Source organism: Deltaproteobacteria bacterium IMCC39524 (assembly GCA_029667085.1).
Taxonomy (GTDB): domain Bacteria; phylum Desulfobacterota; class Desulfuromonadia; order Desulfuromonadales; family BM103; genus M0040.
Map to the genome: position 1 here is coordinate 288,357 of JARUHJ010000005.1, position 57,519 is coordinate 345,875.

The window sequence follows — 57,519 nt, forward strand, 5'->3', positions numbered from 1 at the left end:
GTCACACGAAGCAACGATCGAAATCGAAGGTTTTGGTGCGAAACAGGCACTGCACGTCGAACTCAAACCGGCCTGGGCCATGGTCACTCTTCGCACAGAACCGGAGGACGCAACCCTGTGTGTCGACGGCGAGGAGCTTGGCACAACGCCGCTGGAGTTGGAGTTGATCGCCGGCAGTCGCGAGCTGGTCTTCAGCAAGGAGAACTTCTCTCCTCTCGAAGTCGAGCTAGACGTTGTCGCGGGGGAGGACATGACGCCCGCTGTTTACCAGCTTGAACCGGCGCCGGCCAAGCTTGCCGTCGCGTCGGTTCCGACCGGGGCCACGGCCACTATCGACGGTGACTACAAAGGGCTGGCGCCTCTTTCCATTGAGCTATCGCCAGGAGACAAACACGTCCTCCGCCTGACCTTGCCCGGCTATCAGCCGGCAAACCGCAAGGTGCTATTGGAACCAGAAGAGGAGCGTGAGCTCAATATCAAGCTCGAGCCGGAGTACGGCACGATCTTCATCACCGGAGATCCGGCAGATGCCATCCTCTATATCGACGGCAAGAAGCAAACTTTGTCCAGCGGTCGCTTCCGACTGACCACCAAACCTCACACTGTCGAAATGAAGGCGAAAGGTTACAACAGCGCAAGCAAGACCGTGACGCCACAGGCCGCTTACAGTCAACGCATCGAGATAAAGCTGCAAAGCAAACAGGCAGCGATCACGCCTGGAAACGTGACCGCCCTCAAAACGGTCAAAACAACGGGCCTCGGCCAGAAGCTGATCCTCATCAAACCAAAGCCTTTCATCATGGGAGCCTCCAGGAAAGAAGCGGGGCGTCGTGCCAACGAAAGTGAGCATAAAGTCGCCATGCAGCGGCACTTCTATCTCTCGTCTCACGAGGTGACAAACGCCGAATACAAACTCTTCCGGGCGCAGCATTCTTCCGGCATGTCCGGTAACCGCTCTCTCGACATAGATTCACATCCTGTCGCAAACGTTGCCTGGGAGGACGCCGCAAGATTCATGAACTGGCTCAGCAAAAAAGACGGACTGCCAGCCTTCTACCGTGAAGAGAATGGCACCATGGTTGTCGTCGATCCGGCAGGCTTGGGCTACCGCCTGCCCAGTGAAGCAGAATGGGCCTTCGCTGCCAGGATAGCTGGCCAGAAAGAACGGGCGCGCTACCCCTGGGTCGGCAAATATCCGCCGAAGACCAAAGCAGGCAACTTTGCCGATGAATCAGCGCGCCACCTGCTGCCCATGGTCATCGAGGGCTATAACGATGGCTTCGCAGCGAGTGCGCCGACCGCGTCTTTCTCTGCAAACCCGGTAGGCATTCATGACCTCGGCGGCAATGTGGCGGAGTGGTGTCACGATTACTACTCCGTTTTCAATGGCAATGCGGAAAAGAACGCTGTCGATCCGATGGGCCCGACAAGCGGCGCACATCGCGTGGTCCGGGGTTCAAGTTGGCGTGACGCCAGCATCACCGAACTGCGCTTCAGTTATCGCCGCTACAGCAGGGAAGCCGCCAATGACATTGGTTTCCGGATAGCGAGGTATACAAAATGAGATTCTTGACCATCACGCTGGCCCTGTTCCTGATCACGGCCAGCGCGGTTGCTCTCGACAGGGACACCAGTCAACAGGCCCAGAAGAGTGTAGAGGCCGGTGAAGTGAAACAGGACGCAGAAAAGAAGGTCCCGAAGGAAAAGAAGTCGCCGGAATGGCCACGCCCCTATAAATCGACTGAAGAGATAAGTGTGGACAGCATCGTCCCTTTCCCGACTGATATCTGAATGAGGTGATACGTCTTATGCGCGGAAAAAATTTCCCAACCGAGATGATCTACCAGGTTTTTAGCCTGCTCTTGGTCTTTATCATCGTTCATGGAGCCTATGTCTCCCTGATCCGGCCCAAAGCAGAATCATTCCTGAGCATGCAACAGGCCCGAATGGTAGAACAGCCCGACGCCGTTCAGGAACAAAGCTTCTACGTGGTCATCCGTGACTTTGAGCAGGAAGCCTGCCTGGTCCTCTTCTTCTGGGCCATGGCAATCCTCATCTACAAGGGCGTCGCAATCTGGCGTCAGCAGGGCCAGCTGGATGAAGACCTGCTGCAACTGCCCGGCAACATGCCGATCGGCCCGGAAGATACACGGGAGTTGATGGGGCGATTACAGGAACTGCCGAGCACGAGCCGTGATTTATTGCTACCGACAGCTTTAATAAATTCGGTGCAGCGGTTCGCCGCAACCCGCAACATCCAGGATGCAGCCACCTCGGTCCGTGAAACCTGCGAGACCCACGGCGACCGTCTCGATTCCGAGCTCTCCACCATTCGCTATATCGCCTGGGCCATTCCCTCGGTGGGCTTTATCGGCACCGTGCGCGGTATCGGCGCAGCGCTCTCCCAGGCCCATCGTGCCGTCGAGGGAGATATCACCGGCGTCACCCAGAACCTCGGTGTCGCCTTCAACTCCACCTTTATCGCCCTGGTCTTGAGCATTGTGATGATGTTCTTTATTCATCAACTCCAGCACCGCCAGGAGCGCTTGATCCACGATGCCGGCGCCTACTGCCAGCGCAACCTGATCAACAAACTGCGGATCAAACCCGCACCCTGAAGCTAAGGTCTTTTCGTGCCCCCTCGTCGACGCAGCAGTTCACAATTCAACCTGGCATTCCTCGATGTCATGTGTTGTGGTTTTGGCGCAGTCGTGCTGTTGGTCATGCTGTTGAACGGTGACATGCTGGCCACCCGTAAGGAGATCGTCAGCGATCTGCGCAGCGAGGTCACGCGTATCGAACGTGAAGTCAAGGTTGGCAAAGAGCACCTGGTCAGCCTGCAAAACAGTATGGTCCAGACCGAAGAGGAAATCGTTCGGACAGAGGGTCTTTCCCGCCAGGTGATCAGCAATCTGGAACAGACCAAACTCGAACTGGCCACGATGAGCGGCAACAGCCAGGCGGCAAAAAAACATATCAACGCCCTGCAATCAGACCTCCTCAACCTGGACGCAGAGAGTCGACGAATCGGAGCGGAGCAACAAACAGAGCTTGCCCGTGGTGCCCAGGTTCGCGAGTTTATCGGCCAGGGAGACCGCCAGTATCTCACCGGTCTGCGGCTCGGCGGCAAAAGAGTTTTGCTGCTGGTTGACGCCTCGGCCAGCATGCTCGATGAAACCATCGTCAACATCATCGTCCGTCGCAACCTTGATGACCGCAGCAAGAAATCTGCGCCCAAATGGAAGCGCACCATCAGAACCGCCGAATGGTTGACCGCCAACCTCCCTGCAGACAGTTCGCTACAACTCTACACCTTCAACACCGAGTCCTCTCCCACCGTAGCTGATCTGAAGAACAAGTGGGTTAAGACCTCTGACAACAAGAATATCAAACGCATGCTGGCAGCGCTCAAACAGACCACTCCACAGGGGGGGACCAGCCTCTACAACGCCTTTGCTGCGGCCGCGCGCATGAAACCGCGTCCGGACAATATCCTCCTGCTCACCGACGGTCTCCCCACCCAGGGGGAGAAAAAGAGTTCGAAGAACACCATATCGGGCGATGAGCGCCTGAAGCTATTCCATCAGGCGACCGGAGTTCTTCCCAGAGCCGTGCCGATCAATACCATCCTCTTCCCGATGGAAGGCGACCCCATGGCAGCGGTCTCTTTCTGGAAACTCGCCATAGAGACAGGTGGATCTTTCCTCACCCCAACGAGGGATTGGCCATGAGAAGACGCCGCCGCCAGATTGAGGTTTTCAACCTCTCCTTCCTCGACGTGATCTCCTGCGGTTTCGGGGCCATCATCCTGCTGCTGGTCATCTCGAAGATCTCCGAGCCACGGGTGATTGAGCAGACCAATGTCGACCTCTCAGGCCTTGTGGTACAGTTGGAAGAAGAGCTTCACGACATCCGTGGGGAAACCCAGATTTTCAACCGGCAGCTGATCGCCAGGCAGGAGCAGCTCTCCGCAGACAAAGAAAAGCTGGCCCGTCTACAGGGAGCCCTGACCGACATTGAAGGACAATATCAGCTTGCCAGCACGGCGGCCGAAGCGCAAAGTCTGATTGCGGATGAGCTAAAGAGCGCCAAACAGGAACTGAGCGACGAGATGCGAAAGTTGCTCACAGACTACCAGCGACCCAAAGAAGATGCGGTCATCGGCGGCATACCGGTTGACAGCGAATATATCATCTTCGTTATCGACACTTCGGGCAGCATGCAGCGCTTCGCCTGGCCGCTGGTCCGTCAGAAGATGAAAGAAATCCTCGCCATCTATCCGCGTGTCAAGGGTGTTCAGGTGCTTAACGATATGGGAGACTACATGTTCTCCCAGTATGCCGGGCGCTGGATTCCGGATTCGAATGCCCGTCGCCGCGCGATCCTCGATCGGCTTTCCTCCTGGGCACCTTTTTCCAACTCCAGCCCGGTTGAAGGGGTCACTAAAGCAATCCAGCGTTTCTACGCTGCCGATAAACGCATCAGCCTCTACGTCTTCGGTGACGACTTTTCCGGTGGCCTGATGCAGAACGTAGTCAACACTGTCCGGCAGAAAAACGCCTCTGGCAGCAAGGGCAGCCGGGTGCGCATACACACCGTCGGCTTCCCCGTCCTTATGGCCCAACCGGGAGCAGGCCAGAACGCGGCACGTTTTGCCGCCCTGATGCGCAAATTGGCCGAAGATAACAACGGCAGCTTCGTCGGTTTAAACAGCTTGAGATAAGAAAGGATTACACAATGAAACATGTTGTCATTACAGGAGCCAATCGTGGCATCGGTCTCGAACTGGCACGTCACTATCAGTCTGAAGGTTGGCGGGTCACGGGGGTCTGTCGGGAATCCTCGAGCGAGCTGGAGGAAGTCGCAAAGCAAATCATTGAAGACATTGACGTCACCAGCAAGGAATTTGTTGATCTGCTGGTGGCCGCCCTGCAAGGGCAAACGATCGACCTGCTGATCAACAACGCTGGCGTCCTGCTCGATGAGACCCTCGGTGAACTTGATTTTGACTCTCTTCGCCTGCAAATGGAGATCAACGCCTTCGCGCCTTTAAAGATCAGCGAAGCCTTGCTACCCAACATGCCGGAGGGAAGCAAGATTGCCAATATCACCAGCCGCATGGGGTCGATTGCTGACAACTCCTCCGGTGGGCGTTATGGTTATCGTGCCTCCAAAGCGGCCTTCAACGCCCTTGGACGCAGCCTGGCGATTGACCTGAAAGGGCGTGGCATCGCCGTGGCACAATTGCACCCCGGTTTTGTAAAAACCCGCATGGTTGACTTTGGCGGTTTAATAACGCCAGAAGAATCTGCTGCCGGGCTCGCCGAAAGGATTGAGGCTCTCAATCTTGACAACTCAGGATCTTTCTGGCACTGCAATGGTGAGGAGCTCCCCTGGTAGAATGAAGGCCCGTTTGCCCTTTTTTAACATGCTCGCTACGACGATATCTCTGGCGCAAACGCTTGAAGAATGAGGCTTGCTTCCGCAATCATAAACGATCAGGAATTTGGCTTCTTAGGCTGCGCCATTTGTAGGAAGACCTGAGCAAGGTATACTTAGTCACCGGGTAAAGGTTGCTAGTGTCTTGAGCCTGGGTGCGCAGCCAGTCACTTTTGTCTTTTCGCAGGTTGTCTATGAGTCTCTTAGCCGACGGTACACAAGAGTTGCATTCGTACCTTTTTAAGGTGCGTGATTCGATCTCTGACAACACGACCAACCTTGATGCGATAAAAGCTGCTCTGGTTGAGTTGCTGGTCTACTTATGCTCACAAGAAGGCCGCACTGCCGATAACTGCACTACAGCAGATACCTTCTTCCGACTTCATGCTGATTATGGTTTTAATTGGATCCATCTGCCGGAAGAGCTTCAGTTGATTCTGGAAGATATTGGAGGGCAGTTACACGACACTTTGGAACATCCCGACACAGCAACGAACTTTCAAAGCACGCCAGAGCAGTTGCTCACAAGAATCCATTGTTTGAGCTTCTAAAGCCCCATTCACTTTCTTAAAAGTCACGAGTTCTGAGCCGAAAATTAGCTTCTTATTGATAGAGCCATTCAGGACGCTCTTTAATGCACAAAACTATGGCTGCCAGGGATCGAGCTCTGGCGGCCTTGTTTATTTCATTTTTCCTGTTGGCATATCCAACCAAAGAAGCAATCTATCAACCAGAACAGACTTCTTCATGCTCTACCTCCTAAAAAAACCTTTGAGGGCTCTGTCAGGGCAGGTTATGAGATCAAAGAGTGCTATTAAAATGCGCTTTGAGAACAATTTATCACCCTCGAAACTATCCAGGACGATAAATAAGCCACCCGATATTGAACAAAGCGCTCTTCTTGGTATAGTTCTCTTAGCATATATATAAGATTTTCTATTCCCACTGAACAAAAGGCTGAACGACTGTCTTCTGGTTTAGTCATTTCAAATGAAGTTTTGCTCCTTCAACGTTGGAATATTTAAGCTATTATGGAGTTCGAGAACGGCATCCTTCATATCAGTCCTTTCCTTTCTGTCACTTTGGGCATTGTCGTCCTGTTCGTCGGCAAACGTGTGAACAATATCGTACGGTTCCTCAAGGAGTTCAGTATTCCGGAGCCTGTAACCGGTGGACTGATCTGTTCCTTACTGATTGCATTGCTCTACCTAGTGACAGGCATCGAGATCGAATTCGAGCTCTCTGCACGTGACTTCCTGCTTGTCTATTTCTTCACCACTATCGGCATCAACGCTAGTCTTAAGGACCTGATAAAGGGCGGTAAACCACTTGTCATCTTGTTGGTCATCACAATCGCCTACATGATCGTTCAGAACCTGACGGGTATCTCGGTCGCAGCTGCCTTTGGGCTCGCAGCGCCGGTCGGCCTATTGGGTGGAAGCGTCTCCCTGATCGGTGGACACGGCACAGCTATCGCCTGGGCTCCGCGTATCGCCGCAGACTACGGCATAGGCAACGCCATGGAAGTCGGCATCGCTTGTGCCACCTTCGGCCTGATCCTCGCTAGCATAATGGGCGGCCCGATTGCCAAGCTACTCATCAATCGGTACAAGTTGCAGTCACCCGGCGAAGAGCCTCTGACGGTCGGGTTTTCAGATACAGAGCAAGGTGGCCGAATCAGCCACCTCGACTTTCTGGATGCAATCCTCGCCATACATGTCTGCGCCATCCTCGGTTTTGTACTCAACGAACAGTTGGAAAATTTGGGCCTGCAACTACCGCTATTTGTCACCTGTCTATTCGCCGGCATCCTGATAACCAACCTGATCCCGGAGAACTTTCCCCGTATCAGTGGCACCAAGTGGCCGAGTCGCATGCCCGCTATCTCTTTGCTCGCAGATATCTCATTGGGCACTTTCCTGGCGATGTCGTTGATGAGTATGCAACTCTGGACCTTGGTGGATCTAGCCGGGCCAATCTTCACAATTCTCGGTGCCCAATTTTTTGTTGCTCTGGCCACGATCCTGTTTGTCGTCTTTCCCGTTATGGGCAAGAACTATGATGCTGCTGTGGTCTGCGCTGGTTTCGGTGGAATCTCCCTCGGCTCCACACCAACCGCCATGGCTAACATGTCAGCCGTTTCACAGCGTTACGGTGCCTCACACATGGCATTCATTATCGTCCCGTTAGTGTGTGCTTTTTTCATAGACCTTGCCAATGCAATCCTCATCCCGTTTTTCCTGGCAAATTTCTGAGTTGAGTTCCCTCACTTAGTGGCGGAGGCCTTTACCCAAAAGGTCACCATTGACAGGACATTTTCTGGGGTGATTTGAGCGTCTGGTTTGATAGACCTTGAAACGTCGCCATGAAACGGTTATTGATAAACAGCCTGTATTTTACGACAGGCCCTGCTGATGCGGCCTCTGGGGATTGTCCTCAGGGGTCGTTTCTTATTTGTCACCAAATATGAAAGATTGGCTGAAGCGGAATGAAGCGTGTATTATAAGTCCTGTCATAATTGATTATCGGACGTTATCTTGATATCTGAGACACTCAACCACTCGCTTAAACGAGACTCAACCTTTCGAGGGGATTACAGAATGAAATCGACTTGCGCCTTTCTGATTCTCTTGGCAAGCCTGACCTTCACAGGATGTTCCAGCGCCAAGAAACCGGTTCTCTACCCCAACCAGCACCTAAGCATGGTCGGTCAACAGCAGGCGAACGCTGATATTGATGACTGCATGCGGGCCGCCGAAGCCAGCGGAGCCAACTCGGGGAAAAGTGAGGACCTCGCCCAGAGAACAGCCAAAGCCGGCGCGGTCGGCGGTGCCACCGGGGCTGTCGCAGGTGCAATTTCTTCGGGGACCAGCACAGGACGGGGAGCAGCGATTGGCGGCGCCGGGGCGGCCACGGCAGCCTTGGTCAGTGGCGCCTTCGACTCCTCGGAACCAACCCAGGTCTACATCCGCTTTGTTGAGATCTGCTTAAGAGAGAAAGGCTACCAGCCGATCGGCTGGCGGTAACAGCGGCACATCCTGCCGATGCTTTTCTCGAGCTCTTTCGGCTTCAGTAATCAATCCCCGGTTGAGGTTCGATATCCTTCTGATAGGCGTGTTTGACTTCGCAGACTTCGCTGACCGTATCCGCCAGATCGATGACTTCCGGATGGGCATTCCTTCCAGTTAACACCATGTGTACCATCGCCGGCTTCGCCTTGATCAAACCCAGCACCTGCTCCAGATCGACCAGTTTGAGTTTCAAGGCGTTATTGATCTCGTCCAGAATAATGATCTGATAATCGCCGCTGGTCAGCTTTGTCGTGGCCAGTTCAATGGCGGCCTGGGCGCTGGCACGATGTTCTGCGTGGGTGTAGGTGTTGCCTTGAATACCGCAAAAGCCCATACCTGTGGCATGCAGCTCTACGAGACCGTCGAGTCGCTTTACCCCATCCCACTCACCGGTGTAAAGATCACCCTTCATAAACTGAATGATGCAGCTTTTAAAGCCATGGCCGCTGGCGCGCAGCACCATCCCCATGGCGCTGGTTGTTTTACCTTTGCCATTTCCGGTGATCACCACGACCAGGCCCTGGGGTTTTTTCGGTTCGAGCTTGTCAATTTTGATTGGTTTCGGTTGTATCGGCATGAAATGTCCTCCTGTTGACCTAGTTTACCGTGTTCCTGACGAGAACAAAAGGGTCGATCGAAAAGAACCTGTCCAGCTTAATCTTTCGCGGCAAAAACATTTTAATTGGGTATAATGTCCCGAGTAGTTTGCTACCGTCACCCACACGATCCATATCATCAGGGAACAATAATGAGCGAATTCTTTCTACAATTCAATCCTGTCACACAAGCATTTATTGCGACTCTATTCACCTGGGGCGTCACCGCCGCAGGGGCCTCGCTGGTTTTTTTCACCAAAGATCTAAACCCTAAATTAATGGACTCTCTGCTCGGCTTTGCTGCTGGCGTGATGATCGCAGCCAGCTTCTGGTCTCTTCTCAACCCGGGGATAGAGATGGCGGAGCAGTTGGGACACACCCCCTGGCTGACTGCCGCAATCGGTTTTATGGGCGGCGGGATTTTCATGCGCCTGACCGATAAATTCCTGCCCCACCTGCACCCCGGGCTCAGTACGGACAAAAGCGAAGGGGTGAAAACCTCGTGGCAGAGAAGCACTCTGCTGGTGCTGGCAATTACCATGCACAACATTCCTGAAGGATTGGCCGTCGGAGTCGCCTTCGGTGCTGTTGCCGCCGGGTTGCCTTCGGCCACCATTGGTGGCGCCATTGCCCTGGCGATCGGCATCGGCATTCAGAATTTTCCTGAAGGCACGGCGGTATCAATGCCGTTACGCAGGGAAGGCATGTCTAAGGGGAAAAGCTTTTTCATGGGTCAGGCGTCCGGCATGGTCGAACCGATTGCCGGAGTTGTCGGCGCGCTGTTTGTCATCTACATGCAACCGATTCTTCCCTACGCACTCTGCTTTGCCGCCGGCGCCATGATTTTTGTGGTGGTGGAAGAACTCATTCCTGAATCACAGAGAAACTACAAGAACATAGACCTGGTCACCATGGCCACCATGGTCGGCTTCTCGGTCATGATGATCCTCGATGTGGCTTTGGGATAACGGTTCAGCTTGTTGATTGCCTGACCCAAAACAAGCAAAGAACTCCCGGAGAAATGAACTTTAAGCTTTTGCATTTCTCCGCGTTTCTTGTGTCCTCTGTGGTAAAACTTCTTTCATTTTAGACAAAAGTACCCTTCGATCAATAAGGTCGCAATGCTCCGTTTAATGCTCCTCGGTCTGGCCGCTGGCATGTTCTTTAGCGCGACCTTCATTCTAAACCGGGCCATGAGTCTCGAAGGCGGCCACTGGTACTGGTCGGCAGCGCTCAGGTACGCCTACATGATTGCATTTCTCGGCGCAGGGATCAGGGCCTGTAAAGGTGCTGAATATTTCGGGAGGGTTCTCTCCGAGCTTAAGAAAAATGCACTCTTCTGGGTCGTGAGCGGTACGATCGGCTTCGGCGGGTTTTACGCCCTGATCTGCTTTGCCGCGGATTATTCACCGGGCTGGGTGGTGGCAACCACCTGGCAGATGACGATCATCGCATCCTTGTTTGTGCTGATGCTCTTCGGGAAAAAATTTTCAAAAAAAATCTGGATTTACGCGGCCATTGTTTTCTGCGGGGTTTTTCTTGTCAACATCAGTCAGGTCGAAAGGGCAAACATCACGACCTTGATCCTGGGAGCCTCGCCCGTGCTTGTCGCAGCATTCCTCTACCCACTCGGCAATCAACTCGTATGGGAGGCCAAGCAGGGGCGCAAAGGCTTGCCTGAACTCGATGTGGCTCTGCTCGACAACGCCTTTGTCAAAGTGTTCCTGCTCTCTATCGGCAGCCTCCCTTTCTGGCTGCTGCTCTACCCTTTCACCAGCGCAACCATGCCTTCCCAAGGCCAGCTTATCAACGTCGCCCTGGTCGCCCTTTTTTCAGGTGTGATCGCCACCTCGCTCTTCCTCTCTGCTCGCAACGGCGCAGACAATGCCAGCAAGCTGGCCGCTGTTGATGCAACTCAATCAAGCGAAGTGATCTTTGCCCTGGCCGGAGAAGCTCTACTCCTGCAAGCCAGCCTGCCAAACGCGGCTGCGATGCTTGGCATACTCATCGCCTGTGCAGGGCTGATCGCGTTTGTCCGTCACGAGCATAACTAAAGCTTTACTTGGAGTAGAGTTCGACGATCAACTGCTCGTTAGCGTTAGCGTCAATCTCGTCGCGTTGCGGCAGACGATTCACCGAAACGGTCAGCGCATCACGATCCACCGCGAGCCACTCAGCACCGCCAAAACGTGAATTCTCCATCAGGTAACGGGTTGCCAGGGCTTTGGACGCAAGCGTGTCTCGCACTGTAACCTGATCGCCAACCCTGACCCGATAGGAAGCAATATCCACCCGCCTGCCGTTAACCTTGATGTGGCCATGATTCACCAACTGCCGCGCCTGCATGATGGTGCAACCGAGCCCGGCCCGAAAGACCAGGCTGTCAAGACGGGTCTCCAGGAGGACCAGCAGATTTTCACCAGTAATGCCACGCATCTGCTGGGCCTTGCGGAACAACCTGCGGAACTGTTTTTCCAGCAGGCCGTAGGTATTCCTTAATTTCTGCTTTTCGATCAGCTGTTGCCCATACTCTGAGACCTTACGCCGGACCTGGCTGGGGCCATGCTGACCTGGGCCGTGACTGCGTCTTTCGAGTAAGCGATCATACTTGGGATTGACATATATGTTAACGCCGAAACGGCGGACGAGCTTGCCTTTGGGACCTGTGAATTTTGCCATAGATTTGATTCCTCGCTGTTTTTTTTAAAGATGGATCGACAGTCCTACAAAACATGACCTTTTTTGTCAACTATTTTCGCATTCGCCTAATTATGACTTTGAATGCATATTTTGATTCTGTCTTAAGGGCCAGGAGCCCTGTCCAGGAACAATTAAGTATGGTGTCCCCATATCTAAAATGATACCCTCACGCTTGCCGTTTAAAAACGGCTATGCAGACAACATAGATTTGAGGCAGACATGCAAGACTTCACACCCTATCTCGGGTTTATCGCGGTCAGTTTAATGATCGCATTATCGCCGGGCCCAAGTTGGGCTTACACCATATCGACGACTCTCGGCCATGGCCGCAAAGCCGGCATGATCGGCAATCTCGGCAATTCCACCGGCATCCTCTGCCATGCCGTTGCGGTCGCTCTCGGTCTTGCCGCCCTGCTGCAATATTCTTCAACAGCATTCCATGCAATCAAGTTCCTCGGTGTCGCTTACCTGGTTTACCTGGCCATCAAAGCCTTCCGAGGTGGTGCGAGCGTCAGCACTGCGACTGAAACGATCGGCACCGACAACTGGAAAATTTTCCGTAACGGCGCCTTTGTCAGCATCTTCAACCCAAAGATCTCCTTATTGATGCTGGCGCTGTTGCCTCAGTTTGTTGATCCTACTGCGCAAAATCCAGAACTGCATATTGCAGCCATGGGTGCCATGCACGCCCTTACGGCAGGCATTGTTCACACCCACCTGATCTTCTTTTCAAGCGGCATTTCACGTCGCCTCAAGAAATCCGGGAAAGTGCAGAAAGCCATGCGCTGGGCAACGGGAACGGTTTTCCTTGGTTTTGGCGCACGCCTGGCGCTATCGGACAACTACTAATTTCGGCACTAATGCTGTAGCAAAACACTCTCTAGCAAACTGATAAGAAAGGTTTTACGTGGAAACAAAAAAATCGTTGAAAAAATTCTTCTTCATGCTCGGCACCTGGTTTGTTGTTATCACTGTCGTCATCGGTGGATCGATCCTCTATGATCGATACAAAACCTCTGAATTTGATGATAGAGCGGTGCCCTACATCAAGGAAGTAATCCCGGAAATTTCGCAATGGAATCCAACAAAAACCAAGGCATTGATGGCCTCGGAAGTGGCCGCGACCATATCGGAAGAGAAATTTGCCCAAGCGATGGACATGTTCTCCAGGCTGGGCCAGCTGCAAAGTGTCGAAGAGCCGAGGTTCATAGAGGTGCACTCCGGCAAGCAGGGTGACATCGGAGAGCAGACGATTGTCGAGTATGAAATTGATGCCAAATATGCTACCGGCGATGCCACGATCAACCTGAAGCTTCTGTTCAGAGACGGGCTCTTCGAAATCTACAATTTCAACTTCAGCGCAGAAGCTCTACTCAAATAACTTAAACCATGAAAAAAATATTCATTATCAAGGCGGGCTCAACGTTTCCCGAGACCGCAGCCAAACATGGCGATTTTGAAGAGATGACGAAAAGGGGCCTCGACAGCAAGGACGCCAAGGTGTCGACGGTCGACGCGTGCAAGGGAGAAGATCTGCCGGCCCCGGAAAAGTGTCTTGGTGTTGTCATCACCGGTGCGCACTGCATGGTCACCGATAATTTGTCATGGAGCCTGGCGATAGAAGCATGGATCCCGGCTCTGGTCCGGGCAAAGATACCGTTACTCGGAATCTGCTACGGTCATCAACTCCTCGGTCGCGCCATGGGCGGACAAGTCGACGTCCATCCCAGCGGCAGAGAGGTGGGTACGGTTGAGATCAGAAAGACGGCGGCTGGTTGCGTTGATCCCCTCTTCAAAGAACTCCCGGAACGATTCCAGGCACACGCCACCCACGCCCAATCAGTGCTCGCCCTTCCGCGCGAAAGCATTTTACTGGCTGAGAATGATTTTGAAGCACACCATGCGTTCCGCATCGGTCCCTGTGCCTGGGGGGTACAGTTCCATCCCGAGTACAACAGTCATGTCATGCGCGACTATCTTCACAAGCAGGAGAAACTCCTGACCGAAGCCGGGCAGGATGTTGCCGCACTCTCACAGGAGATTTGCGAAACACCGGCAGCTAACGCATTGTTGGCACGCTTTGCCTCCCTGGCAACGAAAGGCACCTGCTGATGACGACAATCACCGGAGGCTGTTTCTGCAAAGCCATTCACTATCGGATCAAAACCGGCATCTCCATGGCGGTCAACTGCCACTGCAATGTCTGCAGAAAAGCTGGTGGCGGTGCTTTCTCCAGTCACGCTGTGGTCCGGGAGAGACGCTTTGAAATTGTCTCGGGAGAAGAAAACCTTTCAACCTTTCCTCTCGGGGAGAGTGTGACGAAACATTTCTGTCGCCATTGCGGAACTCCGATTTTCAACAGCAACAAACGTTATCCGGGGCATCGGATGGTTGCTGTCGGCACCCTTGACGACCCAACAATGGTCACACCAAGCGCCAACATCCACTGTAACAGCCAGTTGGACTGGGTCACTCTGGACAAGCAGATGCAGAACTTTCCACAAGACTACAGCTGAGCCGTCGTTATTTGATCTGCGACGGCCTTTTGAGCGCAACAGGCATCGCCCCCGAACGCAGATTAATTGCGCTGACAACTTGTTATTTTTATGCAAAGGAAGCAAAAATGATTCACAGAAAACTGCTAAGAATACTGATAGGCGCGATCATCATCTGCCACTGTTTCACTAGTCAGGCCATGGCGGCAGAACAAGCTATGAGCACAGCGTTGGTTGCGGACGAACTTAAAACCCTGTCAAATGCAGTCGACAACCTCAGCAGACAAATCGCCAAACAATCGGGTAATGCTGAAGAAGAAACCACCCTGCGCAAACTCGATATCGCCATCGCCTACCTGAACTTTCGTTCACGGCGCATCGAGATGTTCGAGCGTGACCTGCAATCATCAAGAGCCAGCCGCAACCGCATTGAAGATGTACTGGAGCAGTTTCAACGAGAAGAGAACAGCCTGTCACAGAGCTTCGATTCCAACCAACAGGACGCCATGCAGAAAGCCCGTGAAGAACTCCGTTTCCGCCAACAGGCAATCAAAGATCGCGGCAGCCGTCTGGACGAGGAAATCATCCTGCTCGAAAACCGGATTATGGATATGCGGAGCCAGATCGATAGCGTAGAAAGTTTCGTGCAGAAGAACCTGCAGTTTTACAGATAGACTGACCGCGGGGATAAAGCCGGCCTTCATGGGTCTTCCTACTCGATCCCTGCCCTCTTCTCCTGCATACTCGCGAGCAGCGCCCGTTCCTTGTGCAAAGCAGCGTTGCTGTGTGTCCAAAGATAATAGTTCTCAAGTCCCATCACACTGATTCCGGCAAAGAAAACCGCCCAGAAGTTATCCTGCAGCGCCCCCGACAAATGGTAGAAGAGATAGAAAGCGGTAAAGAACGCGGCGTGCATCAGACCGAGGTAAGGTTTGATGTTGCGACTCATGCGGGCAAGGGTACGGACGATACCGGAAAAGGCATAAACGACCAGGGCCAGGCTGATCATTTCTGCCGGTGGCGGCGTGCCAAGAAAGTTGCGCACCTCTGTACTGAGCTCGGGTAAGAAGGAAAACCCATTGAAGGCGGCGAAGCTGATCAGCAGGAAGCAGACCATCGACCAGAGCCCATTGCCGGAAGCTCTTTCCTGCTTGCGGATACGCGCCTCGATCCTGAGCCGTAAGCCTTCGCGTCCCGGCAAGGGCGGTTCTTCGGGCTTTGGCTGCACCTGGCTCATTGTCGGCTCCTTCTGCCGCGTGGCAGAATGGTAAAACAGAGTCAGTAAAGGTCCTAATCATCAACGTGGCGCAACTTATTAAGAGGCCTCGTCTCCCTTGGATGACGCTTGAGTTTCGAGCTCCTGGACCCGGTTGGTCATCTCCTGAAAGGATTTTGCCAGGCGGGCAATGTCACCACTCACATCAGGAAAATCTTCGCCCAACCTACCATTCACCGGGATTTCGGTAAAGTCGGCAAGTTGCTTGATTGGTAAAAAGACCTGGCGATACAAAAGAGCGCAAACCGCACCCACGGTTAGAATCAGAATCATGCCGCTAAAAACGATCATGCGATTTTGCAATTGGCCTAAAGTCTCTTTGAGAGGGTCCTGAGAAACACCAATATCAAGGGTTCCCAGCAAACTCTGGTCACTCGTATGAAAATGACAGGCGGCGTTAAAACACTCGGGCTCGTTGTAGATTGGCGCCGTGATAGCAAGGACATCTTTACCCTCTTTGTTGTTAAACTGGCGAGCCTGGGCCATGGTGCCGAGACTGCTTTTCGGCTTCTCTCCGGCGTGACATTCATTACATCCGGCGGCCGACTTGTCGATAAACCTATCCCGTTCCCCTTGCTCTCGGGAGAACATGATCAACCCCTTCTTGTTGAAGATTCTGACGTGTTCCACCTGGTTCTGGTCGCCGATGCTGCTGATGATGTTGCTCAGGGTTTCCCTGTCATCATGCAACATCGCGTAGCGCGTTGATTTGATGACTGTATCAGCCAGATCGGCCGCATGTTGAACCTCGCCCCTGATGAGATCATCCTTTACGAAGGTAAATAGAAGCACGCAACAGGCGATGACAAAGCCGGTGACGGCACAGGCGACCGGAACGATAGCGCGGCTGTTTATGCTGCTCAACATGGCGAACCTCCTTGGCCTGCCCTGGTGGCCGCGGGGTTTTACCAACCCCGCGACGATCGTTTAATCTATCTTGCGGTACATGGCCCCAATCGGAGCCGTTGAAGTTTTTATCGGTGCCGGCCTTGCCGCCTGAGCGGCAAGAGCTTCTTGTGGTTGCTCTTTCCATGAAAAAATAATCGGCAGACGGTAGAGGATGAAACGATAGACCACAACGTAGATCGCAAAAATCGTCACGGCGATAATCACTTCAAAGATATGCGGTACTTCCTGATAAAGCTGCCAGTTAAAGGCAATCAGTGCCGTATTCAGACGGTTGAGGACAATCCCGAAGATCGTCACAAAAGCTCCCACCCTGGCCAGGTTGACCGCCTGATGGCGAACAGCATAGGCAAACAGGATAATCGGCAGGATAACGCCCACGACCATCTCGAACAGGAACCAGGCCCCCCAACCGGTTGCCAGGTAGCCCCATTCGTTATCATGGGCGACACCGATCATCTTGATCGCCAGGTAAGTGATCAGGGCCAGGCTTGCACCTTTGGCCAGACCGAGGGTGCAGCGGTCCAGATTGTCTTTAAAATTGTCATCACAGCGCCAAGCCATGGTCTTCTTGACCACGGTGCTGACTGCTATCACCATGCAGAGCCCTGCCGGAATCGACGAACAGAAAAAATGAATCCACTGGAACGACGCCGAATACCAGAGCGGGTGGACTTTGCCCGGTGCGTAGTTAAAGAGCGCCCCCAGAGCACCTTGATGCAGAGTTGAAAGGATGATCCCTGAGACGGTCAGGCCGAGCGCTATGCGTCGGATAAAGCGCTTGCCGCCCAACCAACCGATCCACTCGAAGAATGAGACGGAAACTTCAGCGACCTGCACAGAGAGGTAGGTGGCGACATGCCAGGCAACCAGAAAAAGGACGGCCGCCGGGCCGAAGGAGACCACCATCGGGTAAGGCAGCCTCCAGGGTTGGCCGAGATCGACCAGCAGGTAGATAACGGCAAAGAGGTAACCGAGCAGCCCGTTAAGCAGGGCCAGTCTCTCAATCGGCTCGAAGTCGTGGCGGCCGAAGATTTCCACCGCCGTGCCCAGCATGAAGCCGGAAGCCGAGAGGGGCACCATGGCAAAGAGCCCGAAGCCGAGAAAGAGTCCCCAGGGGTAATCATTGGAGCCGTGGGTTACGACGCTGAGCCCAAAGATAAATCGATAGGCGATCAGCGGCAGACCGATGGCGAAGATAATCCCCAGGATCCAATTGAAGGGATTACGCAGAGCCTGACCAAGATATTGGCCTGGAGTCAGACCGAGCATTAATTTACGGAACAATGACCATTGTTGGTCGGTTTTTTCGTTGACGTGGGAATCAACCGGTTTCGCACCCCACCCGATCAGGCTTTTCATTGGTCGCCTCCTTCCTCGTCATGCTGCTTCTCGACGTCGTGATTGTGTTCGTCGTGCTCTTTCTTCTTTGCCAGAAGATGGAAACCGGTAAACATTGCCGGCCAGATCGCCAAGACCATCGGTACTGTACCGAGGAAATCCTTAACATTATTGATGATCGGTTCATTGCCCGGGTTCGGGTCAAAACCGACCTCGTCAAAAGCGACCGGCGACAGGTACATCCAGCTGGTTCCGCCCAGCTCCTTTTCGCCGTAAAGATGGTCAAGGTAGCGACCGGGATGAGTCTGGATGCGTTGGTGACCAATCTTGATCAGATCTTTGCGTTTACCAAAGGTCAGGGCCTCCTGGGGACAAACATCGACGCATGCCGGAGGCAAACCCTTCTTCAGCCTGGTTTCGTGGCAGAAGATGCATTTTTTGACAACCGGATCAAAAGCGCTGGAATAGCTGTATCCCGGGATATTGAACGGGCAGGCGACCATGCAGTTGCGACAGCCGACACAGACCTTAGAGTTGTAGACCACTGCACCTTCCTTGGTCTTGGTGTAGGCGTTGACAAAACAGGAACTCAAACAGGCGGGCTCGTTGCAATGGTTGCATTGCACCTTGCGATAGAGGGGACGATCACTGTCATCTGGGCTGTAGCGATTGACCACGGTGTAGGCGTTCTCATCGGGTCTGCGCTTCTGCTTGCCGCCGTGGAAGGTTTCATCAAAGACCGACTTGTCATCGAATGGCCGGTCAGGAGCAGGCAGGTTCTGCTCTTTGTTGCAGGCCGCCTCGCAACTGCGGCATCCGATGCAACGGGTCAGATCCACCAGCACCCCCATACCATCGGGATAACCTTCAAAGGATCCGGCCGCCAGGGCCTTTTTCGGGCCGGCCAGGGTTGTGGCGGCACATCCTGCCAGGCTCGCAGCAAGAAATCTCCGTCGACTGATTCCACTCATAACGACTCTCCTTATGGTAAATAGCCTGCTTATAAATAGCCTCTGAGCTTTGACCGTTTCAGTGACCGCTCTTTCCCGCCGCCGAGAGAGCCTTCGCATCATGATGATAGAAGTCGTCTCCGTCCGGTGTTCTGGCGTGGCAATCCTGACAATCCGTCGGTCCATCCATCTCTTCATGACAACCAACGCAGTTCCAGTGATAGGCTGCTTTAAGTCCCGGGGTATCAATATGGAACTGGTAGCGATCAAGCGCTTCCTTGTTGATATTTTCGGCTGAGAACGGGTTGGCTAGGTGGCATTCACGGCAGCCGACCGAGGCAACTTCATTGCTGTCGGCGTGACAACGCACACAACGCTCATCAATTGTGCCGGTCCCAGTGGTGTGGTGGTGACAGGCTGAGCAATCCTCACCCAGGTCGGTATGCATGGCGTGATCAAACTCAACGCCATCAAACAAAGCGACCATGGAGTCAAGGGACACCTGCTCCGGCATTTCAGCGGCGAGCAGCAATGAACTCGCCGCAAAGAAAGCCAACACCATCATCAAGGTAATCAAGATCTGCTTAGCGCTCATGGTTCTCTCTCCTTTTCCTTGAGGGCCTGACGGCGTTCTCATTTACCAACCTCACCCGGCTTCTCGTTCAGGTACTTGTAGAACATTGGAAAGCCGATAAAGAAGGCGATACAGATGAGATATTCGATGCCCTTGATGTACTGGTAAAAATCCACCAGGGTGTAAACTTGCTGAACTTCTACGATGCTGTCGAGTATTTGATCGATCATGCCATTCTCCTTTTCTGCGCCCCGGCCCTTGATCCCGGAAGATCCTAGCCCTTGCTGCTTTGGCGTTGGGCCTGTTTGTCCGTTCCTTTAACCAGGCCTTTGATGAAACCGACCAGGAGCATAATCGTCGGCAGCAACTGCACAACAACAACCAGTGCACAGAAAGCCAGGAAGACACCGACCAGGATGCCGCTGGAGTAGGTTGTGGTCGTATCTACGGCCAAAGCCGGGCCGGCCAACATCAAGATTGCCATTCCTGTTCCTAATAACGTTTTCATGATTTCCTCCGTTCTTTTGGGTTCTCTCTTCATTGCAACCATTCACCTTCAGGACCATGCGTCACTTTTTCAAACGCGCATTTGACGGCTTCCCGCAACTCCTCTTCGTCACCGGGACGAACCGGTTTGAGGGCATGGTAAAAAATTCCTTCATTACGTGCCTTACGTATCAGGGCCAGCGGTAATTCGCTGGCCACCAAAATAATTGTCAGGTTGCGATTGCATTTCTTCAGAATCGGAATCAATTCTGTTGCCAGCAGTTCGTCAAACCTGGTGCTGATAAGAACAACCTGGGCGGTCTTCTTGAGAATTCCGTAGAGGACCCCAGCTGCCGTGTTGGTCACTGTGACCTGGTAACCGGCATTAATGAACAGATCCGCCATACGCTTCCTGGAGAAGACGTCTTCGTCTGCGATGAGTAGTCCGGGCATGTTCATCATGTTTTTTTCTCCTGCCAATGGCCAAATCGCCCCAGGCAAAGGGGCAGGTCCCATCTAATCGATTTTTTCGGAAATCTTTTCCCGGCGAGAGAAAACACCCCTGACCAAACTGAAAAAAAGAATCATTGCCGGCACCAGTTGAGACACAATGATCAAAGCGAAGAAGCCGATGAAGAAATAGGTCAAGACTCCTGTGCCCTCATTGTGCGTGGCCACTGCCGCATAAGCAGCAGAAGTGCTGCCAGCCACCATCGAGATCAACATCTGCATTGTTTTCATAACGGCCTCCTTCTTCTCCTGTTCGTTGACACCAGTTCCTGACAATGAACTATTGCATCGGCCATACCATTCTTAGGGATTTCTTATTAATACTCATAAGATGCTGCTTTTGTTGATTTTTATTCAGAGAGACAACAAAGTAAAATGGGAGGAGAACGGGGAAAACGTATAAATAAAATATACGCACACTGTCGGCCAGAACAGCCTGCAGCTACGGGTAATCCTTGTAAGCTCTTGAATGGGCGGGGGTTTTAAACGATAGTCAGAGTGTATAACAGAAATATACAGCACAATTATTTTTTATATTCTCCCTTCTTACAGCGAGCACTGCAAGAGGGAGGACACGGACGTTCTATTGTGAGGCGTTATTTGTCTCGTGGAAAGAGGGGTGAACCTGACATTAAAAGCCACAGGCTACTCAACCACCCGCATACGGGCACTGATACCCTGCTTTTTCAGCATGGCCTGGAAGTTTGGTCTCTGCATGCCGACCTCTTGCGCCGCCCTGGTGATATTCCAGTCATTGCGGTCAAGGGCACTGAGTAAAAAGGCCCGCTCCAAGGGCACGACGGCCTCCTCCCTGAGCAACTGCTTGCGGGCTTTCAGCTCATTGGCATCGAGTGGCACCGCATCATCAGCGACTGCAACCGGGCGATGCCCATCCCCCGGTAACCCCAGGTCTTGGCGCTGCAGAAGATCTGACTGAGAAAGGACCACTGCGCGCTCAATTAGATTTTCCAGTTCGCGTACATTGCCGGGGAAACCATAGCTCTCGAGTTGTTCAATCACGTCGGGACTGAAACCTCTTATTTCTTTGCCATTCTCCTCTGCAAAACGCTTGAGAAATTGGCTCGCTAGAAGCATCAGATCACCTTTGCGTTCGCGCAGGGGAGGGATCTCGATCGGGATGATGTTAAGTCGGAAGAAAAGATCGTCACGGAAAGTCCCCTGCGCGACCATGTCCCGCAAATTGGCGTTGGTCGCTGCAACCAGACGGATATCTATTTTAATTGGCGTGGTCCCGCCGATGGGCATCACAACGCGCTCTTGTAACACCCGCAACAATTTTGCCTGGGTCGATAGGCTGATATTGCCGACCTCATCAAGGAGCAGGGTCCCACCTTCTGCAACCTCGAACAACCCACGCTTGGTCTGGATAGCGCCGGTAAAAGAACCTTTGACGTGACCAAACAGTTCACTTTCCAACAAGGTTTCTGCCAAGGCAGTACAATCTATGGCCACAAAAGGCTGTGAACACCGTGAGCTGTGAGTGTGAATAGCCCGTGCGACCAGCTCTTTACCCGTACCGCTTTCGCCGCTGATCATGACTGTGCTGTCTGTGGGGGCCACCTGCATGATACGCTGATAAAGTCGTTTCATCTCGCGACTGTCACCAAGCAGTTGATCAAAACCATGGTTCTTGTTCATTTCCCTCCACAGGCAGATATCATCGATGAGCACGGCCCTTGATTCCATAGCGTGCTTGACCTTGCTGATAATTTCATCATTGCCGAAAGGCTTGGAGAGGTAGTCGGTCGCTCCATTCTTCATGGCCTCAACAGCATTATCGATCGCTGCATACCCGGTAATCAGAACCACCGGCAGCTCCGGCTGGCAGACCCGTATCGCCTGCAGTACTTCCAGGCCACTCATCCCCGGCATCTTCAAATCTGTTATCAGCAACTTGAAGTTCTCCTCATCCAGACGATCCAGTGCGGTGCGTCCGTTACTGACAACTTCGACCTCGTAGCCTTCAGCAGTAAGTATGCGCCGCAAACCCTCCCGAATAACAGCGTCATCATCTGCTACCAGAATCCGTTCTATTCCCTTTTTCATAGAGCCCTCTTGGTCGATATGGAAAATCTTGATCCAAACTTTTCGTTAACAGCTTGGCAAGCGAACGCAAAAAGCTATGCAAGCAACGCTTTATCTTCAGACAATAAATCACCGTCATCGGTGCGCAGCAGCGAAGAGATCGGCAATTCAACCGTGAAAACTGTACCCTGGCCAACGGAACTTTGGACCAGTATCTGTCCACCATGGTTTTCAACAATGCCGTAGGAAACCGACAAACCGAGCCCCGTCCCGGCGACACCATTAAGGTCCTGGTTTTTTGTGGTGAAGAATGGGTCAAAAATTCTTCCCAGATTCTGTTCGGCGATACCTTGGCCAGTATCTTCTATTGTCGTAATCAGGCGGTCGCGCTTTAGATCGGTCCGCATAATGATCGTCATGCGCCCGCCGAGGGGCATGGCTTGACAGGCATTGACCAGAAGATTGATAAACACCTGCTCCATTTGCGTTGGATCCACTTCAATCACCGGCAGGTTAACGCCATAATGACGGACGATATCGACATCGTTGACGCTGGCATGATGGCTGACCAGGGCCAGGGTCCTTTCCATGATATCGGGCAGGGACCTGAGCCGCTTATCGGGTATGGAGGTGCAGGAAAAATCCAACAGCCGTTTAACGATATCGGCGCAGCGGTTGGTCTCGTGCACTATTGTCAGGGCATCCTCGCGTTGTGCTTCATCAAGCCTTTTATCATCAGCAAAGAGATTGGCGAACATCAAGATGCCTGCCAGTGGATTATTGATCTCATGGGCAATACCGGCAACCAGCTGACCGAGTGAAGCCAGCTTTTCCGAGCGAACCAGCTGATCGCTGACATTGGCGATCTGTTCCGTCCTCTCAATGACCTTGGCCTCAAGGGTTTCTGTCAGTTCTCGGTACTCGTCGCGTGTTTCCTTTAACTTCAGCGTCATGAAGTTAAAGGCTTCTGAGAGTTCACCGATTTCATCGTTTGATTTCAACGACAACCGACTGTCGAGTTCCATGTTCGAGACCTTTTGAGCGTGCAGCAAAAGATCATGTACGGGATTTACAACCATGCTCTGCGTCAACCAGCTCAGACAAATAATCACCAGCAGCAAGAGGGTCACGCCAAAGGTTGCAATGCTGTTGCGATAAGAACTGGCCTGCACCCCGATGTTGGCCAAAGAGCCTTGAACCTCGAGAAAACCAAGAATTTTGACATCTGGTGGATGAACATGACAGGACGCCGTATAGCAACTGGGCTTGTTACGAATCTCGGTCGTAACGCTTAGAATCTCTTCGCCCCGGGCATTATGGAAGAGTCTCCGGCTGTTTCCCAGGGGATGGCTATCAGGTAAAAATACCTCACTGTTACATTCCTCGCAGGGAGTATTGATCTCTTCCATGCCCTTGCCTATTTCACCTTCGAGGGTAGAAAAGTGTACATGCCCTGCGGTGCTGAAGAGGCGGACACGGTCTATTTTTTCATGCGAGCAGACCTCATTGATCATTTCGTAAACCTGGTTACGATTATCTTTCAGCATTTGGAAGTGCGTGGTGTGCAAGATGATTTCGCTGACAGTCTCAATATCATCCTTGGCGTCCTGCAGAAAAAGCTCTTTAAGGGTGCTGATATTAAAAAAGGCAAAGAGCGAAATGGTGACCAGCAGTACGACGCCGGTCCTGAGGATATACTTGCTGATCAGACTTTTGCTGAAAGCCCTGAACACCATCATCCCACCTGATCTTTAGCTGACAAAAAAAACCGGGTGCTGAGAATGAACACGGCAATCCCGAATTCTTCCTGGCAACCCGGCTATCTCGAAGACAAGACCCGTGGCTTTCCGTAGCCCTCCTCACGGAAGGGTTGGCTTTGCCAGAAGCTTAACTGATATTAATTATTATCCTCCAATATAAACAAGATAAGCCCCATGTCAAGTTTTCAGCCGCCCCCTTAAAGGTTTACAAGTTGCTAAATCTTCACTGTTTTGTAGAGAAAATTCTTGAACTTGTAGAATCTGCGCTGTTCATCTCCATTCCGGGAATGCGCTTCACACGCCCTGAGTGCGGCAGCGATGTCAGGCATGTTGCGCGCACCGTCACGGCGTGTCGCTTCAACCAGCGCACAAACAGTATCCCTGGTCAGCTGATTATCGATAAACGGTCGGTGCACCAGGCTCCAGAAGTCTCCGTCTCCCTCCTGCAGAGCTCTCTGTATACGGCGAACGGGGTCTTGTTCCGTATCGTCTGAAACAACAGGCTGATGCCCTGAAGCCAGGGCTTTCCGGAGGTCTTCACCTGTGATGATCGGCCCCTGTCGAAAGAGCAGGGCACGCAGGAGAATTGAGCGTAACTCCCTGATATTCCCTGTGTAATCATGCGTGGTCAGGAGTCCTTGAGCCTCCGCACTGATCGTTGGCACCCGGTCGACCGGTTCATCGGCAAGACGATAGATGCGGTAGAGTTGGCCAAGGAAGTGAACGGCAAGATCAGGGATATCCTCCCGGCGCTGATTCAAGGATGGTACAGCGATAGTCAACTCCGACAGGCGATGATAGAGATCAGCCCGGAAGCGCCCTTCTGCGATCAGCCGCGGCAGATCCTGGTTGGTCGCCGCGACCAACAACACCCTTGCGAAACGGGTCTGATTGTCACCGAGGCGAACGAAGCCGCCATTATCGAGGAAACGCAACAACTGTACCTGGGTTTTCGGGTCAGCATCACCGATTTCATCGAGGAACACCACGCCACCGCTGGCCTCTTCAATAATGCCATAACGATCAGCGTGTGCCCCGGTGAAGGCGCCACGTTTGTGGCCAAAGAGTTCCGAGTAGGTCAGTTCTCCGCTGTAGGCAGCGATATTGGTCTTGGTCACCGGCAGTTCCTTGGCTGAGGCTGAGCCGGCTCGATGCATCTCGTTAAGACGGGAGTAAAGGTTGTTGAAGAGAAACTCCTTGCCGCTGCCGGTATCCCCGGTAATCAGTACAGTCGGCAGCCCCAGTACCGCTTCACGCAAATCAGCTCGCTGCCACATGAGGATGCGCCGGTAGAGTGGTGGGGTGATGGTCTCGATCGTCGAGACAATTTCCCCGGCCTTGCTTGAATTGCCAATGACGTTGCCAAGCCTATACGAGGAGATTTTCGGGTCACGATAGGTGACATCCGACTGCAGCCTGTGGACTTCCGAAGTCAAACGCTCTATCTGCAGCAGACCAGCCAGGTGACGGGCGATCATCTGCACGATGATCTGCAGAATACGTTGATGCTCATCGGTGAAATAGTGAGAAGTCAAACTGCTCAAACAAACAACCGCCAGGACTTTTTCTTCCACGGTTACCGGTACGGCAATTTCGCTGCGGATATCCTGGGTGACCTGACGGTAGAAGCCGTCTCTGACCATTTCCAGAGAAGAATCATCCACGATCATTGGCTTGCGTGTTGAAGCAACATAGCCCGTCAAACTTCGCTCTGCTCGAGAAAGTTCTAGCCCTCCGATCGGCATCACGGGGATATTTTTTTTCAACCATTCCTTACTTTTGGCCCCCACCAGTGTGCCATCTTCTTCTTCAACAATGAGCCAATCATTGCTTTCACGCTCCTGCACCAACGCAATACTACCTGTATCAGCGCCGATCAACTCCGTTGCTTTAGCCAGAACCCGATTCAAAAAAGGCTGTGTCCCCTCGAAATGCTCCTGGAGCAGATCGTTGATTTCCGAAAGGACCTGGATCTCCATGTGTTCATCACCGATTTCCTGGATGACCCGTTCGGCCATTTCGGCATGCGCTTCCAGCAGACCGCGCTCAAAATCACTGAAGCGATAGGGTTCACGGGTAAAGTAATTGACCAGGCAGGTAATGCGTCTTGTACGGCCATCATAACGCGGCACGACATACAGGGAGGTCAGGCCGATTTGCTCGGTAAGATAGCGCTTTTGTAGCGACTGGGCTTTGAGGCTGGGCAGGTAGAGCGGTCGCAATAACGTCTCATCGGTGATCACACCTTCCTCGTTGATGTACTGGGAGAGCAGAGATTTGCCGGAGTTCAAGTCAATCAGCTTTTCATCCTCGTAGAGGCGCTGGATTTCTTTATCCTGGGCGTAAGAGGCAAGCACCTGAAGACCGCGGCCGTCATCTGCAGCGCCGATACGTGACGGCACCAGCACCGATGCAAGAGAGAGCTTGTCGATCAACTTTACGGCGGAACGCACCATTGTTCGGGCGGCTTCTTTCTTTTTTGAACTGTCAATCATGCGCGCCACGATGATCTGTTGATGATACTTACGGGCCTGATCGAGAACAGGAACCACAGAAGCAAAGAACTCCAGCAAATCCTGGCGGCCGGCCTCATTCAACGTGCGGCCGGTTCGGGTACTATCTACACAGACGACACCGATAGAGCGTGCCTTGTGCACCAACGGCAACTGCGTTGAAGCCATGAGCCCAAAATCTTCAGCGAGCTGTCGTGCCTGAGGCGGTAAACGTTGCCGATCGTCAAACTCGGCATCCTGTTGCTCAATATAGACCCGGGAAACCAGGTAGTTTTCATCGGTGAGGGAGAAGACATAATCGCGAACTGACTGCCGGCTACGCCCGGTAGTCAGCACGCAGCTCAGGATACCTCCGGTCAAATCTTCCAGGTAGAGACGAAAACGCGATTTGCCAGTAATCAGGGGGACCGCTTCACCAATTTCATGCAGAATATCTGCAAGGTTTTCTTTGCCGTGATTTCTGATCTTCTGCAAATTCTCTGCGACACGTGCCGAGTTGTTCATACACACTCCAGAAGGCTTCACCTTACAATTGTGAGTAGTTTTTCTACACGAAGAGCTTACCTTGTTTGCCAACAACGGTCAAAGCTTATGACTTGCCAGCATTGCGGTGCGGCAAGGTGAAGCGGGAAGGGGCTAGAAGTACAACGAGGATTAAGGGAAGAAGGTAACAGGAGAAGCGCACACCTCACAAAAGACTGCGCCGACCAGGTGAACATCCTCGTCGGCGCAGTCTTTCGATAGCTTACCCAAACTTCTTACTCTCCAGCCAAGAGTAGAATTCAGAGGGCCATTGATTTAGATCAATCCCAGTGTTTAATCACACCAGATTCGAGGGCCGCTCGTTCCACGGCAGCCGTGACTTCCTTATGAACACTGGGATGGAGCAGGGAAGGGACCAGTTCGTTCTCTTCGGCATGGCGGGCAATCGCCTGTGCAGCAGCAATCTTCATCTTGTTGTTGATGCGGGTGGCCCGCACGTTCAGCGCGCCGCGGAAGAGGCCGGGGAAGGCCAGAGCGTTGTTGACGCTCTTGCCATCGGCAGCGAAAGAGGCCCCCGCCTGCAAGGCAAGATCGGGGACAATCTCAGGGTTCGGATTGGACAGGGCCAGAACCACTGAACCTTTACGGACCATTTCCGGCTTAATCAACCCGGGGCAACCGGTGGTAGCGATCACGACATGGGATTTCTTCATCACCTCATCCAGAGAACCAACGACCCCACCGACCGCAGACAAACGCTCACAAGCAGTATCGTCAAGATCGGTCCCGATGACATTCTTTACTCCATAAGAAAGGAGCAGTTTGCTGATCCCCATACCAGCAGCACCCAAACCAACCACGCCGACTACAGACTTCTTCAACATCAGGCCGGAGAACCGGGTCGCGTTAAGCAAAGCCGCCAGGACGACCACAGCCGTGCCGTGCTGGTCGTCATGCATCACCGGGATGTCAAGTTCGGCATCAAGCACATCTTCAATCTCGAAGCACTCCGGTGCTTTAATATCTTCCAGTTTGATCGCACCGAAGGTCGGAGCGATATTCCGCACCGTGTCAATAATCACTTTGGGATCGCGATTCTGGATCAGAATCGGCACGCCGCTGACACCGACCAGGTAGTCAAAGAGCACGGACTTGCCTTCCATGACCGGCATGCCGGCAACGGCACCGATATCGCCAAGGCCGAGAATCGCCGTACCGTTGGTGACGATAGCCACCTGATTGGGAATCGACGTATATTTGTAAGCGTGCTCGGGATAACGCTCGATATCCTTGCAGATGGCCGCCACACCCGGCGTGTAAATCTGGCGAACATCCGTAATCGTCTCAATTCGAACCTGGCTTTTAGTGGCAATTTTGCCGCCTTCGTGCACCTGATGAACCAGATCGATCTCGTCCTCGACAATGATCCCTTCCAGATTGGCGATGGCCTCAGCCACCTCTTCAAACTGATGATCAGAATCAACATAGACGACGATCTCACGCGTGTTGTGCGTTCTGCCGACCCGCAATAGGTGGATATCACCAACGCTGGCATTCTTCGAGGCAATAGCCGCCATCACGCTCGCCAGATGCCCGGGTTTATCACTGAGCATCAGCTTCAAGCACTTGGCGATCTTGCCCGCTCCCTGTTCGATTTCCATAACATCTCCATTCAACATCCGGAAACTGCAGCCGGATTATTTTACAAAATTACTGTGCATTATAGATATTCAGGCATCCTGTGCAACGTCAAATATTATTTCTACTCTCAAGACACACACAAATCTCCCACAAAAAACAAAAAGGGCGACCTGATCAGGCCGCCCTTAATAATTGATTCCTTGCTAAGTTGGTCAGTGCCCACCAATATTCAACAAAAGCAGGGCGCCACAGACAGCAGCAATCGTAACAAAAACATAAAGTGCACGAGCAACAGAAAGCACGTAATTATTCAGCCCAGATATCTTCATTGCGCTAAACCTCCTAAAAATTATAGAGCCTCAATAAATAAACAACGGTAATCTTGGTGGCAATATGCCTTGCGTCGAGACTTATGTCAAGAGCCATTTATATGGATTTTTATATTAATTTAACGAAAAAGACCTAAACAGGCAAGCCAAACACAAAAGAAGAGGCAAGTCAGTGACTTGCCTCTTCTGGAAAGAAAACCACGATCCTGTCAGCCCTCGGGGTCATTTCAAACCGAGGCGCTCCAAGACCGAAACAGGGACCTTGTCGTAATGACTGAACGCCATGGTAAAGGACCCTCGGCCCTGTGTGGCGCTACGCAGTTCGGTCATGTAACCAAACATTTCCGAGAGTGGGATGTGGGCGCGGACGAGGTCGACAACCTCTCGAGACTCCATCCCTTCGACACGCCCACCCTTCTGCTGCAGGCCGCCATAAACCTTACCGGAAAACTCTCCCGGGGAGATAATTTCCAGCGCCATCACCGGTTCGAGCAATACGGGTTTTGCGGCCCGGAGCGCCAGCGTCAGACCCCGCTGCGCCGCGGCACGCACGCCAAGCACGGAAGTGACTCCCGGTGTCACCGGCAACTGGTCAACAACAACAGATATATCAACCATCGGATAGCCGATCTGTACCCCGGAGCCGAGGGCCATCGTCAAGGTTTCTCGCAGCGCACTCAGAATCTCTTCGCTTAAACCTTCCGTATCAAGAGGGGGCAGCAGAATCTCGTTTCCGGACCCACGCTCACGCGGAGCAACCCGTAAACTGACTTCTCCCCTCTGCAGTTTACCATCGATCTCGCGCTCGAAGGTTTCGGTGTGGCTAGCCTCAGCAGAAACACTTTCGCGGTAAACAACCTGCGGTTGGCCAGCATTGACCTCAACACCGAAATCATCGAGCAAGCGGCGAAGCACCACTTCCAGATGCAGTTCACCCATTCCGGTCAAAACCGTCTGGCCGGTGTCTTCATCTTCCCGCACGCGGAAAGTCGGGTCTTCCCACTGCAGTTTCTCAAGGGAGAGCATCAGCTTGTCACGATCCTGAACCTGGCGCGGCTCCACCGCCAGAGAGACTACCGGCTCAGGGACAGCGAGGCCAGCAAGTAAGAAGGGTTGTTCAGCGCCGCAGAGGGTATCACCGGTCAAAGCGTCTTTGAGTCCCGCGACAGCGACGATATCCCCGGCACGAGCAACATCAATGCGTTCACGCTTATGGGCATGCATGCGGAAAAGTCGCGCCGCCCGCTCCCGAACGTTTTGGGTCGCGTTCAACAAGGTCTCCCCCGCCTTCAATTCACCGGAATAGATGCGCAGGTAGGTCAACTTGCGCCCTTCATCGGAGAGCACCTTAAAAGCCAGCGCGCAAAGTGGCCCGGAAATATCACATGGCAGGAGAATGCTTTCGTCACCATTCGGGCTGCGGACTGAAACCGGTGGGAGCTCAAGAGGAGAAGGTAAAAGAGCAGTGACTGCATCCAGAACCGGCTGAATGCCCTTGTTGCGCAAAGCGGAACCGAGAAAGACTGGGAAGAGCTCTCCGGCAAGGACACCCTTGCGTAAAGCTGGAGCGACGCGTTCTGCCGCAACCTCCCGTCCTTCGAGGAAATCTGCGAGCAGGTCGTCATCCCAGTCTGCAGCCGCTTCAATCACAGCTTCTCTAGCCGCGGCAACCTTCTCACGGAGTTCCTCAGGAACAGGTGAGCAACCAACGTCCACACCCAGGTCGTCTTCAGAAAAGGTCTGGACAACCTCATTGACGAGATCGACGACACTGTGAAACTCGCCTTCTTCACCAAGAGGTAACTGCATCAGCACCGGACGGGCCCCGAGACGTTCCTGAATCTGTTCAAGAACGGCCTGATAATCGGAGCCAACGCGATCCAGCTTGTTGATCAAACAGATGCGCGGTACACCATAGCGGTTGGCTTGGTGCCAGACCGATTCACTCTGCGGCTGCACCCCCTCGACCGCACTGAAAATCGCGACCGCACCGTCAAGGACGCGCAGGGAACGTTCTACTTCAATCGTAAAGTCGATATGCCCCGGCGTATCAATCAGGTTGATCCAGATATCCCGCCAGCGACAGCTGGTGCTGGACGCCGTGATCGTGATGCCACGGTCCTGCTCCTGGGCCATCCAGTCCATGGTCGCCATGCCATCATGAACCTCACCCAGCTTATGGATTTCTCCGCAATAATAGAGGATGCGCTCGGAGACAGTTGTCTTGCCGGCGTCGATGTGCGAGATAATGCCGATATTGCGGATCTTTTTGAGGTCTGGTTGGCTCATGTTGGCGTTCGCAATCGGAAAGAGGAAGAGTTTAGTCCGCATAGCCTTTACGGATCAGGTAGAGGTTCTCCATGTCGAGATCATTCAGCTCGAAATATTCCCGCTCAAGCTCTTCCACGTAAAAACGGTCTAGGCCGCTGTTGTCGAGGAAGTCTTCACGCAGGCCGGCATCACGCTCAGCAACAATCTTGGGCAGGAGATTATGCAGGTAAACAGCTTCCTTCTTGATGTTCACCACCACGTTATGGAACTGGCCAAGGGGAATGTCACCGGTATAGAGCCCCTTGTTGTAAAGCTCGTCGGCCACTTCGACCAACAAGGCCTCCTGCTCCACACGGGTATTGTACTTCGAGTAGAAGTTACGAATACGCTCCTTAACGTGACCGAGCAGGATCGCGTAAAGACGCTCCTGCTTCTCCAGCACAAGCAGCTGATCAACCAGGGCGGTAATTGTCAGGCGGCCGTCTTCAATCAGCGCCAGCCCTTTTTGCAGGCAGGCGATCTTCTTCCGACCGAATTGCCCCAAGTACTTGTTCTCAAAAACCTGTTTAAAAAAGAGGTCTTTCCAGAGCTTGTCGTTGAGTTCGTCAAAGGCCTTCTTGTTGCCGAGAAGACTGCGAATTTGCTCTTCGCCGAAATGGACGTTCTCCATAAAGGCGAGCTGATTGATCACCGAGGAAGTATTATCGTAACGATCAAAGTAGGTGATGATGTAGGAGAAATGCTCAAGCAGGGTCAGGTCGGCCCCTTCATGGATCTTTTCGTCACACGCCTTACCGGTTTCCAGCAGGATATGCTCAAAGGTATGGTCGCGGTTTTCACTCGCCTGGCGCTTGGCGTGCAGCAGCAACGACATATCCTCGGAGTTGATGCTGGCGTCGATCTGGGCTTCGGTAAAGAAGATGCCTTCCAGAACCTGCCTGGTTTCAGCGAGGTAATCCTGTTCATCAAGGTCAACCAGCTTGTCATGCTTGAGCATTTTGTCGAGGGTATAGAAGAGCGCCGCCGGAATCTTGTTACGCACTGAAAGCGTCTTCAGTCGAGTCAGGCGGGCGTTCTCCATCTGGTTGATGCTCCCTTTCAGGTTGCACTCAATCAAGATGTTTTTGTACTCGTCGACAATCCTCTGGTTATCCGGATGCTTGTACATGACATCGATACGAATCCGCTCCTGCTGATAGCGGTCGATCTCGAGCTCGTTGGCAAGCTCCTGCAAATTCTCGTATTCGTGATCCGGAATCGTCTTGTATTCGTCGTAAAGAGCCTTGAAGGCATCATGATACTGTTTGTGCTTTTTATTGATCAGCTTAACCAGGTAAAGGGAGCTGCGATGACCAAGCATGGAGTAGATTTCATCGATCAGATCGGTATCGTCACCGAGACCGACATGGGCGGAACGTTTGAGGGTTTTACCAAGCAAACGGGCGATATTCTCCTGCTGCTCCTGCAATTTCCCAGAGACTGAACCGGTCATAAAGAAGAAATAATTGACCGTGGCGTTGCCTTCAAAGAAAACCTGCTCAAAACTGCTTAGACCATCAGTCTTTGGCGTAAAGTCAAGATTGCTGCTATCACTGTCCTTGTAAAAGGCCCCGTAGAGGACCAGCCGATTACGCACATCTGTCTTCGCCAGGTCGGAGAGCGGCTGGTCGACACCGAACATATATTCGCAGAAAGAGCCACCATTGCCACGATGACTGATCTGTTCGCCCCCAAGGATAAATTCATTCCCCGGCGAGAAAAAACGCAGGTTATCACTGTCGGCCTCGAAAAAATATCGGCTGTAGGCATCGCGTGAAGCCGCCATGGCAAAATACTCGATGGTCTCGTCAAGGTGTCCGTGAAGGCGTATTTCCTGATGTTCCGGCATAGGATCCTATCGTTCTGTTAATTTCCGGGCAGAGGCAGGGTCAAGGTCTGCCCGTCATAGGCAAACTCGACACCATCGGGTAATCCTGTCGCATGCCGAGGATAATCAATATCATGAGTCAGATGAGTCAGCAGGGTTCTTGGAACCTGTAATTTTCTGGCCACCTCGATCGCCTCACTGATACTGAAATGGGACTCATGCTCCCGGAATCTCAAGGCATCAATGACCAACACCTCCAGCCCTTGGAGAAGGCGCCAGGAGGACTCGGGCAGGGCACTGCAATCGACGATGTAAGCCAAGTTGCCAACCCGGTAACCCAAAGATTCACCCGGACCATGCAGCAGGGGAATCGGCACCACGGTTTGGCCAAACAGGTCAAAAGGGCCGACAACCTCGTTCACCTGCAGACGCGGCCGATAACCAGGCGCATCCGACTCGCTGAAGATATAGCTGAACAGTCCCTTGAGCCGATCGAGGACACCACGGTCGGCATATGCGGGAATCGCATTGCCGGTACGCAGGGTAAAGGTGCGCAGATCATCAATGCCATGGACATGATCGGCGTGAGCGTGAGTAAAGAGAACACTATCGATCTGTTCGATCCCCTCACGCAGAGCCTGTTGACGAAAATCGGTTGCCGTATCGATCAGAACCTTGCGACCTGACCATTCGAGCAAGACACTGCAACGGGTTCTGTTATTGCGCAGATCACTCGAGGAACAAACGGCACAGTGGCAACCGAGAACAGGGACACCGGTGCTGGTTCCCGAACCCAGAACTGTCAACTTGAGAGAGGGGTCGGTCATATCTTGAAAACCCCGACCTCCTTTTCAAGAGCAGCGGTCAGGCGCGTCAGTGTTTCTACCACGTGATCCAGATCCGCCGTACGACTGGCGTTGCTCTCGGCAACCTTGTGGACACTGCCTACCGCATCAACAACATCACGACTGCGCTGGGTCAATGAACGGGTAGAATCATCGATAAGCGCGATCATGGAACGAATCTGCTCCATGCTCTCGTTAATCTGGCGGCTACCTTTCGCCTGTTCACTGGTGCTCTGCTTACCGTGGGCAGCAATGTCACGCATCGACTCTGCGCCTTCGGCAAGTTGACGGGCACCTGATGTCTGCTGATTGATCGCCGAAGCAATCTGCTCCAGCATGGAGGCCACCTGGTTCATGGAATCTGTAACCTGACGACTGCCCCGGGACTGCTCCTCTGTTGCACGGACGATTCCGTTAACCTGGCCCATCGCTTTCAGGGTACTGCTACGGATTTTCTCCAAAGCAACGCTGGAGTCCTTGGAGCGCTTCACCTCCTGGTGAACCTGCTCACTACCCGCCTTCATGGCAACGACTGCCTCCTGGGTTCCTTCCTGGAGGTTGGTGATGATTGTACCGATCTCCCTGGTCGAGACGGCCGTACGTTCGGCTAATTCGCGAATCTCATCAGCGACCACGGCAAAGCCTTTACCATGCTCTCCTGCCTGGGCGGCAATTATCGCCGCATTCAGTGCCAGCAGACTGGTCTGGTCAGCCACTTCATCGATAACGGTAAGGATCTTGCCGATCGCGCTTGACTGATCACCCAGATCCATAATCGCCTCGCTGGCGCGATCAACGGTCTGACGAATTGATTCAATACCACGAATCGTCTCTTCAACCGTCTGCATACCCCGTTGAGCGTCTTCTGCCGCCTCGCTGGCCAGCTTACTGGTTTCAACGGCGCTGCCTTCGATTTCCTTGATCGACGCGTCCATCTCCAGCATCGACGAAACCGTCACCTCGGTTGAAGAGGAAAGAATGCCGACATTCTCGGCTACTTCCTGGCTGGCAACCGACATCTCGTTGATAGAGCTGGAGACTTCGTCAACGGTGCTAAACAGCTTCTCCATCTGCGAGGCAATTTCCTCGATCGTGGCACCCAGTTCCAAGGTCGCAGAAGAGCTCCCTTCCGCAGCCGTAACCAGGTTGCCCGTACTCTCGGCGATACCACCAGCCGCCTCGTCGATCCCCTCGATCGCCTTGGAGGTTTCCTCCAGGGCCTGTGATTGACGAACAGCGCCCTCCATGACTTCATGGGACGAGTTACGAATCTGCCCATTGGCCGCCGCCAGATCCTTGGTCACCTCACGCAGGCGCCCCACCATCTCACGCTGACGAGCCAGAAAAGCGTTGAAGCACTCAGAGAGTTCACCGACTTCATCGGAGGTACGGATTTCCAGCTCCCGACTCAGGTCGCCACCACCAGCGGAGATCTCCCGCAAATTGGCAACCACTTCGCGCAAAGGCCGGATGATACCGGTCGCGACAAGCAGTCCAATAACAACTGAGATGACCCCGACGATGAGAATTATTAGCAACAAGGTCTGCTGAAGGTTATTTTTGGCGGCATACAGTTTGGTGACATCCAGAGCCATCAGCACACCACGATTCTTGCCGCCAATCGAGTTATAAAAAATACGGTGTTTGTCTCCATGGATCTCTGCTTCGTAACTGCTCGCCTGGAGAATGGTATTCAAGTCAAGAGTTGAGAGCTCTGGATCCGTTGAGGCAAAGATTCCTGTTTCATCAAAGAAAGCGATATCCATACGGCTGAGGGCTTTCAAACGGGTCGCCAGGGCTTTATCGAAATAAGTGACTCCGACAAGGTGGCCGATTGGTTCACCATACATACTGATAGGAGCTGCGGCGGTGATCGCCATGCGGCCATCAAACATGCCGCTTTCGGCGTAATCTTCACCTTCCAGGCTCGCTTCAATAACCGGCTGTTCAACCCCCGAAGTGGCAGGGGTCTCTTCGTAGCCATTGGCAAAGCCGCGGTAAAGTCGCGCGCCCTCCTTGTCGAGGACCTGTACCTGGTCAAAAGGCAGGTCTTCCATGTTGTTAATAACACTAACCAGCTGAGCGTTGTCGTTACTCAATGCTGCTGAGTAGACGGCGTTGACCATGAAAGGGTTACTGGCCAGCATCTGTATCAGTGTCAGGTTTTCGGTCGAGGTTCTGGTCGTCGTCTGCTCAATAAAATTGGCGGAATCCTGGCCTCGCACCTGCATCTGCACTTCGAGCTCGTCAGAAACCATACCGCCAATCATCAGCAGAGAAATCACAAGAGGAAGCACACTCACCGAAACCAGTGCTAAAAGTATTTTTGAACGCAACTTCATAAATTCAACATCCTTCCAGGATAATCTCGTCTGCCGTTATCGGCCAATTATTCTGCGGGAACAAAACTTCTTTGCAACGCCCCTTTACCCTTTGGGCTTTTGGCCAGAGCGATGAAACGAGCCAGGTCCCCTTGCGGTTCGCCTTTGGTCACCAGGGTCAGTGGCTTGGTCAGCGAGTATTTTCCTGTAGCAACATTTTCCGCCGTTGCTGCGACGCCAGCCACTTTGACCGTCTTGACATGATCAGCGTCGAGCATACTCCGACTCACGGCGGTGATTCCAGCTGGAAACATACTGACCTGCTGGTCAGAGGCCGCCACGATTGCCGAAACAATTTCCCTGTTGAGATAATCTTTTTCGTGCAGGATCATTTTTTTCACGGCATTGCGCATCCCTGACCCCTTCGGGCTGGTGATCACGACAATAGGCTTATCTGCACCACCGACCTGCTGCCAATTCGTCAACTCGCCAGAAAAGATGCCCTGCAACTGTTCTTGGGTCAAATCTTCCAAGGGATTATCTTCATGCACGACAATCGCCAGAACATCCCAACCGAGAAAATGCTCTACCAAGCCCTGCTGCTTCTCTGCATCAGTCAAAAGCCGTCCGGCTCCGGCCATATCAACATCACCTTTAAGAAGAGCCTTGATTCCGGGACCGGTGTTGCCGCCCTCTATATTCACCTTTATTGAAGTATCATTGGTAAATATTCGAGCGATATCGGGCATGAAAAAGCGCTGTAACGTGGTAGCACCAGCGTAACGTAAGACGCCTTCAGCCCAAGCACCCCCGACCATAAAAAGCAGGATTGCCGTTAAAATCACAGACTGGCGGAGTAAACCCATAGAGCACCTCATTACCTGGTAGCCGCGATTAAAAACGCCGTTAAAATAGAGTATTCAACATAAAAATTAACGTCTTACAATACCCCAGTGCGACACCTCAGGCAACTCTTTATGTACGCTTCCAGAGGGCGATTTAATCTGTTGACGTCTGCAAGTGAAGGGCTTGCCATATCGGGTGGGAGTAACACACATGCCACCTCAAACGACCATTCTTCAACTGTTATTGCCGAAAAGCCCCGCTTGGGTTACTCTTGACGCGTGCTCAACACAGGAGACGATTGAATGTCAGACACCATCAGCAGCCTGCTCCAGAAAGCAGAACGCGCCCTGGAACGCGATGAAACCCTGGTCGCGCTTCTGCAACTCGAAGCAGCCCATGCCATTGAACCCTTACCTGGAGTGAAATCCAAACTGGCTTATTGCCTTGCCAGGGAACGGCGCCAGTACAAACAAGCCCGTGCTCTCTGCCTGGAGGCTCTCAATGCCGAGCCCAATAACCCCGACCACTACTACCAACTCAGCCGCATCCACCTCCTGACGGGCAAGAAGCAAGCAGCCATGAAAACTCTCCGCAAGGGCCTCAAGTTCAAACGCCACCAGCCGATTATAGATGAGCTGAATCGGCTCGGCTTCCGCAAAGAGCCTTACTTTACAACCCTGCCCCGTGAGCATTTTCTCAATCGAAGCGCCGGCATTTTGCTCGCAAAGCTCGGTTCGCGCTGAGTTTTTTCCTTACCAGGCAGGTTAAAAGTTGCACTCGTTTGACCGATAGGGTAAGTTCGCCGACCTCCTAATCCTTAATAATGATGTAGAATGCTACTTATCTATTTCACTCTCCGGCAGCCACTCAGCCAGATTGACCATAATTTTTTACCTCGCAAAAACACAGGAAAACCATGACAGAAGAAATTTTGACAACCTTTGCCGAGCTAAAACTTGACCCGGCAATTAACAAGGTGATTAAAGAAGTCGGTTACGAAACACCATCACCGATTCAAGCTCGCAGCATCCCGCCGCTGCTGGAAGGCCGTGACCTGCTTGGCCAAGCCCAGACCGGCACAGGAAAAACAGCCGCATTCGCCCTGCCCCTGCTGAGTCGTCTTGACCTGAAGAAGAGAACCCCGCAAATCCTGGTTCTCACTCCGACCCGTGAACTGGCGTTGCAGGTTTCCGAAGCGATTCGCACCTATGCCCGTCATATGAAGGGCTTCCAGGTCCTGCCGGTTTACGGCGGCCAGAGCATGAGTCAGCAATTGCGCCAGCTACATCGCGGCGTCCACGCCGTGGTCGGAACTCCGGGACGCATCCAGGACCACCTGCGCCGCGGAACCCTGAACCTGAGTGAGCTCGCATGTGTTGTTCTCGACGAAGCAGACGAAATGCTGCGCATGGGCTTTGTCGACGATGTCGAACAAATCCTGAAAGATACTCCGGCAGAACGGCAAACGGCGCTCTTCTCGGCGACCATGCCTAAGGAGGTCTTGAGGATTGCCCGCCAGCACATGAAAGACCCGGTCGAAATCCAGATCAAGACAAAGACCTCAACCGTCGACACCATCGTCCAACGCTTCTGGCAGGTCAAAGGGCTGCATAAACTTGATGCCCTGACCCGTATCCTCGAAGCGGAAGAAATCGAAGGCATGATTGTCTTCGTACGCACCAAGATCGCAACAGTTGAACTTTCTGAGAAACTCGAATCGCGTGGATTCTCTTGTGCGCCGCTCAATGGTGACATGACCCAGACGCTGCGTGAAAAAACCGTGGAACGATTGAAAGCCGGAACCCTGGATATCGTCGTCGCCACTGACGTCGCAGCCCGAGGGCTGGATGTCAAGCGCATCAGCCATGTCGTCAATTACGACATTCCTTACGATACAGAAGCCTATGTCCACCGCATAGGCCGTACGGGACGTGCCGGTCGCATAGGGCAAGCGATCCTTTTCGTCGCACCCAGAGAAAGACGCATGCTGGCAGCCATCGAACGGGCAACTCGCCAGCCGATCACCGCAATGAGCCTGCCGAGCCGCAAGGATATCTCCAACCGCCGCAGCGATCTCTTCAAGGAACAGATTGCAGAAGCCATGGAATCGCAGGATCTGGAATTTTTCGAAGAGTTGATCGACAGCTACCAGCATCAGTACGATGTCGGCCTGAGAAGAATTGCAGCCACCCTTGCCTACCTGGTACAAAAAGACAGGCCTCTGCAGGTTGACGATGGCGAAATCGAAGAAACTGTTAATCGCGACGACAGGGGCCCACGGCAAAGGCGAGAGAATGACGCTTCTGACGGCAACCTGATGCGCTACCGAATCGAGGTCGGTCGTAACCACGGCGTAGAACCAAAACATATCGTCGGCGCCATCGCCAACGAAGCAAATATCAGAAGCCGGGACATCGGACAGATCAAGATCCATAACGATCATTGTCTGGTTGACCTCCCCAACGACATGCCCTCGGCAACCTTTCGTCAGCTGCAAAAGGTCTGGGTCTGTGGACAGCAGTTACAGATAACCCCTGCAGACGAGCAAGCACCGGCCTTCGAGAACAAGGGCAAGCGCAAAAGTGGCCCAAGAAACAGCGAAGGCAAGTTCTTCAAACCGGGCGGAAAAAAATTCCCCCGCAGTCGCCCGGGACGACCGAAAAAACCATGATTGAATTTGACCTCTCCGGCCATGAATATATTGAACTGCACAGCCTGCTGAAAGTCACCGGCCTCTGTGAGAGTGGTGGTGTCGCCAAGCTGTTGATTGGCGATGGCCTGGTTAGGGTCGATGGCGATGTGGAGTTGCGCAAGCGCTGCAAGATTCGCGGTGGACAGATCATCGAGTTGAAAGGTGAACAGATTGCCGTCAGTTAACATCAGGGCTTTTGCTTCACAACGAAACGGAGAAGTTTCGTGACCCTTTATATGTTCTACGGTTTCATCATAGCGGGAATTCTTAACTTCGTCTGTTCGATCCTGATCTTGCGGGCCATGACGCGGGCCGGTATAAAGGTCAGCTTTTTTGAGATTCGCTGGCAGGTGCACAAGCACCTGAAGCAATATCGAAAGATCAGCCTGGACAGTACCGGCAAAGTCGCCTGGCCCTACTATGCTTACCAGAGTTCACTGGCCGGAATAATCGGCTTTGCAATACTGACTTTGGTCTCCCTTGGAGACCGGCTAAACTAACAGGAAAGGTACAGAGAAACCGGTTGACAGCCCTATAACCCTGTGCTATTTAGAGTGGGTTTAAACCTCTAGGTGTATTCTGTATACAATTATTATGGCCGAAGACAAACGCCAACTCATGAAATCTCTGAGCTTTTTATCAAGCATCGGGATATCTATGGTGGCGGCTACTTTTATTGGCCTGTATATCGGAATCTACCTGGACAAGTGGCTAGAGACAGACCCTTGGATGACCTTGATCTGGCTCGGCATCGGCATTGTGGCAGGATTTCGCAACATCTTCATTCTGACCCGACGCGGAATGCGTGAACTGGAAACAAAGGAAGAAAAGGACCAGAAGGATAATGGATCAGATTGAGCTGCTGCCCGCGCAACTGGCACGGCGGAATTGGTTCATTCTGGCCTTTCTGCTGCTTGGCAGCCTGCCTTTCAGCAATCTTGACTTGAGTATCGGAATTCTGGTCGGCGGGCTGATCGCTATCGGTGGATTTATTTCACTACGCAGCTCATTGAATCGGCTCCTGGGTCAGGCAACGGGCGGCACTAGATTCAGTTATATGTTTGGTTGTTTTATCAGGTTGGCCATTTTAGCCATAATTCTGGGCATCCTGATTGCCATTGTTAAAATCCATATCATCGGCTTGGTGATCGGACTCTCGGTTGTGATTATCAACCTGTTTTGGATGACAGCACAACGCGCGCTTTAAGTAGAGGAGGCTTCAGGTACCATGACACATCCGTTTATTTTTCTGGAATGGCTCGAACGTCAACTACACCTGCACATTGGCACCCATGTCACCTATACATGGCTGGTCATGGCACTGCTGATTCTGGTTGCTGTTCTCGTCAAACGTAACATCAAAACGGTTCCGACCGGTCTGCAGAATTTCCTCGAGATCGCGGTTGATGGCATTGAAAATATGATTGAAGAGACTATGGGTCCGAAGGGGAAAGCCTATTTCCCGTTGATTGCAACCATTGCTTTTTTTATCCTCGTCTCAAACCTGATTGCCCTGATCCCCGGATTCTATCCACCGACCGCCAATCTGAACACCAATGCGGCGATCGCTCTGACCGTATTTGCCATGACGCACATTGTTGGCATCAAGGAGCATGGCATCGGTTATTTTAAACATTTTTGTGGACCGATCGGCTGGCTGGCACCCTTAATGTTCCCGATCGAACTCGTTGGCCACATGGCACGTCCCCTGTCGCTGACCTTGCGTCTGTTCGGCAACATGTATGGCCATGAAATCGTTTTGATGATTTTCTTTACCCTGGTGCCTTTCCTGGTTCCACTGCCATTGATGCTGATGGGTATTCTGGTTGCATTCATCCAGACGTTTGTATTCATGTTGCTGGCCATGATTTACATTGCCGGCTCACTCGAAGAAGCTCACTAAGTACGGATGTCCGTGCTTGCGTCCTATATCGTATAGGAAAATAGATCACTAATTAGATAAAGGAGTAGAAAAATGGAGTATTTTGCTTGGTGTGTAATGGCTGCTGCTGTCGGCATGGGTCTCGGCTCTTTCGGTACTGGTATTGGTCAGGGTATAGCTATCTCGAAAGCCGTTGAAGGTGTTGCTCGCAACCCGGGTGCAAGCGGCAAGATCATGACTGTTATGCTGGTTGGTCTGGCGATGATCGAGTCTCTGGCAATCTACTGCCTTGTTGTTGCCATGATTATCCTCTTCGCTAACCCCTTTACCGACACAGTTGTGCAGCTGCTCAGCAAATAAGTTGGTTTAGCAGTAAAAGTAAAAGGGAGCAGCCTCTTGGCTGCTCCCTTTTTTTTATTTGAACCTTATCAAGTCGCTCAAGCAACGCCACGGTTGCGCATGATCCGCATCACCAGAACACCCAGAACAGAGAGAACAATGCCGACGCCAAAAGCCATGTAACCTATGCCACGCGCCTCACCCCAGCCCCAAAGATCCTGACTACCCAGGACACCGATCATGATTAATCCGGCCATGATCAAAAGTCCGCCAACGACATAAAAGGTTAAAGCAAAGCCTGCCAGAACCCAACCGCTCCATTTTGGTGCCATCTCCACTACCCCCGTACCGATAAAATTTCCGCATACTAGCCCCCTTCAAATCTGGCAGGCAAGTTATTTATCCCTGTATATAAAAAATTTACACCCTGACTATTAAAATTATTTCTTAGAGAGTTTTCACGATTGACTTTTAATGTTTGTCATGATAAACCATTTTTAATCTTATACTATATGCAGTCGGCTATAGAGCCAAGCTAACTATTTTACTCCGTTTTTTCTACTTTTCATACATATGAAACAATAGGTTTCAGGTCACTTTAAATGAATATGCCTTGAACCGAGAGATAAACCTCAGGAGGTCACACCAATGAATTTCAGGAACCTTACTCTTTTCCTGCTGGCTTTTGCCACGCTCTTCCCAAACCTATCGGCTCAAGCTGAAAACGGCATGGCCATCGCTCCGGAAGTCTGCCTTGAATGCCATGATGACGTGGTCACTCCTGTAGCCTATGGCGCGTCAGTTCATGGCACAAATGCCTGCACCAGCTGCCACACAGCGGTGACTTCACTGGACGCGCATATGTCAGGTAACGTCATTCCTGAGGCACCAAAATGTGTGCGCTGCCATAAAAAAGAAACCAGCGAGCATTACTCAAGTGTGCACAAGCTGAATGAAGTTTCCTGTGCCGACTGTCACGACGACATCCACACCCATAACTATTGGAAGGGCGACAAAACCAAAGTTATTGCCAAATGTACCGGTTGCCATGATGACCATGAGGATTACATCGACTCAAGCCATGGCAAGGCCGTTATGGCAGGCAACCTTGACTCTGCCGCCTGTAACGATTGTCACGGTTTGCACAAAATTGAACAGCTCGGCGACGAGAACAGCCACATTAATCGAGAATTCCACACCAAGGTTTGCTTGAAATGCCATGGTGACAAGGAAATGATGGACCGCAACGGTGTCTTCAGTGTCGCCGTCAGCACCTACATGAGCAGTTATCACGGCAAAAACTTCAAGCTCGGCTCACCTGATAAGGTTGCCGGTTGTGCTGATTGCCATACGGCCCACAACGTTCTATCCAAAGACGACCCGGCTTCAAGCGTTAACGTTGCCAACCTGACCGGCACCTGCGCTCAGTGTCATCCCAATGCAACCCCTCTCTTTGCCAAGTTTAATTCTCATGGAGACATGCACGACCGGGAGAATTACCCAATCAGCTACTGGACCTTTGTCAGCATGACCGGTCTTCTGGTTGGCACTTTTGCCGTATTCTGGGTTCACACTCTACTCTGGATGGTGCGTGGTTTTGTTGAAAACCGCCAGAAGCTTGCTGCACAGCACAGCGGTCAAGAGGAGCATCACATCAGTGAGCCACACAAGCAGTACGTCCGCTTTAAAGCACGTCATATCTTCCTGCACCTGACTGTAATTGTCAGCTTCCTTGGCTTAACCCTTACAGGGATTCCGCTTAAATTTGCCGACCAGAACTGGGCCATGGGCATGATGGACTTCTTTGGTGGTACTTACTATGCAGGCCTGATCCACCGTGGTTGCGCAATCCTGACCTTCTACTACTTCGTCTCGGCTCTGATCCTGAGCTTTGACTTCCTCTTCCTGACCAAGAAGAAGAGACCTGGCGACATGTGGCTGACTCGCCTCTTCGGACCCGATTCTCTTTGCCCGAACCTGCGCGATATCCGCGACGTCATCGGTATGGTCCGTTGGTTCCTCTTCCTTGGTCCAAAACCGACCTTCGAGCGCTGGACCTACTGGGAGAAATTCGATTTTCTCGCCGTCTTCTGGGGTATGTTTGCCATCGGCGGATCCGGCCTGATGCTCTGGTTTCCAGAGATCTTCGGTTACTTCCTGCCAGGCTGGATGTTCAATGTTGCAACGATCATTCACTCTGACGAAGCTTTGCTGGCAACCGGCTTTATCTTCACCGTCCACTTCTACAATACCCATGGACGACCGGAGAAGTTCCCAATGGACTTCGTTATTTTCAACGGCCAGATGGCGAAGGAAGAGTTCATCGAAGAGCGTGGCGACCAATGGCGCCGTTACGAAGAAGAAGGTACAACTGAAGAGTTTGTTTGTCAGAAGGTCAGCGGTCCGGTCTATGACTTCTGCCTCAAGTCCTTCGGCTACATAGCCCTTTTCACAGGGTTGGCCTGCCTCTTCCTGATGATCTTCGCCTTCATGGGAGGCAGCGGGCACTAAGCTGACCCATCTTATCAGTAGAAACCCAAAAGGGGTTGCCAACGGGCAACCCCTTTTGGGTTTTATAAATGGTCAACAGATAGAGCCACCCTCTCTCTGCGCAAAAAATTGAAGTACGATCAAAAGTCATCAAGATTACAGTAAAAACAGCTTTAATCCTCTTGGCGAAGCACCTTTAATATGCTCTTAAAGCTCCCTTTCTGTGCATACTGTATACAACCTTTCTATTGCATTCATTTACAAAATGTGTATTATACGGTTGCTCCTGATCTTAATCCTTTTCTATTACTTTTTAACGTAAATCTATAACAGAGGTGCAGAACATGCTTAAAAATGTATTTGACTGGTGCAAACAACACATTGTCATTTTCACCATCATTTCAGTCGTGTTCGTGGTGTTTTTTGGCTTTATCAATATCCAGATTCTCCACATGACTTCAGAACCTGAGTTCTGCCATCTCTGCCACCCGGCGCAGGGCTTTGGCCCACTGGCCGAAGTTGACTCCTGGGAACACTCCGCCCATGGTGACGCCGGAGTTTCCTGTCTCGACTGTCATGGTCGTCCAGGCGTAGTCGGTTACATGAAAGCCAAGATTGGCGGACTTCGTGACACCTATATGCAGCTGACCATTTCCAAGGAAGAGAAGCTCGAAATCCTCTCCAACCCTAGTGAGGACCTGGTTCCCTCATGGCACTGTCTCTACTGTCATTCAGACGAGGGCAACAAGACGGTTCGTGAAACAACCAAGGGGCCGATGAAAGTTGTCAGCATGCGTATGCTTGACGATGTCGTCAACCCTGACTTCCGCGAACGCAAGGGTCTGGCCGACATCATGACCGAAGATTTCGTCGGTGGCACTCATTTCGACCACAGCCTGCACATTGAAGAATTTGACTTGACCTGTCGTGATTGCCACTTCGGCATTGTTCACAACCCGGCGACGGCGACCGACCGCATGAACTTCTGCCTGACGTGTCACGCCGATGCTGGCGATGGTGCCCCTCAGGTTGCCGATTGCGCCGTTTGTCACGAAGCACAAGAAGCAATGAACGTTGGAAGCGGTATCGGGGATCTCGACTTCCCCAGCATGATGTATGGCGAAGCAGCAGATATGACCTGTGTTGATTGCCACACCGGCGTTACCAAGGGAACTTATCGCTCCTCTTCTTCGACCTGCAACGACTGCCATGAAGACGAAGCCTACATCGAGATCTTCAAAGAGTGGGCAGCAGAAACAAAAGCTCGCATCGACATGCTTAAGGAAATGCGCGTCGAGCTCGAGGCTGAGCTTGCCGACGCAGACGCTGCTAAACGTGACACGACTGAAGTCTGGGGAACTTACAGCCAGGCCTTGCGCAACCTCAAGTTTGTTCGTAACGACGGCACCAATGGCGTGCACAACAACGAATATGCGATGGCCATTCTCGAAACTGTTGAAGCCGACTTCAAGAAAGCCTTCACTCAGCTCGATTCCGTCTGGTAAATCGAACTGGTTACTAAAAAAAAGGGCCTTCGCAAATGCGAAGGCCCTTTTTGTAGGATCAATTTGAAGCCACCTCAAACCCGGGAAGCGGTTCTGCTTACCGCTTTTCCACCGCTCCAGGCTGATCTTTTTTATTCCACCGGCCCAGCACAAATGAAGCCAAGGCCGCCACAAGACCGAAGGTAAAAACACTGATCATCAGCGGCATCCCTTTCAACTGTACCATGTCCATCAGAAAAACCTTACCGGCCCCGATCACGATTATCACAACCGCTACATTGCGCAGCTCCTTATTACGTCTCATCAGACTGAACCATAGAAGAACCGCAGCCGTTACGTTAATCAGGACCGACTGTGCACCACCAAAAGCACTGTGCGTTGCCATATGCATAAAATCAAGCGCCTGGTAGAGACCGACCCGCATTGTGAAGAAGCCGCTGAACAAAGCGGCCACAAGCAGGACGCTGGCACCGCGATCATTCTTATTAAGCTTATGCATGAATGATTCACCAGGGGTCGCAGGATGTCGACGCGCCCAGAAATAATGACAGAAGGCAATACTTGCCAGAAGCCCCGAGGATAGAGCACCGACCAGCGAAGGCTTGGTACCGCCAGTCGTCCACAACAGAAAGACCAGTGATGAACAGGCGTACAGTTGCAGCACATACGAAATCAAACGTAAGCCGTGGTTGTTACGTCGAACTGAAATCCAGACCATCGCCACAGCCAGCAGAGCAACCAAAGCTGTGGCAATCACCGCATGACCAATTGCCATAGGAGCGGCAAAAGCCAGGAGCAAACCTCCGGCAAGGGCAAAGGAGGTTGTTCCCAAAGCCCCTCCCTCAGCGCGACCAAGCAACCACCAGCCGACCATCAGGTGAATCAGGGCAGCACACACCGCCACCCAGCCGAAAGCCTGCGGAGTTGTCAGTCCCTGTCCAATAGCATATTTAGCCGCCAGGTAAACCCAGCAAACGTTGAGGACCGGCAAGACAATATCGAACTTCGAGATCTTCCGCTGGACTTTACCCAAAATACCCAGCAGGGCGATACCCGCAAGCACGACGCCCAGGAAACCGATCGAAGGCATCAATCCCTGCACAGAGAACTCAAGGTTTTCAGGACTCAGCTTGCTGAGATAGATGGACAGCTTCAGATCCCATATCTGAATCATGAAAAGAGTCAGGGCAAAAAGTAACCAGCGCAGCCATGAAGCACGCAGAAGACGCGTTGCATAAGTGGCAAAAATATTTGCCAGAGCCATGATAATGACGAGATAAGGGAAAATCGGACTCGGGTAATTGATGGCGAAACTACCGAAACTCATACCGAGGGTTCCAACGAAAACCGGCAAAGCAACATGGTGCATACGACTGATAACGGTTGCTACCAATCCGGTGACCGCCATAACCACGTAAGCCATTTCCGATGGCACTGTGTCGAAGACACGATGAGCCTCCACCACCACACTGCACATGATAATGGTTCCCCAAAGGATATACACCGGCGCCTGAATGCTACGCTCCTTATAGGCAAACCAGCTATACATGATCAGTGCAAAGGCATAGAGCATGCCGAGGAAGGAACCAATCTGCAAATCAATGCTACCACTGTCCGTTGCTGTTCTTAATGCCAGGGCAATTGCAACGATGAAGCTGGTTGTCGCGATCCGCGAAAGGATATAGGACTTATCAACCCAGGAGAGAATCTCTTCAGAGGTTTCGCCCTGCGAGTGAACCTTACGCGCTGTTTTCTTCCTTATGCTTGGCAGCTCGGAGCGCTGCTCTTGGTCCACCTGCAAGCCAGCAACAGTTTCCGACAACGCAGCAAGCTGAGCCTCGAGATCTGCGACACGTTTTTCAAGTTCGACAGGATTTTCCACCACAACACCTCGCATCCAATGAATTGCCACAGCACGGAGTTGAAAGTAGACCAGACTCGTTTAGACTGTTCTAAACCTTGAGACCGCGACAAGAAAGCGCAACGCTAACCAGCTGGGCACAAGACAGTCAAAAAGGCTGGGCGCTTACCCTACAATTTAAGTTTTTCACACAATAGAACAGTATTTTATATGTTTTGATATGTCAAGATTTCCTCGCCTCAGAAGATAAAAAAACTATCACTAACAAATTTTAATGCCCTTAACTTGCAGCTTTGCAGAGCATTACAGAAAAACCACAATTGCTAAATCACGATTTTATTAACGTAGTAAAGATTGACAGGCAAATGAGGTCATGTTAAAAACAAAACTACGTTTTATTGTATTCACTTAAGGGAAAACAACCCATTAGCTAAGGAGAAGCCCGTGAAAAACCATGTTTGGCGACCGCTATTCGTGGTCATTGCCATAGTCATCGGTATCTTGTTGTTCAGAGCATTCTACGTCCCCGCTGATTTTGGTTCCCATGATCAAGGGTACACCTTCGGTTACCACCGGCTAGGCAATGAGCAAGAGTGGAAAGATTATCCAGAAAAGTACAAGGGAAACGACTACTGCAACGAATGTCACGATGACATGATCGAGGAACTCGAGAGTGCAGGACACAGCACAATCCCCTGTGAGAATTGTCATGGCGCAGCATTTGACCATCCTGATGACCCTGAGAAATTATCCATAGACAGAAGTCGGGAGCTTTGTATTCGCTGTCACGCGAAACTCACCATGCCGTCCAGCGGACGGAATGATATTCCTGGCATAGATCCGGCTCAGCACAACAAAGGTGAGGAGTGCAGCGAATGTCACAATCCGCACAATCCGAGCCTGGAGGATATGTGATTATGAAAAGACGTGACTTCTTAAAAAATACCGCTGTTTTTGTTGCAGGCGCATCGGTTTCGGTCTCCGCGCTGGACTTCATAACTCCCAAAGAACTTTTCGCTGCCAATCCACAATTAAAGTGGGGCTTCCTCGTTGACACCCACAAGTGTGTTGGCTGCGGCTTCTGCGTTAAGGCCTGTAAAACTGAAAATGACATTCCCTTCGAAGCCAACGTGACCCGCACCTGGGTTGAGCGCTACGTCATTAAAAAAGATGGCGATGTTGTCATGGATAGCCCGAAAGGAGCCCGTGACGGCTTCACAACCAAATTACTCGATCAGAACCACTCCGGCATGACGCTGGTCCCCGAGAATGAGATCGCCCAGGCCTTTTTTGTGCCAAAGCTCTGCAATCACTGCACGACCCCAGCCTGCGTTCAGGTCTGCCCTGTCGGCGCTACCTACCAGACGGCAGACGGCGTAGTTCTGGTCGATCGATCATGGTGTATCGGCTGCGGCTACTGCATTATGGGCTGCCCTTACGGGGTCCGCTTCTTCCACCCTGTGGAACATGTTGCCGACAAGTGTACCTTTTGTTATCACCGCATCAGCAAGGGAGGCGACACAGCATGCGCTCAAGCCTGCCCCTTTGATGCCCGGCAGATCGGCAACCTTAAAGACCCCAACGATCCGGTCGCACAGGCAGTCTTGAACCAGCGTGTCGGCGTATTGCGTGATGAGTACGGCACCAAGCCTAACGTCTACTACATCGGTCTGAACAAGGAGGTACGCTAGTCATGGTTGAACAAGTTGCCCAAATGGTCGTTCACGGTGAAGCCTGGACCATCAAAGACCTCTTCGTCCTTCCAAACGAATATGTGTACTGGTCCATACAGATCGTTATGTACCCTTACATGACCGGTCTAGTTGCTGGAGCATTTGTCCTCTCGTCGCTCTACCACGTCTTCAATGTCGAAAGACTGAAGGAGATCGCCCGCTATGCTCTGGTCTTCTCCTTTGCCTTATTGCCGGTGGCAATGATGCCCCTGATGTTACACTTGATGCAGCCATTAAGGGGCATTCACGTCCTGATGACGCCACACTTCACATCAGCAATTTCAGCTTTCGGTATTGTCTTTATGACGTATGCCTGCATTGTCGCTGCTGAGATCTGGTTCGTTTACCGCAAGTTCATTGTCGAATCAGTTCACCGTCTCAACAATAAACAGGATCGTAGCGGACTGGAAAGTCTTCTACTGCCTATCTACAAAGTCATTTCACTCGGCGCGATGGACATCTCCAAAGAAGCCCTCGATTCCGACCACAAGGCAGTCAAGTTCCTTGCCGCACTTGGCATTCCGGTTGCGTGCTTCCTTCATGGATATGCCGGATTCATCTTTGGTTCAGTCAAGGCCAACGCCCTCTGGATGACCCCACTCATGCCGGTCATCTTTATCTGTTCCGCAGTTGTTTCCGGGATCGCGCTCTGCATCGTCAGCTACTACATTTTCATGGAGATTCGCAAATGGGCCGCCAAACGGGGTAAAAACTGGCTGCTTCCAGATGCTCTTGCTCAAGGCGGCACAGCGATTCCCGTCGAGCAACTGCGCAGCATTCAAGAGCACGAAGTCAAGATGACATCAAAATACTTACTGATCTTCATGACAGCTGCAATAACCCTTGAAATTCTTGACATGATTTTCCGCGGCTATACTGCGGTCAAGTCGTGGGATGCCCTGCGTATGGTCATCTACGAACATGACTTTATGAAGATTTTCGTCTATCAGTACGGACTTGGCAATTTCCTTCCTTTTTTGCTGTTGCTCGTGCCGGGGCTGTCGACCAGGCGCGCGGTTATCGCCAGCATCCTTGTCCTCTTCGGTGTCTTCATGATGCGTTGGAATGTCGTCATTGGCGGGCAGGCTTTTTCTCTTACCTTTGCTGGCTTCATGGAATACCATCTGCCTATTATTCCACACGACATTGAAACATTTAAGGAGGGATTGGGAGGAATGTTGTCTGTCATTTTTGCACCTTTTATCATTTTCTATTTCCTAAACATGATTTTCCCCGCCTTCATGTCAGACGACGAGGCTCATTGACCCTGGCATCAATATAAAACGCAAAAGGCCGCTCCCTACTTGGGGCGGCCTTTTGCGTTTTCCTTGCGGAATAACTCCTCAGCGCTTTTTTTGCAGCTTTCCTAGTTGAACATCTTCGCGCCGAGGTAAGCAAGTGCCGGCCAGGCAATCAACACGGCCGAGACAAAAGCAAAGACTCCGAGGACGCCCATAACTGCGACGGTGTAACTGGCTTTAACATTACTAACGATATTGGCTGCGCTTCTCATGATATCTCTCCTGGGGAAACTCTCTTTGCTGAGAGTGTTGGTTGTTAAAGTCTGATCCTAGTTAAACAGCTTCGCACCGAGGTAAGCGAGAGCAGGCCAGGCGATCAATACAGCAGAGATAAAAGCAAAGATGCCGAGCATGGCAATGATCAGAACCATGTAACTACTTTTTACGATATCAATAAAATTGCTTTGAGTTTTCATGACGACCTCCTGTCGGTTGGGTTTTAACGTTGCTCCTTACTCTTGATTAAACTTTTAACATTAAATAACTTTCATGTCAACTAACAAATTAAAATAAATTCATTCAACTGCATTAAACTGCTAACCCTGCCTTTTTTCTTGTGCTTTTTAATGCCCTTTGATAAAAACTCTCCAATTAATGTTTTTTATTAATTTAATAAAATTCTCTTTTTTAGTATTCCAGCGGATTTATTTGAACTATTTTTGCCGCTAATCTTGAAGAAACAGGAGCTTTCCATGGGTCAATTTGACATGGTCAAGGACTTCTTCCTTGGCATCAGTCGCAGCCGCATTTCTCTTATCGGTGGAATGATCGTCACCGTAACGACACCCTTTCTGCTTGCTTACATGCTGGCCGACACCGTCTGGCATATAAAAAACCCCTACTTCGGAGCCGCCGTATACCTGGCCCTGGGACCGGTCTTTCTAGGTGGCCTGGCAATGATTTTTGTCGGCGCTTTCTTTTTCCGTGGCGAAAGAGACGTTCATCTTTTCACCTTGCAATACCTGCGCAGATATTTCACAGAGCCGGACATGTTCGGCCGCCTGCGCAGGAATGTCTTTCTGATTGTTCTGCTGACGTCGGTGAACTTTGCCGTATTCAGTATGTTTCTGTACCGGGCTTACCATTACATGGAGTCAACCCAGTTCTGTGGCCAGTTCTGCCACACGGTTATGGCTCCTGAGCATACCGCCTACGAGAATTCACCCCATTCTCGGGTGTCCTGTGTCGAATGTCATATCGGTTCTGGTGCCGACTGGTTTGTAAAGTCGAAGATTTCGGGTGCACGCCAGTTGATTGCCGTAGCCACGGCAACCTACCCGACTCCCATCCAGACTCCGGTCCATGGTCTACGTCCGGCACGTGATACCTGTGAGGAATGTCATCGCCCCGAACTCTTCCATGGCGACAAGCTGAACGTGACCAAGCGCTTCTTGCCTGACGAGCAAAACAGCACGGTCCACGATATTCTACTCATGAAAATAGGCAGCGCTGGCGATCGAGCACAGAGTTCACACGGTATTCACTGGCATGTTGCACCGGAGAATAAGATCACCTACCGGGCAACCGAGCATAACCGCATGGTGATCCCGGAAGTCACATTGACCAAAGCGGATGGCACGACAACCGTATTCCGCACCTCGGACGCGGACGAACTTCTAGCAGGAACGGGAACAGAAGGCGACATGCGCGAGATGGACTGCATCGACTGCCATAACCGTCCGTCACACATTTACCTGTTACCTGACGATGCCATCGACCTCAAGCTTGCCGAAGGAGGCATTCCCCAGGACCTTCCGTACATTAAACAACAAGCACTTGACTTGATCACAGTAGACTACGAAACCTCTGAAGCCGCACGCCAATCTATCACTGAGGGTCTCAACATTTGGTACAAGGAAAAGTATCCACAGTTGATAGCTGAAAAACCGGAGTTACTGGCAAAAGCGATCGAGGGAGTTGTCAAAGCCTATTCCGACAACGTGTTCCCTGAAATGAAGGTAACCTGGGGGACCTATGTCAACCACATCAGTCACGGCCCTGACTTTGACATCGGCTGTTTCCGTTGCCACGACGACATGCACGAAAGCCCGGACGGCAAAACAATTTCAGCAGATTGCAACACCTGCCACACTCTTCTGGCCATCGAAGAGAAGAATCCTCAGATTCTAAAAACCCTGCAGGGAGAGAACCTCTAAAGACACCTCTCAAGAACAAACAAAAAAAGGCAGGCGCGATATCGCGCCTGCCTTTTTTGTTTGTTAATTCTTAGGCCTCAACACACCCGGAGGTCATCACCACGTCGCATGAAAGTCTAGTTCATTTTCAAATCAGACCATGCAAGGCCCCACCGGCAGCACCGAGTTCATCGACGCGCCTTTCAACGGCAGGATCTTCTTCAAGAGGCGGGGCATGGAACGGCTTACTCCTGGCGTCGACCACCAGGCTACCATGACAACCCCAGTGTTTAACCCGGGTAAAAGACTCGATGCCTTCAATATCACTCGCCGGGGCTGAGCGGGTGAAGGCGACCCAGAGCAGGTTATGCAGATTGCGGGCAGAGAATTCGGAGTCGTCGACAATCACCAACAACGGGAAATCATTGATCTCGTCATCGTGTGTGTAAGAGCGACAAAATGCGGTCAGATCTGCAGCTGGAGCACCACGTTCTCCCTGCCAGGTCTCGCCCCGCACGACCAGCAGTCCCGGCGCAGCGACCTGCGGTCTGGAAAAGCCCGCAGGAAGACGTAAGTTGCCGGGGATGGTCGTTGGCAGTGTCCGACGGATCGGCCCGGAAGCGGCCATGACCACCTTTGAACCGGCATTCAGACCATCTCCTGAGTAATCGAGGGTATCGATCGTCGTGCGGGTTTGAAAGTGCAGGTCCCGCCGCCAATCAATCCGTGCCAGAAGTGACTGTAAAAACGCGTCGATATCGTGAATATCCAGCTGCGGTTGGTCGGCTTCGTTAACAATCATCAGGTACTTGGCCAGGGACAGCTGACCTTGACCCAGCAAGGCGTTGGCCTGGGTGAGCAGTTCCTGCGGTTCGGAATTTTCAACGTACGGCAGGTAACGCTCGCTGCCGATAGCAAGCAAGAGAGGGTGAACACCGGCAGCATCGACAGCATGCACAGCGCGAACCCCCGGCACCAGGTCAGGAATAGCGGCCCCCGTCATCTCATGGATCAAGGCTCCGAAAGAGGTGTCTTCCTGAGGCGGTCGTCCCACGGTCGTAAAGGGCCAGATCGCGCCAGGACGATGAAAGACATGAGAGACCTTCATCACCGGGAAATCGTGAGCCAGGCTGTAATAGCCGAGATGGTCGCCGAAAGGGCCCTCCGGACGAGTTTCGCCGGGAAGGATGTGCCCCGACAGACAAAAATCCACTTCTGCGGGAGCAAGCAAACCGTTAGGTGTCTTTACGACCGGCAGACGATGGCCACCGAGTAAGCCGGCAAAAGCCAACTCCGGCATCCCTTCAGGCAACGGCATAACAGCGGCCAGGCTCAGACTCGGAGGGCCGCCGACAAATACATTGACCGGCAACGGTTGCCCCTGCTCCAGAGCGGCCGCGTGGTGGACTCCGATGCCACGGTGGATCTGGTAATGCAAACCGGCTTCATCTTCGGCGTAGTCACCCCCGGAAATCTGCACACGGTACATACCGAGGTTGGAACCACGCCAACCACCTTTATCGGGGTCCTCACTGTAAACCTGCGGCAGAGTTATAAAAGCGCCGCCATCATCAGGCCAAGAAACCAGCTGCGGTAGCTGTGCCAAGGTTGTAGCATGCTGCAGCGCGGGACCACTCGCCGTCGTTTTTGGCAGGAGGTGCCAGGCATGCCGAGCAAGGCCGAGCGATGCACCGAGTTCGCGAAAAGCCACCCCGGGATCGACCTTGATATCGACCAGTCGCTCTATTGCCGGCAAAGTATCCCGAAACAGGTAGCGTGCACGCTCAAGGGTACCAAACAAGTTCCCCAACATCGGGAAATCACAACCCTTGACACAGGTAAAGAGCAAAGCCGGACCACCGGCAGCATAAACCCGACGCTGAATTGCCCCGATTTCCAGAAACGGATCCACTTCAACGTCGATGCGCTTGAGCTGCTCCGTTCTTTCCAGAGCAACAACAGTCTCCTGCAGATTTCGATAACCCATGATGAGTAGATAACCTAAATGAGCTTTGCTTGGGAAAAGTATAAACTGACCATGTCATTGTACCCAGAGTCTTTAGTGAAGACAAAAACTTTCTATAATCATGCAAACAGTGGTTTAAACTGTCTTGTTCACTTATACTTAAATGCAATGAAAAATGAATGGCAGACTCAAATCAACTCGCCCATGGAAGGCGATCTAAAAAAACTGGCCATGCTCGTCTACGCGCTGCAGGCCGCCAGCCTGTTTACCGGAAGTTTGACCCTGTTTGCCGGAGTCATCATCAACTATGTTCGCATGGACGATGTCAAAGGGAGCTGGATCGAAAGCCACTTCCGCTGGCAGACGAGAACCTTCTGGTACTCGCTGGTCTGGATGGTGATCGGTGGCGTGACCGTGATTTTTCTGGTCGGTTGGGCCATTCTGTTGGCGATCTCGATCTGGATGATCTACCGCATAATCAAAGGCTGGGTTTACCTTAGCGAAAACCGGCCTATGCCTTCCTGACACCACTTCTTACCGCAGGTCAAGCAAGCACATCCTAACTACGCAGAGCCAGATCCTGCTTCTCTAGAAGCAGAACCCGGTCGCGGAGTTCTGCCGCCTTTTCAAACTCAAGGTCCGCAGCGGCCTGCAGCATCTCTGCCCGCAAACGTTTTATCTCTACATTCAAGTCTGCCTGAGAGCCATATTCGGCAAGAGCTTCCGCAGCCATGCTTTCCGGCGTTACCTCGGAAGAAAGAAGATCAAGGATCGAACGGAAGGATTTGCGCACCGTCTCCGGGGTGATGCCGTGCTTTTCGTTGTAAAGCAACTGGGTCGTCCGGCGTCTATCGGTCTCATCGAGGCAGGCCTGCATAGAACGGGTGACCTTGTCTGCATACATGATCACCCGCCCGTCGACGTTGCGTGCGGCACGACCACAAGTCTGGATCAAGGAACGGGTGCTGCGCAAGAACCCCTCCTTGTCGGCGTCGAGGATGGCGACCAACTCAACCTCCGGGATGTCCAGCCCTTCCCGCAGCAAGTTTATGCCAACCAGGACATCGAAGACGCCCTGGCGCAGATCGCGAATAATACGAATACGCTCAACAGTGTCGATATCGGAATGCAGGTAGCGGCAGCGGATACCCACTTCATCGAGATAACCGGTCAGGTCCTCTGCCATTCGTTTGGTTAGCGTAGTGACCAGAACCCGGCCCTTTGCTGCAACCACCTGGCGAAGCTCATGGAGCAAATCATCCACCTGGCTGATGGCAGGCCGGATCTCAACCGGAGGGTCGACCAGGCCGGTGGGACGAACAATCTGCTCGACGACCACGCCAGCCGCTTGAGTCAGTTCATAATCCCCGGGAGTTGCTGAGGCATAGACGGTCGGAATCCCTTTATCGCTGAACTCATCAAAAGTCAGAGGCCGGTTATCCAGCGCAGAAGGCAAGCGAAAGCCATACTCAACCAGGGTACTTTTACGGCTGCGGTCGCCGCGATACATGCCACCGATCTGTGATACGGTCACATGGCTTTCATCGATAAAAAGCAAGGCATCGTCGGGGAAGTAGTCAAAAAGAGTGGCCGGCGGTGACCCCTCCTGACGACGATCAAGATAACGTGAATAATTTTCGATCCCCTGACAGAAGCCCATCTCCTCCATCATTTCTATATCAAAAAGGGTGCGCTGCTCTATCCGCTGGGCTTCAATCAGGCGGTTTTGTCCACGCAACAGCTGAATCCGCTCACGCAACTCCTCCTGAATTTCACGAATAGCCTGATCCAGAGTCGGTTTGGTGGCCACATAATGACTGGCAGGAAAAATCGCCGTCGACGGAAGCCGATCAATGACCTTGCCCCGCAATGGATCAATTTCTCTGATTGTTTCTATCTCGTCACCAAAAAACTCAATACGCAGAGCGCGGTCTTCTTCGTAGGCAGGGAAGATTTCCACCGTATCACCGCGAACGCGAAAGGTGCCGCGGTGGAAGTCGACATCATTGCGCGTGTATTGGATATCGATCAGACGACGCAGCAACTGGTTGCGATCGAGCTCCATGCCCTGCTCAAGACGGATCAGAAGGCCGTGATAAGCCTCCGGTGAGCCAAGGCCGTAGATACAGGAAACCGAAGCAACAATTAATACATCGCGCCGGGTCAGCAGACTGCGTGTCGCACTGTGGCGCAGCTTGTCGATCTCTTCATTGATCGAGGAGTCTTTTTCGATAAAAGTGTCAGTGGTGGGAACGTAGGCTTCAGGCTGGTAATAGTCGTAGTAGGAGACGAAATATTCGACGGCATTGTCGGGGAATAGCTCTTTGAACTCGCCATAGAGCTGGGCGG

57 protein-coding genes and 1 riboswitch (2 of these 58 running past the window's edge) are annotated in these 57,519 nt (G+C 52.2%); of the genes, 31 read left to right on the forward strand and 26 right to left on the reverse strand.

Annotated elements, in window-relative coordinates:
* The 9 genes from P9J64_13940 to P9J64_13980 form a co-directional block, all read left to right on the forward strand.
* Window positions 1-1,564, forward strand: the 3' portion of a protein-coding gene (locus P9J64_13940) for a PEGA domain-containing protein (GenBank protein ID MDG5469426.1). 833 nt of this gene lie to the left of the window's left edge; 1,564 of the gene's 2,397 nt are visible here — the last part of the coding sequence; the start codon falls outside the window, past its left edge; it ends in the stop codon at window positions 1,562-1,564.
* Window positions 1,561-1,791 carry a hypothetical protein gene (locus tag P9J64_13945; GenBank protein ID MDG5469427.1) on the forward strand — a complete coding sequence of 77 codons (231 nt, stop codon included), beginning with the start codon at window positions 1,561-1,563 and terminating at the stop codon, window positions 1,789-1,791. The genes P9J64_13940 and P9J64_13945 overlap by 4 nt, the downstream gene beginning before the upstream one ends.
* Before the next feature lie 17 nt (window positions 1,792-1,808).
* Entirely contained in the window at window positions 1,809-2,618 is an 810-nt protein-coding gene (locus tag P9J64_13950) for a MotA/TolQ/ExbB proton channel family protein (protein ID MDG5469428.1), read from the forward strand.
* Window positions 2,619-2,633: 15 nt separating this feature from the next.
* Entirely contained in the window at window positions 2,634-3,731 is a 1,098-nt protein-coding gene (locus P9J64_13955; protein MDG5469429.1) for a VWA domain-containing protein, read from the forward strand.
* On the forward strand, window positions 3,728-4,723 hold the full coding sequence (locus P9J64_13960) for a VWA domain-containing protein (protein MDG5469430.1): 996 nt from the start codon (window positions 3,728-3,730) through the stop codon (window positions 4,721-4,723). Before P9J64_13955 ends, P9J64_13960 begins: the two co-directional genes overlap by 4 nt.
* Before the next feature lie 14 nt (window positions 4,724-4,737).
* Window positions 4,738-5,400 (forward strand): SDR family oxidoreductase, encoded by a 663-nt coding sequence (locus P9J64_13965; GenBank protein ID MDG5469431.1) that lies wholly within the window; start codon window positions 4,738-4,740, stop codon window positions 5,398-5,400.
* A 233-nt stretch (window positions 5,401-5,633) separates the two neighbouring features.
* Window positions 5,634-5,990, forward strand: coding sequence for a hypothetical protein (locus P9J64_13970; GenBank protein ID MDG5469432.1), 357 nt, complete (start codon window positions 5,634-5,636; stop codon window positions 5,988-5,990).
* 480 nt (window positions 5,991-6,470) lie between these two features.
* Window positions 6,471-7,694 (forward strand): sodium/glutamate symporter, encoded by a 1,224-nt coding sequence (gene gltS, locus P9J64_13975; protein ID MDG5469433.1) that lies wholly within the window; start codon window positions 6,471-6,473, stop codon window positions 7,692-7,694.
* Between the two features lie 345 nt (window positions 7,695-8,039).
* A complete protein-coding gene (locus P9J64_13980; protein ID MDG5469434.1) occupies window positions 8,040-8,465 on the forward strand; it encodes a hypothetical protein in 426 nt (141 codons plus the stop codon).
* Between the two features lie 43 nt (window positions 8,466-8,508).
* Here the strand turns inward: P9J64_13980 and cobO are convergent, their stop codons facing one another.
* The gene (gene cobO / locus P9J64_13985; protein MDG5469435.1) at window positions 8,509-9,087 is read right to left on the reverse strand and encodes a cob(I)yrinic acid a,c-diamide adenosyltransferase; all 579 of its coding nucleotides are present in this window, start codon (window positions 9,085-9,087) and stop codon (window positions 8,509-8,511) included.
* Window positions 9,088-9,258: 171 nt separating this feature from the next.
* Between cobO and P9J64_13990 the strand changes: the two genes are divergently transcribed.
* On the forward strand, window positions 9,259-10,074 hold the full coding sequence (locus P9J64_13990) for a ZIP family metal transporter (GenBank protein ID MDG5469436.1): 816 nt from the start codon (window positions 9,259-9,261) through the stop codon (window positions 10,072-10,074).
* Between the two features lie 153 nt (window positions 10,075-10,227).
* Complete coding sequence (locus tag P9J64_13995; GenBank protein MDG5469437.1) at window positions 10,228-11,160, forward strand: multidrug resistance efflux transporter family protein; 933 nt, start codon at window positions 10,228-10,230, stop codon at window positions 11,158-11,160.
* A gap of 4 nt (window positions 11,161-11,164) precedes the next feature.
* Here P9J64_13995 and rpsD read toward each other — a convergent pair whose 3' ends face one another.
* Window positions 11,165-11,785: a 30S ribosomal protein S4 gene (gene rpsD, locus P9J64_14000; protein MDG5469438.1), complete on the reverse strand. Its 621-nt coding sequence runs from the start codon at window positions 11,783-11,785 to the stop codon at window positions 11,165-11,167.
* A 240-nt stretch (window positions 11,786-12,025) separates the two neighbouring features.
* Between rpsD and P9J64_14005 the strand changes: the two genes are divergently transcribed.
* From P9J64_14005 to P9J64_14025, 5 genes are all read left to right on the forward strand, one after another.
* Window positions 12,026-12,655, forward strand: coding sequence for a LysE family translocator (locus P9J64_14005; GenBank protein ID MDG5469439.1), 630 nt, complete (start codon window positions 12,026-12,028; stop codon window positions 12,653-12,655).
* A gap of 76 nt (window positions 12,656-12,731) precedes the next feature.
* Entirely contained in the window at window positions 12,732-13,187 is a 456-nt protein-coding gene (locus P9J64_14010) for a hypothetical protein (protein ID MDG5469440.1), read from the forward strand.
* 8 nt (window positions 13,188-13,195) lie between these two features.
* Window positions 13,196-13,918, forward strand: coding sequence for a glutamine amidotransferase (locus P9J64_14015; GenBank protein ID MDG5469441.1), 723 nt, complete (start codon window positions 13,196-13,198; stop codon window positions 13,916-13,918).
* Window positions 13,918-14,322 carry a GFA family protein gene (locus P9J64_14020; protein MDG5469442.1) on the forward strand — a complete coding sequence of 135 codons (405 nt, stop codon included), beginning with the start codon at window positions 13,918-13,920 and terminating at the stop codon, window positions 14,320-14,322. The genes P9J64_14015 and P9J64_14020 overlap by 1 nt, the downstream gene beginning before the upstream one ends.
* Window positions 14,323-14,429: 107 nt before the next feature.
* A complete protein-coding gene (locus tag P9J64_14025) occupies window positions 14,430-14,975 on the forward strand; it encodes a hypothetical protein (protein MDG5469443.1) in 546 nt (181 codons plus the stop codon).
* Between the two features lie 38 nt (window positions 14,976-15,013).
* On the opposite strand, the gene P9J64_14030 is transcribed toward P9J64_14025, so the two are convergent.
* From P9J64_14030 to P9J64_14115, 18 genes are all read right to left on the reverse strand, one after another.
* Entirely contained in the window at window positions 15,014-15,538 is a 525-nt protein-coding gene (locus P9J64_14030; protein MDG5469444.1) for a menaquinol oxidoreductase, read from the reverse strand.
* Window positions 15,539-15,616: 78 nt separating this feature from the next.
* Window positions 15,617-16,444 carry a HAMP domain-containing protein gene (locus tag P9J64_14035; GenBank protein ID MDG5469445.1) on the reverse strand — a complete coding sequence of 276 codons (828 nt, stop codon included), beginning with the start codon at window positions 16,442-16,444 and terminating at the stop codon, window positions 15,617-15,619.
* A 60-nt stretch (window positions 16,445-16,504) separates the two neighbouring features.
* On the reverse strand, window positions 16,505-17,845 hold the full coding sequence (locus P9J64_14040) for a polysulfide reductase (protein ID MDG5469446.1): 1,341 nt from the start codon (window positions 17,843-17,845) through the stop codon (window positions 16,505-16,507).
* The gene (locus P9J64_14045; protein ID MDG5469447.1) at window positions 17,842-18,795 is read right to left on the reverse strand and encodes a 4Fe-4S dicluster domain-containing protein; all 954 of its coding nucleotides are present in this window, start codon (window positions 18,793-18,795) and stop codon (window positions 17,842-17,844) included. The genes P9J64_14040 and P9J64_14045 overlap by 4 nt, the downstream gene beginning before the upstream one ends.
* A 58-nt stretch (window positions 18,796-18,853) precedes the next feature.
* Entirely contained in the window at window positions 18,854-19,369 is a 516-nt protein-coding gene (locus P9J64_14050) for a cytochrome c3 family protein (protein MDG5469448.1), read from the reverse strand.
* A gap of 38 nt (window positions 19,370-19,407) precedes the next feature.
* Window positions 19,408-19,578, reverse strand: coding sequence for a hypothetical protein (locus P9J64_14055; GenBank protein MDG5469449.1), 171 nt, complete (start codon window positions 19,576-19,578; stop codon window positions 19,408-19,410).
* A gap of 44 nt (window positions 19,579-19,622) precedes the next feature.
* Complete coding sequence (locus tag P9J64_14060) at window positions 19,623-19,856, reverse strand: hypothetical protein (GenBank protein ID MDG5469450.1); 234 nt, start codon at window positions 19,854-19,856, stop codon at window positions 19,623-19,625.
* A gap of 29 nt (window positions 19,857-19,885) precedes the next feature.
* Window positions 19,886-20,287 carry a response regulator gene (locus tag P9J64_14065; protein ID MDG5469451.1) on the reverse strand — a complete coding sequence of 134 codons (402 nt, stop codon included), beginning with the start codon at window positions 20,285-20,287 and terminating at the stop codon, window positions 19,886-19,888.
* Between the two features lie 63 nt (window positions 20,288-20,350).
* Window positions 20,351-20,575, reverse strand: coding sequence for a hypothetical protein (locus tag P9J64_14070; GenBank protein MDG5469452.1), 225 nt, complete (start codon window positions 20,573-20,575; stop codon window positions 20,351-20,353).
* 414 nt (window positions 20,576-20,989) lie between these two features.
* Entirely contained in the window at window positions 20,990-22,411 is a 1,422-nt protein-coding gene (locus tag P9J64_14075; protein MDG5469453.1) for a sigma-54 dependent transcriptional regulator, read from the reverse strand.
* 74 nt (window positions 22,412-22,485) lie between these two features.
* Complete coding sequence (locus tag P9J64_14080; GenBank protein ID MDG5469454.1) at window positions 22,486-24,129, reverse strand: ATP-binding protein; 1,644 nt, start codon at window positions 24,127-24,129, stop codon at window positions 22,486-22,488.
* A gap of 67 nt (window positions 24,130-24,196) precedes the next feature.
* A riboswitch (cyclic di-GMP riboswitch) is annotated at window positions 24,197-24,275 on the reverse strand.
* Window positions 24,276-24,365: 90 nt separating this feature from the next.
* Entirely contained in the window at window positions 24,366-27,167 is a 2,802-nt protein-coding gene (locus P9J64_14085; protein ID MDG5469455.1) for a GPMC system transcriptional regulator, read from the reverse strand.
* 299 nt (window positions 27,168-27,466) lie between these two features.
* A complete protein-coding gene (locus P9J64_14090) occupies window positions 27,467-28,807 on the reverse strand; it encodes a malic enzyme-like NAD(P)-binding protein (GenBank protein ID MDG5469456.1) in 1,341 nt (446 codons plus the stop codon).
* A 531-nt stretch (window positions 28,808-29,338) separates the two neighbouring features.
* Entirely contained in the window at window positions 29,339-31,405 is a 2,067-nt protein-coding gene (gene fusA / locus P9J64_14095; protein MDG5469457.1) for an elongation factor G, read from the reverse strand.
* A 31-nt stretch (window positions 31,406-31,436) separates the two neighbouring features.
* Window positions 31,437-33,275, reverse strand: coding sequence for a TIGR04442 family protein (locus P9J64_14100; GenBank protein ID MDG5469458.1), 1,839 nt, complete (start codon window positions 33,273-33,275; stop codon window positions 31,437-31,439).
* A gap of 17 nt (window positions 33,276-33,292) precedes the next feature.
* Complete coding sequence (locus P9J64_14105; GenBank protein MDG5469459.1) at window positions 33,293-34,081, reverse strand: GPMC system MBL fold metallohydrolase; 789 nt, start codon at window positions 34,079-34,081, stop codon at window positions 33,293-33,295.
* The gene (locus tag P9J64_14110; GenBank protein ID MDG5469460.1) at window positions 34,078-36,441 is read right to left on the reverse strand and encodes a methyl-accepting chemotaxis protein; all 2,364 of its coding nucleotides are present in this window, start codon (window positions 36,439-36,441) and stop codon (window positions 34,078-34,080) included. The genes P9J64_14105 and P9J64_14110 overlap by 4 nt, the downstream gene beginning before the upstream one ends.
* Before the next feature lie 47 nt (window positions 36,442-36,488).
* Window positions 36,489-37,286 (reverse strand): phosphate ABC transporter substrate-binding protein, encoded by a 798-nt coding sequence (locus P9J64_14115; protein ID MDG5469461.1) that lies wholly within the window; start codon window positions 37,284-37,286, stop codon window positions 36,489-36,491.
* A gap of 282 nt (window positions 37,287-37,568) precedes the next feature.
* Here P9J64_14115 and P9J64_14120 point away from each other — a divergent pair, with 282 nt between their 5' ends.
* The 8 genes from P9J64_14120 to atpE all read left to right on the forward strand — a co-directional run bounded on the left by P9J64_14120 (window position 37,569) and on the right by atpE (window position 42,200).
* Window positions 37,569-38,009, forward strand: a complete 441-nt coding sequence (locus tag P9J64_14120; protein ID MDG5469462.1) for a tetratricopeptide repeat protein — start codon at window positions 37,569-37,571, stop codon at window positions 38,007-38,009.
* Window positions 38,010-38,182: 173 nt separating this feature from the next.
* Window positions 38,183-39,937: a DEAD/DEAH box helicase gene (locus P9J64_14125; GenBank protein MDG5469463.1), complete on the forward strand. Its 1,755-nt coding sequence runs from the start codon at window positions 38,183-38,185 to the stop codon at window positions 39,935-39,937.
* Window positions 39,934-40,143 carry an RNA-binding S4 domain-containing protein gene (locus P9J64_14130; protein MDG5469464.1) on the forward strand — a complete coding sequence of 70 codons (210 nt, stop codon included), beginning with the start codon at window positions 39,934-39,936 and terminating at the stop codon, window positions 40,141-40,143. Before P9J64_14125 ends, P9J64_14130 begins: the two co-directional genes overlap by 4 nt.
* Before the next feature lie 39 nt (window positions 40,144-40,182).
* Window positions 40,183-40,458, forward strand: a complete 276-nt coding sequence (locus P9J64_14135) for a hypothetical protein (protein ID MDG5469465.1) — start codon at window positions 40,183-40,185, stop codon at window positions 40,456-40,458.
* A 94-nt stretch (window positions 40,459-40,552) separates the two neighbouring features.
* Window positions 40,553-40,816, forward strand: coding sequence for an AtpZ/AtpI family protein (locus P9J64_14140; protein MDG5469466.1), 264 nt, complete (start codon window positions 40,553-40,555; stop codon window positions 40,814-40,816).
* A complete protein-coding gene (locus P9J64_14145) occupies window positions 40,803-41,165 on the forward strand; it encodes an ATP synthase subunit I (GenBank protein MDG5469467.1) in 363 nt (120 codons plus the stop codon). Before P9J64_14140 ends, P9J64_14145 begins: the two co-directional genes overlap by 14 nt.
* Before the next feature lie 21 nt (window positions 41,166-41,186).
* The gene (gene atpB / locus P9J64_14150; protein ID MDG5469468.1) at window positions 41,187-41,861 is read left to right on the forward strand and encodes a F0F1 ATP synthase subunit A; all 675 of its coding nucleotides are present in this window, start codon (window positions 41,187-41,189) and stop codon (window positions 41,859-41,861) included.
* A gap of 72 nt (window positions 41,862-41,933) precedes the next feature.
* A complete protein-coding gene (gene atpE / locus P9J64_14155; GenBank protein MDG5469469.1) occupies window positions 41,934-42,200 on the forward strand; it encodes an ATP synthase F0 subunit C in 267 nt (88 codons plus the stop codon).
* Window positions 42,201-42,277: 77 nt separating this feature from the next.
* Here the strand turns inward: atpE and P9J64_14160 are convergent, their stop codons facing one another.
* Window positions 42,278-42,511, reverse strand: coding sequence for a hypothetical protein (locus P9J64_14160; protein MDG5469470.1), 234 nt, complete (start codon window positions 42,509-42,511; stop codon window positions 42,278-42,280).
* A gap of 316 nt (window positions 42,512-42,827) precedes the next feature.
* Here P9J64_14160 and P9J64_14165 point away from each other — a divergent pair, with 316 nt between their 5' ends.
* Window positions 42,828-44,690: a cytochrome c3 family protein gene (locus P9J64_14165; GenBank protein ID MDG5469471.1), complete on the forward strand. Its 1,863-nt coding sequence runs from the start codon at window positions 42,828-42,830 to the stop codon at window positions 44,688-44,690.
* Between the two features lie 323 nt (window positions 44,691-45,013).
* Window positions 45,014-46,174 (forward strand): NapC/NirT family cytochrome c, encoded by a 1,161-nt coding sequence (locus P9J64_14170; GenBank protein MDG5469472.1) that lies wholly within the window; start codon window positions 45,014-45,016, stop codon window positions 46,172-46,174.
* A gap of 97 nt (window positions 46,175-46,271) precedes the next feature.
* Here P9J64_14170 and P9J64_14175 read toward each other — a convergent pair whose 3' ends face one another.
* The gene (locus tag P9J64_14175; GenBank protein MDG5469473.1) at window positions 46,272-48,086 is read right to left on the reverse strand and encodes a DUF2339 domain-containing protein; all 1,815 of its coding nucleotides are present in this window, start codon (window positions 48,084-48,086) and stop codon (window positions 46,272-46,274) included.
* 393 nt (window positions 48,087-48,479) lie between these two features.
* On the opposite strand from P9J64_14175, the gene P9J64_14180 reads away from it, so the two are divergent.
* From P9J64_14180 to nrfD, 3 genes are read left to right on the forward strand one after another with little or no spacing between them, the layout of a single operon-like run.
* Entirely contained in the window at window positions 48,480-48,950 is a 471-nt protein-coding gene (locus P9J64_14180; GenBank protein MDG5469474.1) for a cytochrome c3 family protein, read from the forward strand.
* Between the two features lie 2 nt (window positions 48,951-48,952).
* Window positions 48,953-49,726 (forward strand): 4Fe-4S dicluster domain-containing protein, encoded by a 774-nt coding sequence (locus P9J64_14185; protein ID MDG5469475.1) that lies wholly within the window; start codon window positions 48,953-48,955, stop codon window positions 49,724-49,726.
* A 2-nt stretch (window positions 49,727-49,728) separates the two neighbouring features.
* Window positions 49,729-51,033 (forward strand): polysulfide reductase NrfD, encoded by a 1,305-nt coding sequence (gene nrfD, locus P9J64_14190; GenBank protein MDG5469476.1) that lies wholly within the window; start codon window positions 49,729-49,731, stop codon window positions 51,031-51,033.
* Between the two features lie 101 nt (window positions 51,034-51,134).
* On the opposite strand, the gene P9J64_14195 is transcribed toward nrfD, so the two are convergent.
* Window positions 51,135-51,281 carry a hypothetical protein gene (locus tag P9J64_14195; GenBank protein MDG5469477.1) on the reverse strand — a complete coding sequence of 49 codons (147 nt, stop codon included), beginning with the start codon at window positions 51,279-51,281 and terminating at the stop codon, window positions 51,135-51,137.
* A 57-nt stretch (window positions 51,282-51,338) separates the two neighbouring features.
* Complete coding sequence (locus P9J64_14200) at window positions 51,339-51,485, reverse strand: hypothetical protein (GenBank protein MDG5469478.1); 147 nt, start codon at window positions 51,483-51,485, stop codon at window positions 51,339-51,341.
* A 276-nt stretch (window positions 51,486-51,761) separates the two neighbouring features.
* Between P9J64_14200 and P9J64_14205 the strand changes: the two genes are divergently transcribed.
* The gene (locus P9J64_14205; protein ID MDG5469479.1) at window positions 51,762-53,225 is read left to right on the forward strand and encodes a cytochrome C; all 1,464 of its coding nucleotides are present in this window, start codon (window positions 51,762-51,764) and stop codon (window positions 53,223-53,225) included.
* A gap of 127 nt (window positions 53,226-53,352) precedes the next feature.
* Here the strand turns inward: P9J64_14205 and P9J64_14210 are convergent, their stop codons facing one another.
* The gene (locus tag P9J64_14210; GenBank protein ID MDG5469480.1) at window positions 53,353-55,191 is read right to left on the reverse strand and encodes a UbiD family decarboxylase; all 1,839 of its coding nucleotides are present in this window, start codon (window positions 55,189-55,191) and stop codon (window positions 53,353-53,355) included.
* 147 nt (window positions 55,192-55,338) lie between these two features.
* Here P9J64_14210 and P9J64_14215 point away from each other — a divergent pair, with 147 nt between their 5' ends.
* The gene (locus P9J64_14215) at window positions 55,339-55,695 is read left to right on the forward strand and encodes a hypothetical protein (protein ID MDG5469481.1); all 357 of its coding nucleotides are present in this window, start codon (window positions 55,339-55,341) and stop codon (window positions 55,693-55,695) included.
* A 34-nt stretch (window positions 55,696-55,729) separates the two neighbouring features.
* On the opposite strand, the gene uvrB is transcribed toward P9J64_14215, so the two are convergent.
* Window positions 55,730-57,519: the 3' portion of an excinuclease ABC subunit UvrB gene (gene uvrB / locus P9J64_14220; GenBank protein MDG5469482.1), read on the reverse strand. It continues 205 nt past the right edge of the window; the window shows 1,790 of its 1,995 coding nt (coding positions 206-1,995); its start codon lies beyond the right edge, outside the window; it ends in the stop codon at window positions 55,730-55,732.

Coding starts and splice junctions, on each gene's coding strand:
- P9J64_13945 (MDG5469427.1), top strand. CDS start 1,561: ATGAGATTCTTGACCATCACGCTGGCCCTGTTCCTGATCACGGCCAGC.
- P9J64_13950 (MDG5469428.1), top strand. CDS start 1,809: ATGCGCGGAAAAAATTTCCCAACCGAGATGATCTACCAGGTTTTTAGC.
- P9J64_13960 (MDG5469430.1), top strand. CDS start 3,728: ATGAGAAGACGCCGCCGCCAGATTGAGGTTTTCAACCTCTCCTTCCTC.
- P9J64_13965 (MDG5469431.1), top strand. CDS start 4,738: ATGAAACATGTTGTCATTACAGGAGCCAATCGTGGCATCGGTCTCGAA.
- P9J64_13970 (MDG5469432.1), top strand. CDS start 5,634: ATGAGTCTCTTAGCCGACGGTACACAAGAGTTGCATTCGTACCTTTTT.
- gltS (MDG5469433.1), top strand. CDS start 6,471: ATGGAGTTCGAGAACGGCATCCTTCATATCAGTCCTTTCCTTTCTGTC.
- P9J64_13980 (MDG5469434.1), top strand. CDS start 8,040: ATGAAATCGACTTGCGCCTTTCTGATTCTCTTGGCAAGCCTGACCTTC.
- cobO (MDG5469435.1), bottom strand. CDS start 9,087: ATGCCGATACAACCGAAACCAATCAAAATTGACAAGCTCGAACCGAAA.
- P9J64_13990 (MDG5469436.1), top strand. CDS start 9,259: ATGAGCGAATTCTTTCTACAATTCAATCCTGTCACACAAGCATTTATT.
- P9J64_13995 (MDG5469437.1), top strand. CDS start 10,228: ATGCTCCGTTTAATGCTCCTCGGTCTGGCCGCTGGCATGTTCTTTAGC.
- rpsD (MDG5469438.1), bottom strand. CDS start 11,785: ATGGCAAAATTCACAGGTCCCAAAGGCAAGCTCGTCCGCCGTTTCGGC.
- P9J64_14005 (MDG5469439.1), top strand. CDS start 12,026: ATGCAAGACTTCACACCCTATCTCGGGTTTATCGCGGTCAGTTTAATG.
- P9J64_14015 (MDG5469441.1), top strand. CDS start 13,196: ATGAAAAAAATATTCATTATCAAGGCGGGCTCAACGTTTCCCGAGACC.
- P9J64_14020 (MDG5469442.1), top strand. CDS start 13,918: ATGACGACAATCACCGGAGGCTGTTTCTGCAAAGCCATTCACTATCGG.
- P9J64_14025 (MDG5469443.1), top strand. CDS start 14,430: ATGATTCACAGAAAACTGCTAAGAATACTGATAGGCGCGATCATCATC.
- P9J64_14030 (MDG5469444.1), bottom strand. CDS start 15,538: ATGAGCCAGGTGCAGCCAAAGCCCGAAGAACCGCCCTTGCCGGGACGC.
- P9J64_14035 (MDG5469445.1), bottom strand. CDS start 16,444: ATGTTGAGCAGCATAAACAGCCGCGCTATCGTTCCGGTCGCCTGTGCC.
- P9J64_14040 (MDG5469446.1), bottom strand. CDS start 17,845: ATGAAAAGCCTGATCGGGTGGGGTGCGAAACCGGTTGATTCCCACGTC.
- P9J64_14045 (MDG5469447.1), bottom strand. CDS start 18,795: ATGAGTGGAATCAGTCGACGGAGATTTCTTGCTGCGAGCCTGGCAGGA.
- P9J64_14050 (MDG5469448.1), bottom strand. CDS start 19,369: ATGAGCGCTAAGCAGATCTTGATTACCTTGATGATGGTGTTGGCTTTC.
- P9J64_14055 (MDG5469449.1), bottom strand. CDS start 19,578: ATGATCGATCAAATACTCGACAGCATCGTAGAAGTTCAGCAAGTTTAC.
- P9J64_14060 (MDG5469450.1), bottom strand. CDS start 19,856: ATGAAAACGTTATTAGGAACAGGAATGGCAATCTTGATGTTGGCCGGC.
- P9J64_14065 (MDG5469451.1), bottom strand. CDS start 20,287: ATGCCCGGACTACTCATCGCAGACGAAGACGTCTTCTCCAGGAAGCGT.
- P9J64_14070 (MDG5469452.1), bottom strand. CDS start 20,575: ATGAAAACAATGCAGATGTTGATCTCGATGGTGGCTGGCAGCACTTCT.
- P9J64_14075 (MDG5469453.1), bottom strand. CDS start 22,411: ATGAAAAAGGGAATAGAACGGATTCTGGTAGCAGATGATGACGCTGTT.
- P9J64_14080 (MDG5469454.1), bottom strand. CDS start 24,129: ATGATGGTGTTCAGGGCTTTCAGCAAAAGTCTGATCAGCAAGTATATC.
- P9J64_14085 (MDG5469455.1), bottom strand. CDS start 27,167: ATGAACAACTCGGCACGTGTCGCAGAGAATTTGCAGAAGATCAGAAAT.
- P9J64_14090 (MDG5469456.1), bottom strand. CDS start 28,807: ATGGAAATCGAACAGGGAGCGGGCAAGATCGCCAAGTGCTTGAAGCTG.
- fusA (MDG5469457.1), bottom strand. CDS start 31,405: ATGAGCCAACCAGACCTCAAAAAGATCCGCAATATCGGCATTATCTCG.
- P9J64_14100 (MDG5469458.1), bottom strand. CDS start 33,275: ATGCCGGAACATCAGGAAATACGCCTTCACGGACACCTTGACGAGACC.
- P9J64_14105 (MDG5469459.1), bottom strand. CDS start 34,081: ATGACCGACCCCTCTCTCAAGTTGACAGTTCTGGGTTCGGGAACCAGC.
- P9J64_14110 (MDG5469460.1), bottom strand. CDS start 36,441: ATGAAGTTGCGTTCAAAAATACTTTTAGCACTGGTTTCGGTGAGTGTG.
- P9J64_14115 (MDG5469461.1), bottom strand. CDS start 37,286: ATGGGTTTACTCCGCCAGTCTGTGATTTTAACGGCAATCCTGCTTTTT.
- P9J64_14120 (MDG5469462.1), top strand. CDS start 37,569: ATGTCAGACACCATCAGCAGCCTGCTCCAGAAAGCAGAACGCGCCCTG.
- P9J64_14125 (MDG5469463.1), top strand. CDS start 38,183: ATGACAGAAGAAATTTTGACAACCTTTGCCGAGCTAAAACTTGACCCG.
- P9J64_14130 (MDG5469464.1), top strand. CDS start 39,934: ATGATTGAATTTGACCTCTCCGGCCATGAATATATTGAACTGCACAGC.
- P9J64_14140 (MDG5469466.1), top strand. CDS start 40,553: ATGGCCGAAGACAAACGCCAACTCATGAAATCTCTGAGCTTTTTATCA.
- P9J64_14145 (MDG5469467.1), top strand. CDS start 40,803: ATGGATCAGATTGAGCTGCTGCCCGCGCAACTGGCACGGCGGAATTGG.
- atpB (MDG5469468.1), top strand. CDS start 41,187: ATGACACATCCGTTTATTTTTCTGGAATGGCTCGAACGTCAACTACAC.
- atpE (MDG5469469.1), top strand. CDS start 41,934: ATGGAGTATTTTGCTTGGTGTGTAATGGCTGCTGCTGTCGGCATGGGT.
- P9J64_14160 (MDG5469470.1), bottom strand. CDS start 42,511: ATGGCACCAAAATGGAGCGGTTGGGTTCTGGCAGGCTTTGCTTTAACC.
- P9J64_14165 (MDG5469471.1), top strand. CDS start 42,828: ATGAATTTCAGGAACCTTACTCTTTTCCTGCTGGCTTTTGCCACGCTC.
- P9J64_14170 (MDG5469472.1), top strand. CDS start 45,014: ATGCTTAAAAATGTATTTGACTGGTGCAAACAACACATTGTCATTTTC.
- P9J64_14185 (MDG5469475.1), top strand. CDS start 48,953: ATGAAAAGACGTGACTTCTTAAAAAATACCGCTGTTTTTGTTGCAGGC.
- nrfD (MDG5469476.1), top strand. CDS start 49,729: ATGGTTGAACAAGTTGCCCAAATGGTCGTTCACGGTGAAGCCTGGACC.
- P9J64_14195 (MDG5469477.1), bottom strand. CDS start 51,281: ATGAGAAGCGCAGCCAATATCGTTAGTAATGTTAAAGCCAGTTACACC.
- P9J64_14200 (MDG5469478.1), bottom strand. CDS start 51,485: ATGAAAACTCAAAGCAATTTTATTGATATCGTAAAAAGTAGTTACATG.
- P9J64_14205 (MDG5469479.1), top strand. CDS start 51,762: ATGGGTCAATTTGACATGGTCAAGGACTTCTTCCTTGGCATCAGTCGC.
- P9J64_14210 (MDG5469480.1), bottom strand. CDS start 55,191: ATGGGTTATCGAAATCTGCAGGAGACTGTTGTTGCTCTGGAAAGAACG.
- P9J64_14215 (MDG5469481.1), top strand. CDS start 55,339: ATGAAAAATGAATGGCAGACTCAAATCAACTCGCCCATGGAAGGCGAT.